Raw genomic sequence first — 56,732 nt, 5'->3', positions numbered from 1 at the left:
GAGTTTCCAAAAATTCCAGGCTTCAGGACAATATTGTCGCCCGGCCGGTAACGACCGTGTGCCATGTCATTCTCTTCTTCAAATGAAAAACAAAAGGCCGGGAAGTATCCCGACCTTCCTAGGTCATGGTTTCAGCGCGTCCAGATATCCGCGGTAGCGCAGAGCCGCGACAAACTTATGCCGCGCGAAGATTGTCAGCCGAACTCTTGCCAGATCTACGATCCTGCACGATCTCGTAGGTGATCTTCTGGCCATCGTTAAGGCCACGCATACCGGCGCGCTCGACCGCTGAAATATGGACAAAAACGTCCGCGCTGCCATCGTCAGGCTGAATGAAGCCGAAGCCCTTGGTGGCGTTGAACCACTTTACAGTACCAGTGTTCATAACGATTTCCTTTCAGAGTAATTGTTGTTTGTTCCGCGATACCTTGCGGAGTTAGATCGATTATTTGGAAGGAAATCTGACGAGAGCGCAGCGGCTCCTGAGCGACGTCTCAAGCAATGGTCGATGACCCCTATATAGGTTTATTCGAAATTTTAGCAACCGAGGGCGGCCATGTCCTGTTGAAACAAGTCTGGTCAGCGCGATTAACCAACCGAATTTGCTTTCCTTCGCTCATCTGGGAGTTCGCGAAAGTGACAAAAGTGTCAATTGCGGGCTATAGCAAAAATGGTAAGCAAGGTGACTTTCGTATCGAAATCAACACCTGGGGCATCGGGCGCTATTGGGGATTTTGATACAGTGGGCTTTGGTAACAACAGGGCCCACGGTTCGATCCATTCAAGAGCCGTCATTCGTGGCTCTCCTAGGAAATCTCAGTGGTTCAACGGAACGGTGGACCGGAAGTTGAAATCCGCTCAAGGCGTCATTTGTTCAAATACTGCTCCGAACAGATTGAGGTCGGGTAATCTGTCCATGATCGCACCTTCGATGCGGATTTGCGTCAGAGACAGCCAGAGTAGCCTACATATTCATGAGCCGATGCCACTCAAACTCGCAACAGCGACCTACACCAGCCCAGTGATGGCGGCGAATGCGAGGGCGCACCGTATGAGGCCGACCAGAGTTATAAGCCTTCTCTTGCCATCAGGGTGATGGCAATGACGACAAGTGCTAGAATCGGTAGAAAGTTGCCGAACGGGATTGGCAGCGCGATAGCAATAGCGGACACGAAGATCGGAAATGCCAGCAGCCACTGCATCGTTCTGCCCGTGAGGATTGCCAGATGGCCTGGGTGGATAATCGCCTCAACTCTGGCAATGATCGGAACGCTGGAGCGAACGACGAGATCGACGACTGCAGGCGACAGTCTGCGCCGGTTGAGGAAGGCCGGAAACCACAGCGTCTGACGTCCCGTGGCGATTTGGCGTCGTGAGACTGAGTTCTGCATTCCAACCGATAAGATTGAACTCGGCAGCCCCGATCACACGACGTTTGGTTTTCCCGCCGACAGTGAGATTATTCAACTTTGGTATTTTCGATGCTGATGCCCGATTGGAAGGTCAGGAAGCCGGGCATGTTGGTGAACCCCGTAACACCTTTACGAATGGCATAGTCCTGTTCTCTCCACATGAAGAAGTCGAGAGGCGACAATTCCAGGGCGCGGTCCACAAAGGCGCTGTAGATCTTTTCGCGCTCGGCCTTGTCCACGGTGGCCCGCCCTTTGTCGAGGAGCTCATTGATCTGCGGATCGTTGAAGTACGGTGAATTGTTGGTGCGAACCAGTTTATCGCCGCCATAATAGTAGTTGCTGAGCCAATCGGCATCCGTGATCTCGCCAAGGCTGCCAAGGACGGTGAAATCATAATCGCCCGCCGTCGCCTTGGCCATGCGGGTGGCCCAGTCCGGCAGATCGAGCGTCACCTTGATGCCGATCTTTGCCAGTTCCGACTGAAGAGCGATCGCGGTGTTCTGATGAAAGCTATATTGCGATGAGGCAAGCAGGCGGACCGCGAAGCCATTCGGGTATCCTGCCTTCTTCATGAGCTCCTTGGCTTTCTCGACGTCATGCGAAAAATAGTTGGCCTTGGAGGCAGAATAGCCCATGTAGCCCTCGGGAATCGGAAGCCCATAAATGGGCGCCCCCAATCCATTGAAAGCGGTATTGATGATGACGCTGCGATCTACGGCATAGGCAATCGCCTGGCGCACTTCCGGTTTTGAAAACGGCTCGAATTTCGTGTTGAACTGAAGTCCCATGAACGGGCCGTTCACGCTCAGCAGCTGTGTATCGGGGCCTTGCTTCAGGGATGCCGCGTCTTTTGCCGGGACATATTCGATAATGTCGACATCTCCCGACTTCAGTGCGTTCACGCGCGTATTCTCGTCCCCGTAAAAGACGTAGTGAACTTCATCGAGCTCGGGCTTTCCTGCCTTGTAGTATCCGGCGTATTTCTCAACGACGATCTCTCTGCCGCGCGTCCATCTGACGAATTTGAAGGGGCCGGCGCCAATCGGAGATGCCGTCGGATTGCCTGCATTCCGTTGCAGCCAGGCGGCTGGGACGATGACCGATTCAGGCAGGGCGAGGTAGTCGATCAACGCCACGGAAGGCTTCGAAAGCACGAGCTTCACCGTCTTTTCGTCGGGCGTCTCGATGTTCGATATGATCGAAAGCTCGTTGCGGAAGGCCGCCTTGCCCTGGGGGTCGAGGATGCGTGCGAGCGAGGCCTTCACATCCGCTGCGGTGACGGGCGAGCCATCATGGAAGGTCGCCTTGCGCAGATGGAACGTATATTCCTTCGCGTCCGGACTGATGTCATAGCTTTCTGCGAGTTCCGGTGAGATCTTGCCATCGACGCCATAATTGACGAGGCCGCGATGGATCGCGAGCTTGACCGTACGGCCCGCCGTTCCCGGCTGGATGATCGTGTCAAGGGTAGATGGTTCGCCGGAGAGACCGAAATAAAGGGTTCCCCCTGCAAGCGCCATGCTGGACGTCAGGCTCATCAAGCCTGCTGCGAGCAAAGTATGAATTAGCTTTCTCATGCTGTCCCCTTGTTTCCAGTGCTTTTCATTCTTCCCGCAGTCTCGGGTCGAGGTGGTCTTGCAGGGCATCTCCAAGAATGTTGATCGCAAGCACCGTCAACGCCAGGCAGAGCGAGGGCCATGCCACGTACATTGGATTTTGACTGAGGTAGCCGCGGGCGATGCCGATCATCTGGCCCCATGAAGGTTCCGGGGGGACGATGCCTAGACCGAGAAAGCTTAAGCCCGACTCCAGAAGGATGGCGGCCGCGATCGTCAGCGTGGCCTGAACGACGAGCGGAGGCAGGATGTTCGGCAGGATTGCCTTGAGAACAACGCGCAGGTAGCGGGCGCCCATCGCATGCTCGGCCTCGACGAACTCCTGCCGGATGACCTGCAAGGTCGCCGATTGAGCGACCCGGGCAAATTGCGGGATGAAGATGACCCCGATAACGACGCTGAGACTTGTGACGCCGCTTTGCCAGAAGCCGACGGCGAGCAAAGCAAGCAGGATTGCCGGAAAGCTCAACATGATATCAACTGCGCGCATGACAAAGAATGAGATGATCGGCCGGCTATAAGCTCCGATTATCCCCAGCGCCGTCCCCGCGGTCGCGGCTATGAATGTCGATATCGCCGCCACGAGAACGGTTGGGCGAATTCCGACGAGCAGCCGCGAAAGCAGGTCGCGACCGAACTCGTCGGTTCCGAGCCAGAACTCTGCAGAGCTTCCTTGATTGACGGCATTTTGATTGATTGCCAGTGGATCATGCGGCGCGAGCAGCGGTCCGAAGGCGGCCGCGCCCAGAACGGCCGCGACAACGAGCATGCTTGCGAAGACGAGAGGGCGGCGGGGCAGCAGAGGTGTGGTCATGCGCGTTTTCGTCGAATACGGGGGTCGAGCAGGCTGTAGAAAATGTCGACACACAAGTTGATCAGGATGAATAGCGCGGCGATGGTCAGGATTGATCCCTGAACCAGCGGATAGTTTCGATTGGAGACGGCGCTGACGAGCAATGTGCTGAGGCCCGGCCAATTGAAGAGTGCTTCGACGAGAACGGTCCCGCCCATCAGGTTGCCGAGCTGCAGTCCGACGATCGTTACGATCGGAATGGCGGCATTCCGCAGTACATGCCGCCAGATCACACGGCGCTCCGTCATGCCGCGAGCGCGCAAGGATCGAACGAAATCGCGCCCTAGAATCTCCAACATCGAAGACCGCGTCATGCGCGCGATTGACGCCGCCAGCCCCAGTCCCAGCGTCAGCGCGGGGAGCGACAGTTTCTGGAAATGCAGGAAGATGTTTCTTGAAATATCGGTATAGCCGCTGGATGGCAGCCAGCCGAGTTTCAGGCTGAACAACAGAATCAAAAGTGTGCCCAGGATATAGACGGGCACGGAGATGCCAATCGTTGAGAGCGAGGTCAAAAAGCCGTCGAGAATTCGACCGCGATTCAAGGCGGCGGCAATGCCGATGGGAACACCGATAACGGCAGCAATGATAATGGCGGCGATCGCAAGCTCGATTGTCTTTGGAATGCTGCTCGCAATATATTCGTTCACAGGGTAGCCATCGAGCGAATTGCCCAGATCGCCGCGCAGCGCTCCGCCGAGCCAGTGGATGTATTGCGTCATAACCGGCTGATCCAGACCCAGTTGATGACGCGTGGCCGCTATGGCTTCCGGTGTCGGATTGCTGTCGCGCCCCAGCAGGAGCAGCACGGGGTCGCCCGGCATCACGTACATGATGGAGAAGACAAGGGTCGCGATGGCCCAGAGCTGTACGAGGGCGGTCAGTAGCCTGGAGCCGAAGACAATGACGAATGTCGAGAGGGTTTGCATCAATGCGCCTCCTCGACGATGGCGTGCCGCTCGCCGATTTTCGGCACCGCGCCGAGAAGGGCTTTGGTGTAGGGATTCTTCGGATTGTTGAAAATCTGGTCCGCGGTGCCGGTTTCGACAATCCTGCCCTTCTGCATGACGGCGATTGTATCGCTGACATGGCGCACGACCGACATGTCATGCGAGATGAAGAGATAGGTAAGGTCAAATTCTGCCTGCAGATCCTGCAGGAGATTGAGAACCTGGGCCTGCACCGACACATCCAGCGCCGAGACGGCTTCATCGCAGATCAGGAGCCTCGGCCTCAGTGCCAGCGCACGGGCAATGACGATACGCTGACGCTGTCCGCCCGAGAACTCGTGCGGATATTTCGTCATCGAACTGTGCGGCAAGCCGACAGCATCCAGCAGTTTTGTGACCATTGCTTCACGCCCCCTTCCGCCCTCATGGATGTCGATCGGCGCAGCCACCAGATCCAGCACTTTCTGGCGCGGATTGAGGGAGCCGTAGGGGTTCTGGAAGACCAGAGAGATATCGCGCCGTGCCGATCGCATCGCGTCGCGGCTGAGGGATGCGAGATTCCTGCCGTCGAAGATGATGTCCCCGCTATCCGGCTCCATCAGCCGCATGACCAGCCGGGACAAAGTAGATTTGCCGCAGCCGGACTCGCCGACGAGGCCGAGAGTCGAGCGTGTTGCGACCGAGAGGCTGACGTCATCGACCGCGCGAAATGGCTGGGGCGGAGCGAAGGCATTGTCGCGTGTCCAATAGGATTTGGTCAGCTTTTCCAGCCGCAGAAGCGGCTCGATGCCTTTGTTCGCAATCCTTGCCGCCGCTATTGTTTTTGCCGGAGCGCTTACAACGCTTCTGATCTCGCCATTATCGCCCCTTACAATGACGGGAAGGCGGGCTTGAGGGGCTGACATCGAGGGCATCGAGGCGATCAGCGCTTTGGAATAGGCGCTCTTGGGAGCCGCGAACAGAGTCGTCGTGGTCTCCTCTTCCATCAGATTTCCCCGATAGATCACGGCAACACGATCGGCCACCTCATAGATGACGCCGAGATCATGAGTAATCAAAAGAACAGCTGCTCCAATCTCCCGATTGAGGTCGCGCAAAAGCGAGAGCACCTGCTTTTGGACCGTCACGTCGAGTGCTGTGGTGGGTTCGTCGGCAATAATGACGTCCGGCTTGCAGGCGACCGCCATGGCGATCATCACGCGCTGACATTGCCCGCCCGACAGCTCATGCGGATAGGAGCGCATGCAACGGCGAGGATCGGGAATATTGACCTTCTCCAGCAGATCCAGGGCCAGCTTCCGGGCCAGGTGGCGACTTGTCCGTTCGTGTAGCAGAATCGCTTCAACGATCTGGTCGCCACAGGTAAACACCGGATCGAGCGAGGCCATCGGATCCTGGAAGATCATCGAGATGCGCTTTCCGCGCAGCTGGCGAAAGGTGTTCGCCTTTGCCGTCAGCAGGTCGATCCCTTCAAACATGATCCGGCCGCCGGTGACGAGCGCATTTGGGGGCAGCAAGCCGATGGCCGCAAGCGATAGCAGCGTTTTGCCGCTGCCGCTTTCTCCGACAAGTCCAAGAATTTCTCCCGCCCTGAGAGACAGCGACACTTTGTTGATCACGGCTTTGAGGTCGGAGCCAGCTTTGAAGGCGACCGACAGCTCTTCGATTTTCAGCACTTCCCGATCAGGCATACAGCTTTTCCGTTCTGCACGCTCTTAGCCCCGGTTATCCGGAGTAGTTCCCATGATGCTTTTTGCCACTTATCGAGCGGCTTTGTGGGAGACATTAGGCACAAGGCTTCAAACAGCGTCAAGCTCATGTTTGAAGAATGGTAGAAATTTTTCTGTTTTGGAAGTTTTTGAAGCTTTTTTTGGAATTTCTATCAGAATCAGGCTTGCGGGAATTCATAAGCCCGCTTACCGTTTGCGACATTCCAGAAGATTGGTGGGCTGCTCTAGCTGCAGCCCCTGTAAAGGTGCGGCCGTGGATGCAATCGACAGCTCGGGACGTATGGCTTTTTTATCGTACACCGGCCCGGGATCGGACCGGCGGTTGCCCTCAGTGATGCAGCGATGGCTGAAATGCCATTGAACCGCCGGCTTGAGGATACGTTCTGAAACACGCCTCGCGGCTGCGAGAAGATAGATCATGACACGCATCATTCCTGATTCAATTCTCCCCACACAGAGCCTGCCGGCCCAAGTTGATATTGTAATCATCGGTGGCGGTATCATCGGAGTCTCGACGGCACTCACGCTTGCGGAGCAGGGTGTCAGTGTGGCGCTCTGCGAAAAAGGGCTCGTCGGCGCCGAACAGTCGGGCCGCAACTGGGGCTGGGTGCGTCAGATGGGGCGCGATCCGTCGGAGCTGCCACTTGCCATGGAGAGCCTGAGGCTTTGGAAAGGCATGAACGAGCGGATTGGCGAGGAGACGGGCTTCCGGCAGACCGGCATTGCCTATCTTTGCCGCAACGTACGGCAGGAGGCGGAATATGAGGCGTGGCTGGTGCATGCGCGTACCTTCGGCCTCGATTCACGGCTGCTACGTGCCGCAGAATTGCGCCAACACCTGCCAGGCATGGTGAGTGATTTTACAGCAGCCTTGCATACGTCGACCGATGGCCGGGCCGAGCCGCTCAAGGCTGCACCGGCAATCGCGCGAGGGGCAATTCGTGCCGGTGCCCATGTCCTGACGGGCTGCGCCGTTCGCAGTATCGAACGCTCCGCGGGCCGCGTCAGCGGCGTCGTCACGGAACGCGGCAGGATTGGTTGTTCCACCGTCGTGCTTGCCGGCGGCGCCTGGTCCCGGCTCTTCGCGGGCAATATCGGTATCGATTTTCCGCAGCTGAAGATCCTCGGCTCGGTCGCGCGGGCAACCGCGGTGGGCGGCGTTCCGGACATGCCCGTCGGCGCCGATAATTTTGCCTTCCGGCGCAGGCTCGACGGCAGTTTCTCCATAGCCATGCGGAACGCCAACATCGCCCCGATCGTACCGGATAGTTTCCGGCTTTTTGCCGATTTCATTCCGAACCTGATCAAGAGCTGGCGTGAATTGAAGCTGCGTGTCGGCAATCGCTTCATCGAGGAGTGGAGGACACCGCGTTCGTGGGCGCCCGATGCCGTCTCGCCTTTCGAGCAGGTTCGCATCCTCGATCCGGTGCCGTTCGAGCGTTTCAACCGCGAAGGGCTTGCCCATTTGATCAAGGCTTTTCCGGCCTTTGCGGAAAGCCGGATAACGCAAAGCTGGGGCGGGCTGGTTGATGTCACTCCGGACGCCGTGCCCGTAATCGGCCCGATCGGTTCCATTCCAGGTTTTTATATCGCCAGCGGCTTTTCTGGCCATGGATTTGGCATCGGCCCGGGTGCGGGGCGGCTGATGGCGGAAATCGTCATGGGTGGGAAGACCTGTGTGGATCCTGCACCATTCCGCTTCGATCGCTTCAGAAAGACCAAGGCGGCATGATCCGTTTCAAAAACAGACCGAACTAAAAGAGGGTGAATGGATGGCATTGAGAATCGGTGTTGACTCCGGAGGCACGTTTACCGACGTCTGCCTTTTTGACGAAGAAACCGGCAAACTCGATATCTGGAAGGTTTCCTCGACACCCGACGACCCTTCGCGGGGGATCGCAAATGGCATTGCCGAAGGGCTTGCGACTGTTGGCGGGGCCGCCGCACAGGTGGCATTCTTGGGACATGGGACGACTGTCGCGACGAATGCCCTGATCGAGCTCAAGGGAGTCGATACAGGGCTGATCACGACCGATGGTTTCCGTGATCTCCTGGAAATCGGCCGTCAGAAACGTCCAAGCCTCTATGACATGAATGCCGAAAAGCCGGAAATCCTCGTCAGCCGTAACCGTCGGCTGGAGGTGCCCGAGCGGCTGAAAAATGATGGTTCCGTTGACCAGTCGCTGGACGAGGGTAAGTTGCGTGCAGCCATTCACACGCTTGCCGGCGAAGAGGTCAAGGCGATCGCGGTCTGCTTCCTCTATGGCTTCCTCAATACCGCGCATGAGCGGCGGGTCATCGAGATCCTGCGGGAAGAACTGCCGGAGGTCTTTGTCAGTGCGTCCCATGCGGTCGCGCCGGAATTCCGCGAATATGAGCGCATGTCCACCACCGTGGTGAATGCCTATCTCGGGCCGGTCATGCAGCGTTATATCGAACGGCTGAAGCATCGCCTGACGGAGCTTGGCATCCCCGTCGCTCCCCAGCTGACGCAGTCGAATGGCGGCGTGATCGGCTTCGATACGGCAGCGCAATTGCCCGTCCGCACCGTCCTGTCCGGACCAAGCACCGGCGTCGTCGCCGCGCAAGCGGTCGGCAGGATGGCAGGCTACGAGAACATCATCACCTTCGACGTCGGCGGGACCTCGAGCGACGTAGCGCTTCTCCAGGGTGGTTTTTGCAAGCTTACCGGCGAGGCCAACATCCATGGATATCCGATCAAGGCGCCCATGCTCGATATCCACACCGTGGGTGCCGGCGGCGGCTCCATCGCCTTTGTCGATAGCGGCGGTCTCCTGAAGGTCGGCCCGCGCAGCGCCGGTGCCGATCCGGGTCCGGTCTGCTACGGCCGAGGCAATACCGAGGCCACGGTCACGGATGCAAACATCGTTCTGCAGACCCTCAATCCGGTGGAGATCCTCGGCGGACGCATGAAGGTTCGGCGCGATCTTGCCATCGAGGCGGTCCAGAGGCTCGCCGATCAGCTCGGTCTTGGCCTGATGGAAACGGCGCAGGGGATCATTTCCGTCGTCACCGCCAATATAGCCAAGGCCATCCGGGTCATCAGCGTACAACGCGGGCACGATCCGAGAGACTACGCGTTGATGGCGTTCGGTGGCGCCGGCCCGCTGCATGCGGCGCGTCTCGCCAAGGAATTGGATATTGCCCGCATCATTGTGCCGCTGACGCCGGGAACCTTGTGCGCGCTCGGGCTGCTGCTCACGGATCTGCGTTCGGACTTCGCCATTTCGCGGCTCATGAAGGTCGGACCAGAGGCGGCCGGTCCGATGATGAACGGCTTCGACGCATTGGAACGCCAGGCCGATGCCTGGTTTGGTCAGGAAGGTATTGCCGAAGACCGTCGCGTGGTCAGCCGCACGGCCGACATGCGCTATGTCGGTCAGAATTACGAGTTGCAGGTGTCTGTACCGGTGGGGCCGGTTACGGGGGAGACGCTGGAGGTGTTGGTGAGCAGGTTCGAGCAGGCCCACCTCCAGCGTTTCGGCTTCATTGCCGAGGGGGAGGCGATCCAGATTGTCACCCTGCGCGTCGAGGCTGCCGGCCTGGTGAACAAGGCGCAGTTCGCGCCGCAACCCGACGCGGGTTCCTCCTGCGAGGCCGCCGTCATCGGGTCGCGCAAGGTCTACATGGATGAGGCCAAGGACTTCGTCGCTTGCCCCGTCTATGCCCGCGATAGGCTTTGCGCCGGCAACCGGATCGCCGGTCCGGCCATCGTCGAGCAAATGGACACCACGACGGTCATCCTTCCCGATATGCAGGCGACAGTCGATTCCTACCTCAACCTCATCCTGGAGGCGCGCGCATGACCAAGATCGATCCGATTACCGTGGAAGTCATCGGCAGCGCGCTGATGTCCATCGTGGAAGAAATGGGTGAGGCGCTGGTTCGCGCCAGCTACTCGACCAATATCAAGGAACGGCGGGATTGCTCGACGGCCCTGTTCGACTGGCGCGGCAACACGCTTTGCCAGGCAGAACACATCCCGATGCATCTCGGCAGCTTCATCGGCATCATCCCGCATATCAACAAGCGCTACCCTGCCGATGATATCAAGCCGGGCGATGTTTTCATCGGTAACGACGCTTATGAAGGCGGTGCGACACATCTGCCCGACATCGTCCTCGCAGAGCCGATCTTTCATGGCGGCACGATGGTCGGTTGGGCGGTCAATACCGCGCATCACGCCGACTTCGCCGATCGTGGCCACGCCCACATCTATCAGGAAGGCCTGAGAATACCGCCGGTGCGCCTTTACCGCGAGGGCAGGCTGCAGCACGACATACAGGATATGATCCTGCTGAATTGCCAGGTGCCGCATGAGCGCTTGTCGGACCTGCGCGCCCAGATGTCTGCCAACCGGCTTTGCGTCCAGCGCATGCAGGATCTTTGCACCAAATACGGCGCGGACAAGGTGCTTGCCGCAGGTGACGCCCTTCAGGATTACGCCGAGCGCAAGATGCGCGCCGGCATTGCCGCCATTCCCGACGGCATTTATAGCTTCACCGATCATTTCGACAGCAACCAGTTTCCGGGCATGATGAAGCTGACCGTCGACGTGACGGTGAAGGGAGACAGCATCCATCTTGCCTTCGACGCGCCACCGCAAGTCGCGGCCGGGCTGAACGTGATCTATACGGCCCTGCTCGCAACCTGCTATTACGCCGTCAAGGCGGTGATCGATCCGACCATCCTGCCGAATGCCGGCCTCTCCCGCGCAATCACGGTCGAAGCGCCGTTCGGGTCGCTTCTCAATTGCAAACACCCCGCCGCGGTGGACGGCCGCATTGCCGCCTGCCAGCGCGTCGCCGATCTAGTGCAGGGTGCGCTTGCCCAAGCGCTCCCCGGCAAGGTAACAGCCGCTGGAAACGGTACATGCACGGGCGCGCTTTTCACTGGCACGCGAGAGGACGGAGCGCTGTGGGTCTATCTGGAAACCATCGGCGGTGGCGCGGGCGCACGGCCGGCAGCCGACGGCCTGAGTGGTGTCCATGTGCATATGACGAACACATCGAACTTGCCCGTCGAGGCACTGGAACTCGAATATCCGCTCACCCTGCTTCGCTACGAACTGGTCAATGGATCGGCCGGTGCCGGCGCATATCGCGGCGGCATGGGCCTTCGCCGCGTCTACCGGATCGAGGCCGATTGCCGGCTGAGTGTCGAAGGGGGACGGCTGGCCGCTTACCCCTGGGGACTTGAAGGGGGCCTTCATGCAGCCGGATCGCATTTCGGCTTTGGAGACGGCCGGGAAAATCTTTCCGGCACGGTCGAGTTGAAGGCTGGGCAGGTCGTTGAACTGGTGACACCCGGCGGTGGCGGCTACGGCTCTCCGGATGGCCGGGCGCGAGCTGCCATTCTCCAGGACCTGATCGAAGAGCGTATCTCGCCGGAATTCGCCGAACGCGTCTACGGCTACAGGGCCGAAGCGAAAACCCGTCAGGCAACGATTGCCTGACATATCAATTCAATGATCCTCTGAAAGATAGGGCTTAAATCATGGTGAAGGTGACCAAGGTCAAATCCGGCAGCATATACGAGGAAAAGGAAAGCTATTCCCGCGTGGTTGCCGTCGACAACTGGGTGTTCGTATCAAACACCGCCGGCCGGAACTATAAGACCCGGGAAATGTCGACGGATCCCGTTGAGCAGGCCCGGCAATGCTTTCATAATATTGAGGGCGCGCTTGCCGCCGTCGGCGCGACGCTTGCCGACGTCGTCCGTTCGCGTGTGGTTATTCCCAATGTTGCGGACGCGCCGGCCGTCATGGCTTTTGTCGGGGAAAAATTCCGGGGCATCGATCCGTGCAGTACGGTCACTTGCCCGCCGCTCGGCGGTCCCGATTATCGGGTTGAAATAGAGGTAACCGCCTACAAGGGGGCGGGGGCAGCCGGCGCTGAATATATCAATGTCAGCCTTTGACATCGGTTGCTATCCGGTGTTCGCCGGATAGCCCTATTGTCTTTCTGCATCCTGGAGGACTGCCATATGCACTCGCTTTCCGTTTTGTCGCCAGGCCTCTATAAGGATGCCGAACGTTGAACGAGATGGGAATGATCATTGACTGAAACCGACGAAGTCCAGGGAGCGGAGGATTTTCTGCCGGCTGAACGGCGGGAGAAGATCATGGAGTGGTTTGCCAGCAATCAGGTGGCGTCCAGCCAGGACCTCGCCAAACGGCTCAATACGTCCATCTCCACCATACGCCGCGATCTCGATTATTTGGCTTCCCAGGGCATTCTCAAACGAACGCATGGCGGGGCTGTGCGCGTCCGTCGCAATACGACGTTCGAGCAACTCATCGATGAAGCGCGCCAGACGGCCGTCGAGGAGAAGCGCGCGATTGCTGTCGCGGCAGCAAAGCTGCTTCAGCCCGAACAAAGCGTTCTCATCGATTCTCGTTCGACCCTGCACCAGTTCGCCTATGTCGTGGCCGAGCTGACCATACCGCTGACGGTCGTGACCAATGATGTTCATGTGGCGGATGTTCTCGCGAACAAGGAGCACATCAAGCTCGTGGTTCCGGGTGGTATTTGCCGACCGGGCGCCTATGCGCTTCTCGGCGAAAGCGCCATCAATTTTGTCCGGGAACTGCGTTGCGATCATTTTTTCCTGTCGTCTCAGGCGGTCGACGCCGAATGCGCAAGCGATACATCCCTCGAGCTTGTCCAACTGCAGAGAGCGATGATCGATGCTGCCGTGGAAACGACGCTTCTCATCGATAGCAGCCGGTTTGGCGGTCGGGCAATTTACCGCACTGTTCCAATCGACAGGATAAGCCGCATCATAACGGATGAAGGCCTGCATCCCGATGAGCGGGCAAAGTACGATGATATTGCACCGGAACTGATCATCGCACCGTATGTTGACGAGATCGCCTCAGAGCAGGAGTGATGGCCCGCCCGTGGCCATTTCGATGCTGAGGTGGTTCCGACGGATTACGATTTGCTTCCTATACCTCGGCGATATCGTGCACAGGCTGGTTTTGAATTCCATGCTAGTGCCCCTTGATCATTCCCCCGTCGACGCGGATCTGCGAACCGGTGACATAACTCGCCTGTTCACTGGCCAGGAAGACAGCAACGGCGGCGAATTCTTCCGGTCTGCCGTAGCGACCCGCAGGAATCCCTTGCCTCGACGCCTCCTGCACTGCCGCAAGAGATTTCCCATTCCTTTCTGCCTGCAGATGGTCGAGCTCGCGCACCCGGTCGGTATCGATGCGTCCCGGCAAGATCATGTTGACGGTGATGCCGTGACCTGCGACCTCGGCGGCAAGCGTCTTCGACCAGCCGGCGACGGCGGCACGGACGCTGTTCGATAGAGCGAGGTTCGCAATGGGCTGCTGCACACCCGATGAACCGATCATGATGATCCGGCCCCATTTGCGGGCGATCATCCCTTCCAGTACTGCGTCGGTGATCTCGAAGATCGAAGCAGCCATGGCATCGAAGGCGGAAAGCCAGCTCTGCCGTGACTGATTGATGGCAGGGCCGGCTTTCGGTCCCCCGGAATTGTTGACGAGGATATCGATACCACCTTGCAGGTGCAGCTGCTCCTTGAGCACCGCGACCGAATCGGGATCGGCCAGATCGACCGCGATGCGGGTGATGAGAGGTGAAATTTCACTGTTTCCCGTCGTGCGGGCTGCAGCGAGCACATTGACGCCCTCTGCTGCCAGCCCATGCGCAATCGCTGCGCCAAGACCGCGGCTTGCACCCAGGACCAAAGCTCTTTTGCCTGAAATCCGTAGGTCCATCAGCGAGCTGCCTGGTTCGCGAGGATCGGTATGGTGCCGTAAGAAATTCTGATGCTGAACGACAGTTTCGGGACGAATATAGTCCTGGGAAGACTGTTTGATCGGCAGCATCTGGAGAAAGCCGCAGCCAGGGCAGCGATTCTGGAGCGCATTCACGAGATGCCGAATGGCTTTGATACGGTCGTTGGGGAGAATGGGCTTAGGCTTTCGGGCGGCGAACGGCAAAGACTAGCGATAGCGAGGGCGATCTACAGCAAACCCTCTCTGTCACTTATGGATGAAGCAAGCTCGGCACTGGACGATCAAACAGAAGCGGAAATAATGGAGCAATTGCGCCTGATAGGAGAGGAGATGACGATCATTGCGATAACGCACAGACGCTGTAGCGTGTGAACTGATGATCGAACCGTCGAGCCTGGAGTCTTAGAACGCCTTGGTGAAACCGCTAAATAGCGGGCATAGCTCAAGGAGGGCCGGTGGTGAAATGGACGATCACGATTGCGAGGAAGAACGAGGCCGGCGACGTTTGTCGTCAGGAAGTCCGGATCGATAAGAGCTGGGAGCACCCGTTCGATGGAGAGGTCGGCTTTTCGGTCGAAGAGGACAAGAAGATCATGGCGGCGCTGCAGAGCGCGGTTGTGAACCACGAGGCAGAAACCTACTCCCTTTTCGTGGACTGCCCGGATTGCCACACGTTCCAACCGTGGTGCGATCATCGGCGACGGAAAGCGTTGCCGAGCCGGATTTCGCCTCGCTACGACGCTTGCCGAGTCGGCGGTAAATTCGCTTGTTGGCAAGCGGATGGTCAAGAAACAGCAATGCGACGGTCGCTTCACGGTGCGAACATGCTCATGCAGGTCCGGACGGCCGCGCTGAGCGGCGAACTTGGCAATCGCTTGCAGGCGCCGTTTCGACAGCCAGAACAGAACGTGCCTTTAATATTCAAACCCAGGCCACCACTCCTGCGCGCCGTCTGACCCCAGAAAAGTTACCGGTCTCCTACGACGGCCAACTGTCCGAAACGATGGCGATTTGGCTTACCACTCGGCAGAGCGTTCTCAGAAGTGAGCTTTTGGCTTTGTGTGAAGATACCGCATCATAAATGTGATTTGATACATCAGTAAGCATGCGCTAAACTGCTAACATCAGAGCTTATGAAGCATAAGTGATGGTTCCGCCATGATCACTGCCGCACAGATGCGTGCCGCAAGAGCCCTTCTTGGTATAGATCAGCGCCAACTCGCGGAATTGGCGGGGGTATCCGTTCCGACAATCCAACGGATGGAGGCAAGCCCCGATGTCGTGCGCGGCAATGTTGATTCCCTGATGCGATTGCTGGCGGCTTTAAACGAAGCCGGCATTGAGGTGATCAGCGAAGGCGCGGTCAGCCCGGATGGAGGGCGCGGCGTCAGGCTGAAGACCAAGCGGTCGGAGAGCGGAGCGCCGGGATCGCTCGGACGAGGAACGGGACCTCGCTCATGATCTCCCCGGCCGCGATCCTGCTGTGCTCGGTCTTCCTGCTTGCAACGGCAGTCCTTGCGGTCTGCATCGCCCGGTCGAAACAGGCAACGACGCTCACCTATGGCCTAAGCTTCGGTCTGTCGGCAATCGCCTTTGCCGTAGCGATCGGCGCACTCGCCACGGTAGTTTCTCCCAATTCTGCATCTACGCTCGTGCTTCCGATCGGCCTGCCGTGGCTCGGCAGTCATTTTCGTCTGGATGCGCTATCCGCCTTCTTTCTAACCGTCGTCAATTTCGGCGGCATGCTTTCGAGCCTGTATGCGCTCGGCTACGGCCGTCACGAACATGCGCCGCATCGGGTGCTGCCGTTCTTCCCGGCCTTTGTCGCCGGCATGAATCTCGTGATCCTCGCGGATGACGCCTTCACCTTCCTGATGTCCTGGGAGTTCATGTCGCTCGCCTCCTGGGCGCTCGTGATGGCCCATCATCGCGATACCGGCAACCGGAAAGCCGGCTATCTCTATATCGTCATGGCGAGCTTCGGCACGCTCGCTCTCCTGCTCGCCTTCGGTCTGCTGGCGGGGTCGGATGGCAATTACGGTTTTGCCACCATGCGTGCCGCCGAACACGCGCCGCTGACCTCCGCCCTGGTGCTCGTCTTGCTGCTGCTCGGTGCCGGATCCAAGGCTGGACTGGTGCCCCTGCATGTCTGGCTGCCGCGAGCGCATCCGGCCGCCCCCAGTCATGTGTCGGCGCTTATGAGCGGCGTCATGACCAAGGTCGCAGTGTACGGCTTCATCCGCGTGATTTTCGATCTGGTCGGCGCACCAGCCTGGTGGTTCGGCATCGTCGTCCTGGCGATCGGCGGCATCACCGCGGTACTCGGCATTCTGCACGCACTGATGGAGAGCGATCTCAAACGCCTGCTTGCATACAGCACCATTGAAAATATTGGCGTCATCTTCGTCAGCCTCGGTCTGGCGCTTGCCTTCAAGGCGAGCGGCATGGGACTGGCGGCGGCCTTGGCGCTGACCGCCGCCCTGTTCCATGTCCTGAACCATTCATTCTTCAAGAGCCTGCTTTTCTTCGGTGCCGGCGCGGTGCTGACGGCAACCGGGGAGCGGGACATGGAAAAACTCGGCGGGCTCATTCATCGCATGCCGGTGACCGGCCTGGTCTTTCTCGTCGGCTGTGTCGCCATCTCGGCTCTTCCTCCCTTCAATGGTTTCGTTTCCGAATGGCTGGCATTTCAGGCCGTCCTGCAGAGCCCGGCGCTGCCGCAATGGGGATTGAAGCTGCTGGTGCCGGCCGTGGGCGGTCTGCTCGCCCTTGCCGCCGCCCTTGCCGCTGCCTGCTTCGTCAAGGTGTTCGGTGTGACGTTTCTTGGCCGTGCCCGCAGCCTGCCGGCCGAACGGGCGATGGAGGTCGATCGCTTTTCGCTCGCCGCCATGTCGGTGCTGGCCTTCCTTTGCCTTGCCGCCGGCATCCTGCCGGGGGTCGTCATCGATGCACTTGCACCGCTGACGCTTTTGCTGATCGGCCAGCGGATGCCGGTACAGACGGATATTCCGTGGCTGTCGATCGTGCCGATCGCCGAAGCTCGCAGCTCCTATAACGGCTTGCTCGTTTTCCTCTTCATTCTCTTTTCGGCGTCGTTCACGGCCTATCTGGTCCATCGCTTTGGCTCGCGGCGTATCCGACGAGCGCCGGCCTGGGATTGCGGCTTTCCGGTGAGCAGCCCGGCAACGCAATATAGCGCCAGCAGTTTCGCCCAGCCCATCCGGCGCGTCTTCGGCACGCTGATCTTTCGCGCGCGCGACCGCGTCACGATGCCGCCGCCCGGCGATCTCCGACCCGCACGGTTCGCCCTGGAAATGCACGATTATATCTGGGAAGGTCTCTACCTGCCCATCGTCGGCGCCGTCGGCTTTGCAGCGGAAAAACTCAACCATCTGCAATTCCTGACAATCCGGCGCTATCTGAGCCTGGTCTTCATAACGCTCGTCCTCCTGCTTCTGGTGCTGGCGCTATGGTCATGATATCTGCCCTTTTCGCCCAGGCCCTCCAGATGTCGCTCGTCGTGCTGCTGGCGCCGCTGCTGACGGGCGTTGTGCGCATGTTCAAGGCCCGGCTGCTGCGCCGGCGTGGGCCTTCTCCGATACAGCCCTATCGCGACCTTGTCCGGCTTCTGCGCAAGGAGGCAGTGGTTGCGGAGAATGCGTCCTGGCTGTTCAGGGCAGCACCTTATCTGATCTTCGCCGCGACATGGGTGGCTGCCGCCATCATCCCGACCTTCGCCACCGGCCTCCTCTTCAGCTGGACTGCGGATCTGATCGCCATCATCGCGCTGCTTGGCAGTGCGCGCTTCTTCCTGGCGCTCGCCGGCATGGATGTAGGCACCAGCTTCGGCGGCATCGGCTCGAGCCGCGAGATGATGATTGCGACACTGGCCGAGCCGTCGATGCTGCTCATCATCTTCACGCTTGCCCTGGTGGCCGGCTCGACCCAGCTCTCTGCCATCGCCGCCTTCATGACCTCGCCGCAGGTGGGGTTGCGCGTCTCGCTGGCGATTGCCCTGATCGCCCTCATCATGGTCGCGATTGCCGAAAATGCCCGTATTCCCGTCGACAATCCTGCGACCCATCTGGAATTGACCATGGTGCACGAAGCCATGGTGCTCGAATATTCCGGACGGCATCTCGCCATGATCGAGCTTGCGGCGTCGCTCAAGCTCTTGCTCTACATTTCGCTGATCGCCTGCCTGTTCGTTCCCTGGAAGCTGGTCGCTTTCGGGGCCGGACCGATTGCCTACCTGATCGGATTGTCCGCCTATCTTGCCAAGTTGGCAGCGGGTGGCGCCCTGCTTGCGCTCTTCGAAACCGCGACCGCCAAGATGCGTGTTTTCCGTGTGCCGGAATTCCTCGGTGCCGCGCTGATGCTCGGTCTGCTCGCCGCCCTGTTGCGTTTCGTGTCGAGGGGGCTCTGATGACCGGGTCGGTCTTCGACATCGCTCACATGCTCGCCGGCGGCCTAGTGCTCGTCAGCATGATGATGCTCTATCAGGACCGTCTTTATGCGCTGCTGAACGTCTTTGCGCTGCATTCGCTGGTGCTGACGCTGTCGGTTGCCTGGCAGGCTCTCATCCAGGATGCGCCGCATCTCTTCGTGACGGCGGCGATCGCTCTCATTTTCAAGGCGATCATCATTCCTGTGGTGCTGCATCGCATGATCCGCCAGCTCGGCATCCATCGCGAGATAGAGACTGTCGTCGGCGTCGGCCCCACCATGCTCGTCGGCCTGGGCCTTGTGGCCTTGGCCACGGTCGTCATGCTGCGGGTGACGCCGTCGGCCGATCCGATCGCACGCGAGGATCTTGCCTTTGCCCTGTCGGTTCTGCTGCTGGGACTGCTGATCATGGTCACGCGCCGCAATGCCGTGAGCCAGGTCGTCGGCTTCATGTCGCTGGAAAACGGCTTGGTCCTGGCGGCGACCGGCGCCAAGGGCATGCCGCTGGTGGTGGAGATCAGCGTCGCCTTCTCGATCCTGATCGCCTTCATCGTCATCGGCGTCTTCCTGTTCCGCATCCGCGAGCGCTTCGACACGGTCGACGTCCGGGCGCTCGACGATTTCAAGGGGAGGCGACAGAAATGAACGCTCCCCCCTCCATTCTCGGCTTTGATGCGGTGACGGCGGTCCTTGTCATTCCGATCGTTGCCGCCGCCCTTCTGGCGTTCCTGCCCGGCTACCGCATGACGGCGCGACTGAACGTCGTCGCGAGCCTTCTGACGCTGCTTGCCGCGCTTTTGCTTTTTTTCAGCGCTCGGTTGCCGCCGGGCCGATATCTGCTCGTGGACGATCTCAATATCGTCTTTATCGTCCTGAATGCCTTCGTCGGCTTCACCACAAGCGTCTTCAGTGCCGGCTACATCGCCCACGAACTGGAGATCGGCCGTTTGACGCCCGCCAACCTGCGATTCTACCACGCGATGTATCAGATCATGATGTTTGGTATGAATCTCGCATTCGTGTCGAACAATATCGGTCTGATGTGGGTGGCGGTGGAACTTGCGACGCTGACCACCGTGTTGATGGTCGGCATCTACCGCACCCATGAGGCACTGGAAGCGGCCTGGAAGTATTTCATCCTCGGAAGCGTCGGTATCGCCTTCGCGCTGTTTGGCACCATTCTCGTCTATCTGGCCGCTCAGGCCGTTGTCGGCACAGGCTACGACGCCATGGTCTGGACGACGCTGGTAGAACACGCCGCCGGCTTCGATCCGGCTCTTCTCAACCTCGCCTTCATCTTCCTGTTGCTCGGCTACGGCACCAAGGTCGGACTTGCGCCGCTCCATGCCTGGCTACCAGACGCGCATGCCGAGGGGCCGACACCGATCTCGGCAGTGCTTTCCGGCCTGCTGCTCAATGTCGCGCTCTACGCCGTTTTGCGTTTCAAGATATTGCTCGCCGCCAGCCCGGAAGCAATTAGCCCCGGGCCGCTCATGATGACGATGGGGCTCATCTCGCTGATCTTCGCCGCCTTCATGCTCTATCGCCGTCGCGACATAAAACGTCTGTTCGCCTATTCCTCGATCGAACATATGGGCATCATCGTCTTCGCCTTCGGTCTCGGCGGCTCGCTCGCCAATTTCGCCGGACTGCTGCATATGGTCATGCATTCGCTGACCAAGTCGGCGATCTTCTTTGCCGTCGGTCACATCGCCCAGATCAAGGGGACGCAGAGGCTCTCGGCCATCCGGGGCCTGACCGAAACGCATCCGGGGCTTGGCTGGGGCCTGCTGGCGGGCGTCATCGCCATTGCCGGCCTGCCGCCGGCCGGCATCTTCATGAGCGAGTTCCTCATCGTCAGTTCCACCTTCGCGAAGCAGCCGCTGCTCGCCATTCCGCTCGTCTTTGGGCTGCTGATCGCTTTCGGCGCTCTGTTGCTGCGATTGACGGGGGCGATTTTTGGTCAACCGCGCGGCAGCACTGCCCCGGCCGAAGCATCCTACCTGCCGATGTTCCTGCATCTCGTGCTGGTGCTTGGAGCCGGAATCTACCTGCCGCCGCCGATGGTTGCCTGGTTTCAGCATATCGCCAATCTACTTCGATGATGCGAGGTCGGACTATGTCGATGTTAGATGATCTCCTGCAAAATGGCCGCCGGGTTTCGTATCACGGGCCGTGGCCACGTGCCGTTGTCGATTCTGCCGCCTGGATATCGGCTGCCTTGAGGCTATCGGAAGGACAATTGACGATGCTCGGCCTCTGGGGCGAGCGCAATGCTGTGCATATGGCGCTGCTCGACGAACAAGCCGACAGGACCGCCGTCCTCAGCCTTGAGGAGCTGCAGAATGGCTACCCTTCCATCGCGCAATATCATCCGCCGGCGCTACGCCTGGAGCGAACGCTCCGCGACCTGACGGGATTGGAGCCCGAGGGATTGCCGGATGGCAGGCCATGGATCGACCACGGCCGCTGGGATCTGCGGTTCCCATTGGGACAGCACGGCGCACCCGTCTCCGAATATTCCTACGCCTTTCTGCCTGTCGATGGAGAGAACCTGCATCAAATCCCGGTCGGGCCGGTGCATGCCGGCATCATCGAGCCCGGGCATTTTCGCTTCACGGCCAACGGTGAAACCGTCATTCGCCTCGAGGAACGGCTCGGCTATGTCCACAAGGGGATCGAGGCGCTGATGGCGGGCGTCGATCTGGCTCGTGGGGTACAGCTTGCCGGGCGGACATCCGGCGACAGCAGCGTCGCCTATGCCTATGCCTTCTCGCGGGCGGCGGAAGCGGCCCTTGGGCTCGAAGTGCCGCCGCGCGCCGTTTGGCTACGCGCGCTGATGGCCGAACTCGAGCGGCTTGCCAACCACCTCGGAGATATAGGCGCGATCTGCAATGACGCCGCCTTTGCGCTGATGCTCGCCCATTGCGCGGTGTTGCGCGAGCAGGTACTGCGCGCTGCCTACGCCGCCTTCGGGCACCGGCTGATGCGCGACCGCATCCTGCCTGGCGGCGTTGCCGCCGATCTCGACGGCAACGCAAAGGCCGGCTTACGGGAGTTGCATGCCGAGCTCAGCCGGAAATTCCCCGCCCTGGTGGAACTCTACGACAATACCGCCTCGCTTCAGGACCGAACGGTCGGCGCGGGCACGGTGCGTAACGAGCTTGCCGCCCAATATGGCGCAGGCGGCTTTGTCGGGCGGGCAGCCGGCCGCAGCTTCGACACCAGACGCAACCTTGCCTACCCACCCTACGGCGAATTGACCTTCGATGTACCGTTGCTCAGCGACGGCGACGTAAACGCCCGGATATGGATCCGCATTCGCGAAGTCGAGCAAAGCCTGTCGCTCATCGAACAAATTCTCGGCCAGCTGCCGGGCGGCCCGGTTCTTTCCGATGTTTCGCCTGTCAATGAATCCAGAGAGGGTGTGGCTCTTGTCGAAGGATTCCGCGGTGACATCCTGGCATGGCTGCGCCTTATGCCTGAGGGCAGGATCGAGCGCTGCCATCTGCGCGATCCCTCCTGGTTTCAGTGGCCGCTGCTGGAGGCTGCGATCAAAGATAATATCGTCGCCGACTTTCCGCTCTGCAACAAGTCATTCAACTGCTCGTATTCGGGGCATGATTTGTAAAGGCAAGAGACCATGCGCAAGCTCCTGTTCCAAAGCCTGATCCGGCCGCCTCTGACGGAACCTGCACCCGTGAGCGCTGATGCAGCAGCCCAGGAGCTCGCAGCCGCCGTGGACAGTAAAGCGCGCCGCAGGCTCGGTCGCAGCCTGGCAATCCGCGCCATCGATGCCGGCTCCTGCAATGGTTGTGAACTCGAAATGCATGCTCTGAGCAACGCATTTTACGATATCGAACGATTTGGCATCCGCTTCGTGGCCTCGCCACGTCATGCCGACGTGCTTATGGTCACTGGTCCCGTGACAAAGAATATGGCGGAGGCCCTCGAACGGACATACAATGCAACGCCGGAACCCAAATGGGTCGTTGCGTTGGGCGACTGCGCGCGCGATGGCGGTTGCTTTGCCGGGAGCTATGCCGTGGTCGGCGGGGTTTCGAAGGTCGTGCCCGTCGACTTGCACATTTCCGGCTGTCCGCCGTCACCGACGGATATCCTCAAAGGCTTGCTGGCACTGCTTGACCATGTGAACAAAGGAGGCCGCGCGTCGTAACGGCAAGCTTCAATGGGTCGACTTCTCCGGGCTGGATTTATCGCAATAGGCGCTCCGATCTCGGCGATGCTTGCGCTCATGGCGACCATTCGGCGCCTGGTTTTTCCGCCGGGGTCGTCACCGCGGCGACTGCACGACAGGACGCTGAGCGATCATTCGACAGATCCCGCTATTCGCCTTGCCGTTGACGCTGTCGAAAAGGTTTTTCTTCGGGATTTAAAATGGGCTTTCCGTAGGTTGCCGAGTTCGGAAACCGGCATCGACGCGCGCGTCGAAATCCTCGATGACGGCTGGCCGACAGGGCGGTTTTTGCCGCTGCAAATCAGACCCGTATCGTTCGCGAATAAAAGGCATGGAGACTACATCTATCGCGGAGAGAAGAAGCACTTCGACTACTGGACGAGGCATTCGCTAGCGGTCTGGGCGATCATTGTCGATCCCGAAAGCGGCCTGATATTTTGGCAGCGGGTTGAGAAGTGGTTGTGCGAGGTCACGGAGGCGGACTGGTCGATTGTCATACCGGCGACCAACGTGCTTGATGCCTCGGCCAGGCTCTTCTTCGAGGAGGTCACGACAACTGATCCGGAATTGCTGATGCGCTCTGCCTTTGTGCTTGATCACGAGCTGATGTTGGAAATGCAGGATCAGACGACGTTTTTCGTGTGGGACGAGTGGGGTGATAAAACGGCGATCTTTTGCAATCTGCGCATTTATATCGGCGAAGGCCACAAGGAAGAGCCGGATGTCTGGGTCGATTATTGTCTTCGTGGGTATAGTCTTCAGAAGATCATGACCAAGCTTTTCCCTTGGGCAACCTATTCTTATGCCGAGCCGATTTCGGAATATTCCGGTGAGATCGCCGTACACGTCTTGGAGGTAGAACTGCGACCTGAAGCTTATGCATATCTCGAGGCGGAGAATTTCCTGGAGGCAGGTTTTCCTGAAGACACGGAACCGTTAGCTCCGGAATCAGATGGATTCATCACGAAAGAAGAAGAGCGAGAGTTTTGGCGAAGGAGAAAAATGCACTCGCGCCCTAGCAATTGGACAGGTTAAGTCGTTAAAATCCTGGCAACTTCTTGTTAAACCGACAAAACGCGGAACACGACAAATTGTCAGAGATGGGACATGAGGACCAGATGGTCGCGGACCCGGCGCTGGTGACCATGCCTTTCCGCGCTAGCTGATTGGTCGTCGACGAGAAACGTGGTCTGCTCCTGTTCCGTCAGTTCTGCCCAGAACCCGCCGGTGGCCAACGGGAAGGAGCCCGCTAGGAATATCGGGATCGTCGGTCCGTACCTGTTCAAGAGCTTCGATGCCGTTTCCTCGGATAGCTCGTGATAGAGCTGGATTGGAGTTTCAAATCAGCGGAAAGTGGTCGGAACAACCGATTGCTTTGCATCGAGCGGGCCGGATAGACGATCAAGGTCTACTGTTCGCAGCGAGCTCTTTCGACAACCTCAAGAGCTGCGGTTCAGGACGCAAACATCAGTCGCGGTCGATCTCGATCCGAAGATCGCGTATCAGCGCTTCACGTTTAGCAAGGGCATCGATAGCACTATCGGCCAGCACTCTGGCGACCAGGTTCAGCAATCCCTCGCAGAAGACGATATAGGCACCCATGCTGTTGCTGAAGAAGCTGCTTGCATGTGGCACCAGAAATGCATGCCGGGCGGGTGGGACGAGGGGGGAAGATCGGGTATCGGTTACGGCGATCACGTCAAGCCCGCGGCGCGAACTGAGGGCTGCGACCTCCGCGACATTGCGCGTATAGGGTGCGCAACTTGAAACGACAAGAACATCGCCCGGCTCGAGCTGGGCAAGTCCCTCCGCTTCGCCAAGGCGCGGCGCATCGAGCAGGGCGACGTCGCTTCTCAACATTGCCAGCCCGTAGGTTAAAAAACTCGCAAAAGCGTGGAACTGGCGCACGCCGTAAACGCGCACGCGCTTCGCATGGGCGAGCCTATCGGCCGCGGTCCGGAGTTCGAGACCGTCGAGCTGCGCAAGAAAGCCGTCGATATTGGCTTTCGATTCAGCCGCCAGCTTCTCGAAAACATGGATTTCCTCGTCGGCTTCCTCCTTGATCGAGATCAGACGGCCAGCCTGTCGGCTGTAGAAATAGCGCCCATCATCGGAAATGGCTTCCCGGAAAACATCCTGAAAATCCCCGAAGCCGCCATAACCCAGGCGTTTGGCGAGCCGGGTCAAGGTGGATGGGTTGATGCCGAGCCCGTCGGCGAGCTCGGAAATCGTACGGACTGCCGTCTGCTCAGGCGTATCGACCAGCCGGGAGAGAACCCCGAGCGCCTTTCCCCCCAGCGAAAGATCGGTGTTGCCGCGTCTAATGTCCACCGTCAGCGCCCGGAGCTCCTCAAGTGTCTGTGGACGGGGGGAGCTTTTCGATGCGCTTAGCGTGGTCATTCATCTTGCCTCATGCGGGACTGAGCGCATCGCTCTTGAAGCGGAAGCGCGGAGCAGGGTTGCTTCCATCATAGATCGTGCAATCGACCTTGTCCGTACCGATCTTGAAGCAGGCGGTTGCCAGCGTGTTTTCGTTATCCGGATCGTCAGGTTGCTGGCGATAGATCGGTAAGGCGCTTTGCGTCGTATCGCGAAGGATCGCGAGAGGATCGATGCTCGCGCGAGCTTCCGAGATCATTGCATCCGCGCGCTCCTGGCGCGAGTTCGAAGAACCGGTGACGACCTGATGTTCGGTGCGGGTACCGCCATGGATCAGGTGATTGGCATGGCTGGAGGGGCTGCGCACGGTCTGGACGGACAGATTTTTATGGGTGAATTCCATGCTGAGGATATCGGCTTCCCCGGACCTGGCAAGCGTCAGATGAAAAGCGCCGGCGCGCGGTGCGGTCCTTACCCGGTCGACGGCCTCGTCCAGCGAACCGCAATCGAGAAGCGCCCGGGTCACGACCATGCGCGGCAGGCCGCAGCCGGTCTCGCGGGAGCGGATATTGTTGACGGTCACGACCAGGCCGGCCTCGTTGACGGCAAAGGTGTGTCCGGGAAGGGACGCTGGATAGACGAATGCCGTAAAGGCCCGGCCTTCAGATGGGCGTGCGGTCGCAAGCGCGCAGCCGCGCCGCAGGCCGGGGTCGCCGTCTTCATTATGCGCAATGATGGGTTCGGCGCCGGGGATTTGCACGGTCGTGCAGCCATCCGGGCTCATGGCCCAGATGTCGCCACGGCAGTTCCAGGCGAAAACATCCTCCAGCGGCAATTCCAGGCCGGCAGCAAGCCCAAGCAATTCCTCGAAATAGCGAGGAAAAAGCGTCTCGGTCAGTCGCCGCGCGGCCTGCACGCGATCATCATCTTTGGAATTGGTCACATATGCCCAGGCGTGGGTGCGGACCAGATGCGAATGCACTGTTCCCGCGCCGTGGCGGCCGAGTTGAAGGCCGATTTCGAATGGCTCGCCGGCGATCTCGATGCCGGAGAGCCGGTGGGATCTATCAATGGACATGCTGGAGGAACTCACGAAGGCGGGGATTTTCGGGATTGTCGAGCAGGGCGGCCGGATTGCCGTCGACCGTGATCTTGCCACCCTCCATGAAGATCAGTCGTGTGCCGACCTGTCGGGCAAACGCGATCTCGTGGGTAACGACGATCATCGTCATGCCTTCTTCTGCGAGCGACTGCATGACTTTCAGCACTTCCTGGCGAAGTTCAGGATCGAGTGCCGAGGTCGGCTCGTCGAAGAGCATCAGTTTCGGTTTCACCGCGAGCGCGCGGGCGATCGCTACGCGCTGCTGCTGGCCGCCCGATAGTTCGGCGGGGTAGTGATGGCCTCGCTCCGCCAGCCCCACCTTCGCAAGGAGTGCCTTGGCCTGCTCGGTTGCTTCGACCTTGCCGAGGCCGCGAACGCGGCGAGGGCCGAAGGCGACGTTTTCCAGCGCCGTCATCTGCGGGAAAAGGTTGAATTGCTGGAATACCATGCCCGCTTCCTGGCGGATGAGGCGCACGCGCGAACGCCCCTCGCGCACGCTGATCTCGTCGACGACGAGGTCACCGCCGTCGATTTCCTCCAGCGCATTGATGCAGCGCAGAAGGGTAGACTTGCCCGAGCCGGACGGACCGATCAGCACGACGACCTGGCCGGCCTCGATGTTGAGATTGACATCCTTGAGGACGGTGATCGGGCCGAAGGTCTTGGTGACGTTTCTGAATTCCACGATGCTCATAGGATGCGCATCCTCTTTTCGGTGAAGCGGAGGGCAAAGGTCAGGACGCCGGTCATGACGAGGTAGAGGATGGCGACCGCGGTCCAGATCTCGACCGCACGGAAATTGGCTGCCATGATCTCCTGTCCTTGCCGCGTCAATTCGCCGACACCGATGACGATGAAGAGCGACGTGTCCTTCAGGCTGACGATGAATTGATTGCCGAGCGGCGGGATCATGCGGCGAAAGGCGATCGGCCCGACGACATAGGCCAGCACCTTCCACATCGGCAGGCCGAGCGCGAGCCCGGCTTCCTGGAGGCCCTTGCTGACGGAAAGCAGCGTGCCGCGAACGATTTCCGCTATATAGGCGCCAGCGTTGACGACGATGGCGGTGATCGCTGCCGTCATGGGATTGACGCGTATATCGGCGAGCATCGGCAAGGCGAAATAGATGAACATCACCTGCACGACGATGGGTGTGCCGCGAATGATCTCCACATAGATGAAGGCGATGGCATTGAGCAGCCAGTTGCCATAGGCGCGCATGAAGCCTGCGACGGCGCCGACGGCGATGCCGCCGACAAGACCCGTAAGGGCGATGAGAACGGTCAAGCGAGCACCGCCAAGAAGGGCGGGCAGTGCATCGATGACCACCGACCAGTCGAATTGCATTGGAATACTCCCGTGGACTGCGCGTCGGCAAAACCGACGCGCATGAGGCTACCGGGCGATCAGAGCTTCGGCTCGGCGCCGAACCACTTCTTGTAGATGGCCGTGTAGGTGCCGTCCTTCTTGAGCTTGGCGAGCGAGGCGTTCACCTTGGCGACGAGGTCGCTGCCTTTCGGAAAGGCGATGCCATATTGCTGCGCCATCATCTGTTCGCCGACGGCCTTCACTTTTCCGCCGCCGGCCGTCTTGATGTAATAGAGCACGTTCGGCGTATCATGCATGGCGGCGTCGACGCGGCCTGTCTGGAGTTCCATGTAGGCGTTGTCGACATTCGGGAACTGGCGCAGTTCCGTGTCCTTGAAATTGGCCTTGGCGTAATCGGCGGCCGACGTGCCGGTCTTGATCGCCAGCGTCTTGCCCTTCAGATCGGCGGGACCGGTGATCTTGCTGTCGGTCGGGACCATCAGCAGGAAGCCGCTGTCATAATAGCCATCGGAAAAGTCGATGACCTTCTTGCGTTCGTCCTTGATGGTGATGCCGGCAAGACCGACATCGACTTGTTTGGTCTGCAAAGCCGGGATGATGCCGTTGAAGTCCATCGGCTGAAGCGTGTAGCTGACGCCGATATCCTTGGCGACCGCATCCCATAGGTCGATATCGAAGCCGACATATTTGTCGCCCTGTTTGAATTCGAACGGCACGAAGGCGGTATCGGTGGCGACGATCAGATCGGCGGCCAGAACCGGGCTGAAGGAGAGGGCGGCGGCGAAGGCACCGATCAGCAAATGACGAATACGCTGTTTCATGGAAATTCCCCTTATCTTAAATGCGCCCGAAGTTTGCTTTTTTGGCGCTATGTGCAAATGTACAATGCTTTTGCTGAAGTGTCGCATTGAAAATTTGCACGGAAAGATTCCATGCATTGAAATAGATGCCTGAAGGATAGGCGTTGCTCGCTTTCGCTCTCGCCGGACAGAAGTGAGCCTCGATGTGAGTGTCTCAAAAAATATGTTGAAGATCAATTCGTTGCTAGAATTCGGCCTATGGCGATCGCCTCTGGACTTCGGAATTCCGCCCAAAATGAAGGCGCATTGCCTAATGGTGATACAAATGAATCCTATGATGTGGTTATGCAACAATCGGATCAAATAATTGTGTTCCGCCTCGCTGTCGGGGATGCCGAGCATGCAAAAGCCCGCGCTACGGGATAGCGCTGGCTTCTTCAGAGATTGCCAGTCGATTTCCGGCGCTCAGATGGAGGCGATCGCGGCCTCGATGGCGTCTCCCAATCTCTCGACAATTGCCTCGACGTCACTTTTTACAACGATGAAAGGCGGCGCAAGCAGAACGTGATCACCGTTCTGTCCATCGATGGTGCCGCCCATCGGGTAGACCATCAGACCGCGTGTCATGGCCTCTTTCTTGATCCGGGCATTGAGTTTCAGCCCGGCGTCGAACGGCTTCTTCGTCGCCCGGTCCTCCACCAGTTCCACGGCACGGAACAAGCCTCGGCCGCGAATGTCGCCCACATGGTGGTGGTTGCCCAGCCGCTCGACAAGGTATGCTTCCAGATGGTTCCCCATGTCCCTGACATTGCCGAGCAGGCCGTCCCGCTTCAGGATGGTTTGCACGGCAAGCCCTGCGGCGGCGGCCATCGGATGGCCCATATAGGTATGGCCGTGCTGAAAAAAGCCGGATCCGAGCGCGAAGGCATCGAAGATGCGCTTCGACAGCAGCACTGCGCCGACTGGCTGATATCCTCCACCAAGGCCCTTTGCGATGGTCATAAGGTCAGGCGAGACGCCATCCTGCTCGCAGGCGTGCAGCGTGCCGGTGCGGCCCATGCCGCACATCACCTCGTCAAGGATCAGCAGCACGCCGTATTTGTCGCAGATGGCGCGGAGGCGTTTCAGGTAGTCGGCGACCGGCGGGACGGCACCGGCCGTTGCGCCCACAACCGTTTCGGCGACGAAGGCGATGACCTGATCGGCGCCGAGTTCGAGGATCTTCGCTTCCAGTTCGCCAGCGGCGCGCGCGGCATAGGCCTCGTCGCTTTCGTCGGGCATTTGCAGGCGATAGGCGTAGCAGGGATCGATGTGATGCGTTTCGATCAGCAGCGGCTTGAACTGTGCCCGCCGCCATTCGTTGCCGCCCGTTGCCAGTGCTCCAAGCGTGTTGCCGTGATAGCTCTGTCGGCGCGCAATGATGTGACGGCGCTGCGGCTCACCCTTCTCGACGAAATATTGCCGCGCCATCTTCAGCGCCGCTTCCACCGCCTCCGATCCGCCGCTGACGAGATAGACGTGATCGAGGCCTTCCGGCGCATCGGCGACGAGCCTGTCTGCCAGTTCTTCGGCGACGTCTGTCGTGAAGAAGCCGGTATGGGCATAGGCGATCCGGTCGAGCTGTGCATGAAGTGCGGCAAGCATGTCGGGATGGGCGTGGCCCAGGCAGGAAACGGCAGCACCCCCGGAGGCGTCGATATAGGCCTTGCCGTCGGCATCGAACAGATGAATGCCTTCGCCGCGCACGGCGACCGGTAGGCTGGCATGAATGGATCGATGAAGCAGGTGGGTCACGGTGTTTTCCTGAAATTGCGGGATGTGAGATGCGTGCCGAGGACAGCAAGGCGTTTGTCGAATTCGCGCAGCGCCGAAAGCGTTTCGTCACCGCCATGCCCGGCAACGAGCGCGCCGATAATTTCGGCGGCTGCAAAAGCCGGCACCATGCTGTGGAAGAAGGACGGACTGTCGGTCGGGACAATGATGGCCGTGTCGGCGGACTGCGCTAGCGGCGCAACCGGGCTGTCGGTGATGGCGACAAGGCAAACGCCGCGTTCGCGGGCATAATCGGAGATCTCGATGGTGGCGCGCGTATAGGGGAGGACGCTCACCGCCACCAGCACGTCCTGCGGCCCGGCGCGTCCGATCGGATCGGCCCCGGTCCCGCCGATCCCGTCCAGCAAGGTCGAACGTTTTCCGATGAGCGAGAGAATGTAGTTGAGGTGCCAGGCCACGGCATGGCTGGAGCGCAGCCCGAGGCAATAGACCTCATGCGCCGCCGAAATGCGGGCGCTGACCTCGGTGATGCGAGCAAGTGAATCCGGTTCGGTAAGTACTGCCGCTTGTCTGCCGAAGGTCATCAGCATCTCGCCGGCGAGAAACTGGTCGCCCTTCAGCTTCTGGTGCTGCGCCTGCTCGCCCACGCGTCCCGCAAAGTTCGGTGCGTCGCCCCGAACCGCAGCGCGATAGAGCGACCGTATGTCCTCGTAACCGTCAAAGCCGAGATGCTTGGCCAACCGCGTCATCGTTGCCGGCTGCAGCCTCGCCTGTCGCGCCTGCTCGCGCATCGAAAGCAGCGCTATGTCGCGAGGGTGGTCGAGAATATAGCGGGCGGCCGCCTGCAATTGCGCGGACATGCCTTCGAAGGCTGCGAGGATCGTCTCTTCGAGAGGGGTTTTTTCCATAGTGGATTTGTATCCTCTACGCGGCATTATTGCAACGTATGTTTCATTATGGTTAATATGAAACACATGAATCCAGAGGAAGTGCTATGCAACAGACCACGATCACCGTTGCTCCGAATGGTGGGCGCCGCACGAAGCAGGATCATCCCGCCATTCCCATGACGGCCGCTGAACTGGCGCGCACCGCGAGCGAATGCCTGGAGGCAGGCGCATCGATGATCCATGTCCATGTCCGCAATCCGGACGGCACGCATTTACTGGATGCCGAGGCCTACAAGGCTGCGATTGCCGCAATCCGCGCCGAGGTGGGGGACAGAATGGTAGTCCAGATCACCAGCGAGGCATTGGGAATTTACTCGCCCGCCGAACAGATTGCCGTCGTGAAGGCCGTGCGCCCGCAGGCCGCGTCGCTGGCGTTGCGCGAACTTGTTCCGGATGCCTCCCACGAGGCTGCCTTCGCGGATTTGCTTGCCTGGATGCGCCGCGAGGAAATATTGCCGCAGATCATCCTCTACGAGCCTGCTGAGGCGATTCGCCTGGCCGAGTATCACCAACGCGGCCTGTTGACGTTCGATGATGTGCCTGTGCTCTATGTGCTCGGACGCTACGCTGTTGGACAGACGTCGGCACCAGCAGACCTTTTACCCTTTCTCGCGCCGGATCAGCCGCATTTTTCCCACTGGAGCGTCTGCGCATTCGGTCGTTACGAAGCGGCATGCGTCACCGCCGGAGCGCTTCTGGGGGGACATGTCCGTGTCGGTTTCGAGAACAATCTCTATAGGGCAGACGGCAGTTTGGCGTCGTCAAACGCGGATCTCGTGCGTGACGTGGAAACCGCGCTTCAGTATCTGGGGCTCCGGGGCTAGCGCTATCGATCCAACGGAGCGCCGATCAGCTTCATAGGCTCGCGGCATAGGATCTCCACGGCGAACTTGTCTGAACAGGCGACGAAGACTGGAAAGCCAGCGTCAATAGAAGCTGACGCGTGTAAGGATGCTTCGGATTGGCAAATACCTCTTCGGTGGCACCGCATTCGACGAGCTGTCCGCGATAAAGAACGCCGACACGCTTGGCAATTTGCCTCACCACCCTCAGATCGTGGCTGATAAAAAGATAGGCCGTATCATGTGCGGATTGGAGCTCCTGCAACAGATCGAGGATGCGAGCCTGCACCGAGACATCCAGAGCGGATGTGGGTTCGTCCAGGATGACCAGGCGAGGCTTGCCCGCAAAGGCACGCGCGATTGCGATGCGCTGCCGTTGTCCGCCTGACAGCTCGCGCGGCAACCGTCTGGCGAAGTCTTGCGGAAGACCGACGGCCCTCAGCATTTCCGAAATCCGGTCCGCGCCGTGTCGATCTTCGCGCAAGGCGCGTTTGAGAATACGTGATAGCCTAAGACGAGGATTGAGGGTGCGATCCGGCGACTGGAAGACCATCGAAAGATTGCGTCGCTGCTCCGGCGAACGGCGCTCCACCACTTTTCCGATATCGTTGCCCATCAATGTGATCTGACCGGAGTGGCCCGGCTGAAGACCAGCAACGATCCTTGCCAGGGTCGTCTTGCCGGAGCCGGATTCACCGATCAATCCGAAGGTTTCGCCGGCTGCGATCTCGAAGGTGACGCCGTCCAAAACCCTGCGACCACCGAACGAATGCACGAGATTGGCGCATTGCAGTATGGGGATTTTAGGAGTGATGGCATCGGCCAACCGCTCTTTTCCGGAGCTGGGGGACCCCAGCGAGGGGACGTTGCGAAGCAGGTGGCGCGTATACGAATGAGCCGGCGCTTGAAGGACCTGCTCGGTCGGCCCTGTTTCGACGATGCGCCCATCCTGCATGACCGCAATGCGGTCTGCCAATTGCCGGACGAGGTGAATGTCGTGGCTTATCAGAAGGAAGGCGGTGTCATGATCGCGGCGAAGCTCACCGAGAATAGTGATGATCTCGCTTTGAACGCTAGCGTCCAGAGCTGTGGTCGGCTCGTCGAGGACGACAAGCGAAGGTTTCAGCGCGATTGCCATCGCGATTAGAACGCGTTGCTGCATTCCCCCGGAAATCTGATGCGGATATTGTTTGAGAACGGTCCGTGGGTTGCGAATATGCACGGCTTCGAGCAGCCGCACCGCCTGAATGAGCGCTTCCCGCATCGATATCTGCAGATGTGCCTGCAGAATTTCGGTGATCTGTCGGCCAATCGTTAGGGCCGGGTTCAGGGCCGCTCCGGGGTTTTGATAGACGGCGGAAATTCTTGAACCTCGCAAGTTGCGCAACGCGCGAGATGAATTGCCGCGCAGATCGCGGCCCTCGAAATCAATTCTCTCTGCCGAAACGCTCGTCGCGGCGGGTAGATAGTTGAGGACGGCCATCGCGACGGAGCTTTTTCCCGATCCGGATTCGCCGACAAGTCCGAGCACTTCGCCGCGCCTTATGTAAAAGGAAATATCGGAAACCGCCGGCTTCGATCCTGCCGCGGTTCGGTATGAAATGGACAGCCCGCGGATATCCAGAATTGGTGGCTGTGAGACCAGTTTTTCGTTGTTCGGCACGGTCCTCGGCTCCACGTTGCGATATTAATTTACAAAATACATAGACTATATGAAAAAATATGCCTAGCCGGCTTTTTGACTCCGCCGTACATCAGCAATGTAAGCGCTCGCAGACGCTCGATCGAAGCTCGGTGGCCGCGCATTGAACATGTGTTGATTGGGACGAAAATGAATATTGGCTACATTGATCGACTGCGTGGTTTGGCCGGCGACTTGTGGAATGTCGCCGTCGACGAGCACGAGGCGGGTAAGCTCGACCGCCGCGAACTGCTGAAATATGCTGGCCTCATCGGGATCGGCGGTCTTGCGAGTGCCGCACTCCCGGGATTTGCACCGACGGCCTGTGCCGCGGGCACGCCTGGCGCCACGATCCGCGTCGGGCTCGACCAGCCGACGGCCGCGATCGATCCGGTTTTGATCACCGATTCCGCCAGCATCAGCATATTGAGCCAGGTCGGCGAATATCTTCTCTTCGATGATGCCGCGACCGGCTTGCAACCCTCTCTTGCCGTGTCCTGGCAGAGCGATGACGATGTCACCGTCTGGACGGTGAAGCTTCGGGATGGTGTCCGTTTCAACAACGGCCAGGCCCTAACCTCCGCCGATGTCGTTGCCAGCTTCGAGCGCCTGGTAGATCCGGCAAACAGTTCGTCTGCGCTTTCGGCCTATAAGGGTCTGCTTTCGAAAGGCAGCATCCGGGCCGTCGATCCGCTGACTGTCGCCTTCCATCTCGATGTGCCGAACAGCAACTTCCCCTTCTATATCTCGTCGAGCGTCGTAAACGCCGTGATCCTGCCGGCGAATTACGACGGGAACTTCGAGAAGAGCTTTGTGGGAACGGGTCCTTTCAAGCTGGAATCGTATCGTCCCAAGCAGGGCGCGACCTTCATTCGAAACCCGGACTACTGGGGTGAAAAGGCGCTCCCGGAAAAGGTTGAGTTCACGTTCTACAATGACGAACAGGCTCAGGTGTTGGCGCTGAAATCCGGCGCGCTCGATGTCATTCCATATACGCCACGATCCGCGCTTGCGGTCGATGGTAACAGCGCATACCGCGTCATCAGCGTCGACTCAAGCCGGCATGACGAAGTGCATTTGCGTACCGATCAGCCGGAATTCAAGGACAAGCGCATTCGTCGAGCCCTGGCCCTTTCGATTGATCGCGAGGCGGTTGCCAAGGGCTTGTTCAGGGGGCGCGCCCGCGTCGGTAATGATAGTCCTTTTGCGCCAATCTTTGCATCCACCGATCAGTCGGTTCCGCAGCGTAAGCAGGACCTCAACGAGGCAAAGCGGCTGCTCGCCGAGGCCGGCGTCGCGAACGGCTTCAAGGTCACCCTGACCACCGAACGGGCCTACGACATTCCAGATTACGCGGTACTGATCCAGAATTTTGCGCGCAAGATCGGGATCGATGTCTCGCTGAATATTTTGCCGCAGGACGGTTACTTCGGAAGCGCGAATTTCGGAAGTTCGCCTTGGCTCGACTCCACTTTCGGTATCACCGACTACGGTCACCGTGGCACGCCCGACATCTTCCTCAATGCGACGCTGAAATCGAGCGGCACATGGAATGCGGCTCATTTCAATAATAGCGATTACGATCGCCTGCTGCTCGAATATGGCCGCGCCAAAGATCTGAAGTCGCAGCGTCTGGCAGCCGGTAAAATCCAGCAGCTGCTGCTCGATGAAACTCCGCTCATCATTTCGTATTTCCTCCAGTACAGCCGCATCACCAGCGCCAAGGTCGCAGGCGTCGGTTTCACGGCGATTTCGCATCTGCTGCTGGCGCGAGCCCACACGGTTTAATCCGCGACACGCCCGGCACGCCGTTGCCGGGGTTTCTTTCGGCGATTTCGCATGCTGCTTTTAAAATATACTATTTTTCGACTATTTTTGATGCTGGTGACGCTTGCCCTCGTCAGCATCATCATCTTTTCGTGTGTGCATCTGCTGCCCGGCGATGTCGCGCGGGCGATGTTGGGTCCTTTGGCCGATGCGCGTGCCGTGGCGGAGTTGAATGCGAAGCTCGGTACCGACAGGTCGGTCTTCGTTCAGTACGGACAATGGTTCCATCATGCGATCACCGGCGATTTCGGCATTTCGTTGTCCATGCGCCGCCCGGTGACGCCGGAAGTCTTAAAGGCATTGGCAAACTCAGCCTCTCTTGCGGCGATGACGATTATCCTTGTCGTTCCGCTCGGGATCGGTGGGGGTGTCGTCGCCGGCCTGTATCAGAAATCGGCCCTTGACCGGCTCATCATCCTAAGCGGTGTGTCGCTATCCGTCATTCCGGATTTTGTTTCGGCGCTTCTTTTAATGATCGTCTTTGCTTTGTGGCTGAACTGGTTTCCGCTTGACGGACCGGCCGACGGATCGGGATTCTGGAGCAGCACCTACCATCTCATCCTGCCGGCACTTCCTCTCGTATTCAATCTACTGGGTTACGTGGCGCGGATGACACGGGCTGGCGTCGTTGAGGTCATCAATGCAGATTATACGCGAACGGCGATTCTGAAGGGTCTGCCGCCACGAACCGTGCTCGTCCGCCACGTCCTGCCAAACGCGCTTGCGCCGACGATCGCGGTTCTTGCGACGCAAAGCGGAGCTCTGCTTGGCGGCTTGGTCGTCGTCGAGGCTCTCTTCAATATCCAGGGTCTCGGCAATCTCGTGCTGACGGCGGCCAAGGCTCGCGACTTTCCAATGCTCGAAGCCGGCGTTTTGACGATGGCGGCTGCTTACGCCGTCACATCGCTTGCCGGCGATCTCTTGCAATCGCTGCTCAATCCACGCCTGCGGGTAGGGCATCCATCATGATCCGTGATCAGCTCGCCAAGATCGGTCAAGGCGCGACAGAGCAAGCTGCGGAGGACGTGGTGCCTTCTGCGACGAAGAGAAGGCCATTCGCACCATCGCCGACGCTGACGGTGGGTATCCTTATCCTGTCATTCTGGCTCGCATGCGCGGTCCTTGGCCCGACCTTGGTTCCCTTCGATCCCTATGCGGACGATATCCTCAACGCCACGCTCCCTCCGAATGCCCTTCACTGGTTCGGGACAGATGCGCTCGGACGCGACGTCTTCTCCCGCGTGATCGTTGGGTCGCGCGCCATCCTGACAGTCGCGCCGATTGCTACCCTTCTCGGCCTCGTCGTGGGTTCCGCGCTCGGATTGATTCTGGGTTACGTCGGTGGATTGGTCGATGCTCTGGCCAGCCGTATCCTGGAAGCGTTCATGGCACTCCCCGTCGTCGTTCTCGCTCTTTTGATGCTGGTCACGCTCGGCGCGTCCGATCTCACCGTCATCCTCATGGTCGGACTTTTGTATGCGCCCTTGGTCGCAAAAACGGTCAGAGCATCCGTCCGGGCGGAGAAGGAACTCGACTACGTCAGCGCCGCGCGTCTGAGTGGAGAAGGCGCAGTCTCAATTATGGTTTGCGAGATTTTGCTCAATATCGCGCAGGTGATCCTGATCGAAGGTATCGTCCGGCTCGGATATGCCTTCTTTACAGTCGCGACGCTCAGCTTTCTTGGTCTGGGAATTCAACCACCTTCGACAGACTGGGGTCTGGCGATCGCCGAGAACTACGGATTCCTCACGTCAGGCATGTGGTGGATCGTTACCTTCAATGCCGCCGCGATTGTCTCTCTTGTCATCGCCACCAACCTGATCGCCGATGGTCTCGGAGCTTTCGATGGATAATTTTGTGACTGACGCTTCCGAAGATCTCGACGCGCCTGGTTTCGAGCCCGTATCCGACAGCGAGCGATCTTCTGCCATTGCACCGGTGGAATGGCCGACCGTTGCCTTGATTTTAGGCTGCCATGTCGTCTGGTTGGGCGCGGGACTGTTCGTCTATCCGCTGTCACCGGTTCTCGCGCTAGCAGTGTTTAGTCTCTGCGTCACGTTTCACTCGTCGCTGCAGCACGAGGTGCTGCATGGGCACCCAACGAGAAATCCGCTAATCAACGAGATGCTGGTCTTCCTGCCGCTCGGGCTTTTCTATCCCTATCGCAGCTATAAGGAAACGCATCTGCAGCACCATACCGATGAGCGGCTGACCGATCCCTACGACGATCCTGAGAGTTACTACCGCGCATTCGGGGACTGGTTGCGATTGCCAAGGGTCATGCGGTTCCTGCTGACGATCAACAATACGCTCGTCGGCAGGGTTCTCCTTGGCCCACCGTTGAATGTCATCGGTTTCACGATGTCGGAATGGCGGGCGATCGGCAGTGGCGATCGTCTCAAGGCAAAGAACTGGCTTCTCCATGTCTTAGGCGCCATCCCCGTCATCTTCTTGGTTCAAACCGTCTTCTGCATTCCAATCATTGTCTATGCCACGACGGCCGGTTACCTAGGCCTCGCCGTCACGGCCATCCGCTCCTATTCCGAGCATCAATGGTCGGAAAATCCCGATGGGCGCACGATAATTGTCGAGCGCTCGCTGCTGGCGCCGATCTTTCTTTATAACAACTTGCACATTGTCCATCACAAGTTGCCATGGGTGCCCTGGTATCGTCTGCCCGCGACCTACCGTACGAGAAGCGTGCATTGGCAAGAGGTGAACCGCGGCTACGTTTTCCGCAATTATCTCGCGATTATTCGCGCGTTCGCGTTTCGAATGAAGGAGCCGGTTGTTCATCCCGCTCTTCGATGTGACACTCACCCACAAATCAATGACGACACGAAATAGGATTGCTACAATGCCATCGCGCCAGCACATGGTTCTTTCTGCCTTCTTCTACAACCCGCAGGGCGATCATCGGCTGTCATGGCGGCATGACAACGCACCGAAACGGGAAATCTTCGATCTCGACTATTATCGAAAGCTCGTGGAGGCCGCTGAACAGGCGAAACTGGATACGATCTTCATCGCCGATCACCTCGGGATCTGGGATACCTACGAGAGCGGCGTTGCTCACTATGCCAACGCGCGTCTGGAGCCGCTATCGCTGGTTTCGGCGCTTGCCGCGGTGACGAAAGACATCGGGTTCATCGTGACGGCGTCAACCTCCTATACCGAGCCTTTCAATATCGCCCGCACGTTCGCGTCGATGGATCATATCAGCAAAGGGCGCGTTGGCTGGAACGTGGTAACGTCCGCGTTGGAGGAGGAGGCCCGCAATTTCGGTCTCGATGGCAATATTCGCCACGCCACGCGTTATCAGCGCGCCGGCGAATTTCTGGATGTCGTCAAGAAACTTTGGGATAGCTGGGAAGACGACGCGCTGCTAATCGACAAGAAGAGCGGTTACTTTGCCGATCCGTCGAAAATCCACTACCTCGATCACGCTGGAGAACATTTTAAGGTAAGGGGACCATTGAACGTAGCCCGCTCCCCCCAAGGGCATCCGCTCCTTGTACAGGCGGGCTCCTCCGAATCCGGAAAGGAGTTGGCGACCGACCATACGGATGTTCATTTCGCTGTGTTCAAGAGCGAAGAGGAGGGGCGACGCTATCGCGCCGATATCAACCAGCGTCTGGCGCAGAAAGGACGGGCGCCGGACAGCTTTGTTCTCCTTCCAGGAGTTCTGCCGATCGTTGCCGCATCCCGTGACGAGGCGGCGGAAAGGCATGCAGCACTTGAAGATCTGATGATCGACCGTGTCAGCATCGATCTGCTGTCGAGCTGGTCGGGTGTTGATCTTTCCTCCTATCCGCTCGATGGACCGTTGCCGGAACTGCCTGACGAAAGCACTTTCGATGGCTGGCGCACATGGCTCAACATTGTCAAGAACGAGGCGAACAAGGGCCTGACGATCCGCCAGCTTGCGCGGAAGATCGCCAATACGGGGTCCGTTCCGATCCTTTCAGGAAGCCCCGTCGATGTTGCCGATCAGCTCGAAGCTTGGTTCGTTGCGGGTATTGCCGACGGCTACAATCTGATGTTCCCGTTGCTGCCCGATGACTGGATCAACTTCACGCAGAGCGTGGTTCCAGAGCTGCAGAGGCGCGGACTGTTTCGCACGGCATACGAGCCCGGCACGTTTCGTGAGCGACTTGGCCTCAGACGCCCGGACAGTCAATTTGCACGCGGCGTTGCGAATCCGGCCTCCACGTGTTGATCTTGCTTCCAAATCCGTCACACGACCTCCCTTGATCCGAGAGACCGCATGCGTTTCGCAAGTATTCAGATGTACGCAAACTTTGCGCCGCTTCGGCAGGCAACGGACGACCTGTGGGCATTCGTGCGCGACCAACTGCGTGCAAAGGGGCTGGATGGAGTGCCGGATGGTTTGAGCTGGAATTCAACCTATCATGACGCATGGCTGGATCCCGATCTACTTCTTTCTCAGACATGCGGATATCCGTATGTATCGCGTCTGCAGGGCAGGGTTAGGCTGGTGGCCACGCCGGAGTATGAATATCCTGGATGTTCCGGGGCAGATATGCGCAGCTTCGCTATTGTCCGCGACGAGAGCCGTTTCGATAGCGTCTCGGATGCGAAGAGCATGCGGGTCGCAATCAACCAGCTTGAGAGTAACTCCGGCTACAACTTGCTGCGCGCTCTGATCGCACCCCATGCAGATCAGGGGCGCTTCTTCTCATCCGTCCTTCATACCGGCAGCCATGATGCAAGCTTGGCTGCGGTCAGGAATGGGGGCGCCGATATTGCCGCCATAGACTGCATCACCTTCGGGAATATAGCGCAATTTGATCCGAAGAGCATCGATGGCATCCGCATATTAGCTGAAACGCCGGTTGGTCCAGGACTACCCTTCATCACAAGGTCGGGAGCGTCCGACGAGGAAGTCGCATTGTTGCGGGATGCCCTGTCTGCCGCGATTGCTTCGCCGGCTCTAGGTGAGACGCGACGGGTACTGTCACTCAAGAATTTTCATGTTTTGGACGATGATGACTATGCGCGGCTGAAGTTTCTGGATGATCGTGCCGGGCGATTAGGCTATCCGCGGATCAACTGAAATTGGCCAGTCATGAGGCCGCTTTGACGTGGATCCGTTCAACGTTGCAGTCCAATCTGGTGGAGCCTGCGTCGAGTGCGCCTGCTCAAATGAGGGAGTATCCTCAAATCGGAGCTGCGCTTTTTTCGCTGGCATAGGAGGGCCAAATCAAGGCAATGCTATGCAATGATCAGCAATCGGCGAGGCTTGAGATAAGGTGATGAAAAACATCATTTTTTCATGATGGCCGATGGGTCGCGACTGGCCGCCGGTTCGACCCCTTTCAAGAGCTGCATCCGAATACTTCTACACGTTTTCACGCGTATAGATGTCGAAGGGGACGATCTTTGTGTAGCTGGCATTCTCCGCCGCGGCTCCGGTGGCCATGACCATGCCTTTCATCGTTTCGCTGGCAAGGCGGGCGAGCGGATGGGCGATGGATAGAGTGAGCGTTCCGTCGAGCAGAGCTGCTTTCACATTGTCCATGAGTTCGTAGCCGACGACGGCCAGAGTGCCGGCACGTCCGGTCGTGCGCAGCGCCGCCAGCACGCCGGAAATACCGCCACCCGCAACATAAAGACCGGCAAGATCGGGATGATCTGCGAGCAGACGTTCGGTCATTTCCTGTGCCACGGCGGAGGACTCGAAGGTCGAAAGAGGCTCGAGCAGCACGAAGTCCCGAGCGTGCTCCCGAAAATAGGAGCGAAAGCCGGTCTCGTTCATTTCCTGATTCCGATAGCGTGGATTGCCCATCAGCAGACCGATTTTGCCAGGGCTTTTGCAGATATGGTCGAAGGCCCAGGCCGCAGTGCGGCCGACCTTCCAGTTATCCAGCCCGATATAGTGGACCTGGCCCGTCGCGGCGAGCTGCGAGATCAGCGCAAAGACGGGGATGCCTCCCGCCTGGATCTTTTCCAGCGCCTGGAGGACGACGGGATGCACGGCAGTCGTGATGCAGAGTGCGTCACATTCCTCGGCTAGCGCCAGCGCCCGGTCCGCAGTGTTCTGAGGGGAGAGGTCTTCCAGATGCTCGATCCGCAGATCCAGTTCGACGATTTCTATCGCTGCGGCTGCCTCCTGCAGGGCCAGCGCGACGAGCTGGTAGAATGGTCGGTGCGGTTGGAGGAGCAGCACGCCGAAGCGATATTTCGGGCGGGCTGCCGCATTGCGTGCCTCGATGGCTCCAAGCCCATAAAAGCCGATGCTTTCGGCAGCAGCGCGGACCGTCTCTCTTGTCTGAGCCCGCACATTCTCCGCACCGGAGAGGACCCGGTTGGCCGTCGCGATCGAGACGCCTGCGGCGTCGGCGAGATTGCGGATGGTCGGTCTTTTCATTCAGGCTCCATGATATGAAATGTATCAATTCAGCGAATTTCTGAGATGAATGATACGATCGTCTATGGAGAGAGAAATGCGCCTTGATTTCATAGAGGTCAAGTTGGCATTGTCCTTGCCAGAGGACGACGGGTGAACGCGCACGCGGCCCACGGCGTTCTGGGAGAGAAATGCAATCGACATCGCCGGCTTATGCGCTTTGGGCCTTTGCCCGAAGAGCGCCGCGTTTTGTCATGCGATCTGCGGCACCTCTCCCGCATCACGAACAGGGACGCTCGATGTCCGGGAGGCATGACGATGGACGATCTCAAATACGGAACGCGGAACAAGCGCGGTGATTGGGCGCCCAATGGGCGGATCGAAATCGCGCCTTTCTGGTCCTGGCCGCCGAAGATCCCATCCGTGCTGAAATGGGTGCCGGAATATATCTGGCCGTGGAATGCCTTTCACATGGCAACCGCACTTCTCTACTGGTTCTATGTCGTGCCCGACGTTGAGGTGATGAAAACCTTGAGTTGGGGTTGGGCGCTCTGGCTATACGCAGTCAATGCGGCTGCGATCTTTGCCTTTTATGGCTCCATCGAGCTGTTTTTCTATGTGAAGCGTAAGCAGGGCAATCGCTTCAAATACAACGTCAAGTTCCCGAGCGAGCAGCCGTCCGATGTCTTCTGGTTCAAGAGCCAGAACATCGACAATTTCCTGCGCTCGTTCTTCCTGTCGATCCCGCTGTGGACACTCGTCGAGGTCCTCTTTCTGTGGGTATTTGCTAATGGCTTGGTGCCTTGGCTCAGCTGGTCGAACCATCCTTATTATCTGGCGTTCCTCGTCGCCGTTGCACCGATGATCCATGAAGTCCATTTCTTCATCATCCATCGCTTGATCCATTGGGGGCCGTTTTATCGCTGGATCCATTCGGTCCACCACAATTCGGTGAACCCGTCGCCGTGGTCCTCGCTCTCCATGCATCCGGTCGAAGGTTTTCTCTATCACGCTGTTGCCCTCTGGCACCTCGTCATTCCATCGAATCCGATCGTCGCGCTGTTCCAGCTCCATATTGCCGGCTTCGGCGCGGTCAATGGCCATATCGGTTTCGACAAGCTGGAGATCACCGAGGAGACGCCGCTCGATACCCATGCCTATGCCCACTACCTGCATCACAAATACTTCGAGGTGAACTATGGCGGCGATGGGCTGATCCCGCTCGATAGGTGGTTCGGCACCTGGCACGACGGCACCAAGGAGGGTGACGTGCAGATGCAGACCCGTTTTGCCAAAAAGAGAGAGCGGATGAACGCAAAGACGGTTCGCGCAAACAACTGAATTCACGGGATTCCCCGATGTCAGCGAGGAGGCGGACATCAGGGAGCAAGGGCCCGCGACGCCCTGCAGCTCAATGCTTTTTAAACCCGTCGCATGACGGAAACCGGGAGGAAATTCGATGACAATGCTGACCACCATGACCAAGGCGCTCGCGACCTCGGTTGCCCTCTGTCTCACTGCAAGCATGGTGCTTGCCGCCGACATCGCCGTCGTTGGCGGCAAGACCGACGATGCCTTCTGGAGCAAGATCAAGAAAGGGGTGGACGATAGCCGCCTCGTTGTGGCGGCAAATGGCGGCAAGGTGACTTATCTCCAGCTCCAGACCTACGACAATCTAGGCCCCGATGCTGCTGGTCTTGTGCGCACCGCCATCAGCCAGGGCGTCAAAGGCCTCGTCGTCCCCAACTGGGTGCCGGAGGCTGAAGACGAAGCGATCAAGGCCGCCGTCAGCAGTGGTGTCAAAGTCATCCTCATGAATGCCGGCTCGTTGGACAAGGCAAAAGAACTCGGCGCTATCAACTATGTCGGCTCGGACGAATATCTCGCCGGGCTCGCAGGCGGAGAGTATTTCGGCAAGAGCGGCCAGAAGAAAGTGCTCTGTGTCAATACGCTGCCCGGTAGCGCCAACCAGGAAGCCCGCTGCAAGGGCGTGATCGACGGTATCGGCAAAGCCGGCGGAGCGGGCAAGCAGCTGCCGCTGCCGGCGACCAGCTTCGGCGACCCCACGGCGATCGCCGAAGGCGTCAAGGCAACATTGACGCAGGACAGCGCGATCGACGGCGTCATCACGATCGGTGCGGGTGATGCGGATGCGGCGGCAAGCGGCATCCAGCAGGCCGGCAAAGCCGAAACCGTGAAGCTCGGCTCCTTCGACTTCAATGAGGCGGGGCTCGATCGCATCAAGAGCGGTGCGCAGCTCTTCGCCATCGATCAGCAGCCCTATCTCCAGTCGCTGCTCTCCGTTTCGCTGCTGGCATCCAACATCGATTTCGGCACCGATCTGCCAGTGAAACCGGTCCTGACCGGGCCAGGTATCGTCGATGCCTCGAACATTGCCACGACGCTTGCGGGCGTGTCCAAGGGCGCGCGCTAAACCGCGCGTCACGGTCGCTCCCTGTGACCTCCCCAGGGAGCGACCGCAGCTACAACTCGGCATGACCCGCAAAGAGGAACCATCATGAACTCGAAAACTGCAAGCCAACCGATCGCCATGGCGCAGACACCGCCTCCTGCCCGAGCCGCTGGCATGTCCATCGGCGGGTTGTTCCGCCGGCCTGAAGCTGGCGCTTTCTTGGGCCTTTTCGGCGTCTTCGTCTTTTTCCTCGTCTTCGGGAGCATCGATTTCCTGAAACCGACGGGTGCTGCGAGCTGGCTGAATGTCGCGGCCAATCTCGGTATCGTCGCCTTCCCGATCGGTCTGTTGATGATCGCCGGTGATCTCGATATTTCTATCGGCTCGATGATCCCCGCCGGTTCCATGACAGTTGCGATCATCTCGGGTTACTATGAACTGCCGATCTGGCTCGGTATCGCCGCTTCGCTCGGATTTGGCGTCGTCGTTGGCCTCGTCAACGGCATCCTTGTCGTGCGAACCAACGTGCCCTCATTGATCGTTACCCTCGGAACTCTTTTTGCCGTGGCGGGCCTGGTGCTTGGCCTTTCGGTGCTGCTCACTGGCACGACAAGCGTCGCCATCAAGGCGCCAGAGCTGGCAAAATTCCTCTTTGGCCACTTCGTTGCCAACACGTTCCAGGTTATCATCTTCTGGTGGCTGGCACTGACGGCGCTCTACATCTACGTCGTGCACTATTCGCCCTACGGCAACTGGATCTTTGCGATGGGCGGCGACCGGATCAGCGCCCGCAATGCCGGCATTCCGACGGCAAAGCTGACCATCGCGCTCTTCGTGCTCTCCTCGACGAGTGCGTCTTTCGTCGGGATGTGCCAGGCGATCCTGTTCAACTCTGCCCAGGTTTCGGCGGGCATGTCCTTCATCTTCAACTCGATCATCTCGGTGGTCGTGGGCGGTGTGCTGCTGACCGGCGGCTTCGGCTCCATCGTCGGCATCTTCTTCGGCACCATCACCTTCGCCGTCGTCAATCAGGGCATCTACTTCACGTCCTTCGACCGCAACTGGTCGAGTCTCATCATCGGCGTGATGCTTCTCCTTGCCGTGCTGATGAACAATACCTTCCGCAGCATGGCGCTCTCCTATTCGCCGAAGAAGAAGTGAGGTCGGCCATGTCTACCCCTATCCTGACGCTTAGGAACATCTGCAAGTCATTCGGACCGATCGACGTTCTCACCGATATCTCGCTGGATATCTGTCCCGGTGAGGTGCTCTGTCTGCTTGGCGACAATGGTGCCGGCAAGTCGACTCTGATCAAGACATTGTCGGGCGTCTATCGTCCGAACTCTGGCACAATCGAGATGGACGGAAAGCCGATCGAATTCACCGGTCCGCGCGATGCCAGCAATCGCGGCATCGCGACAGTTCACCAGTTCGGTGGCACGTTCCCGCTGATGAGCATCGGCCGCAGTTTCTTCGTTGGCGTCGAGCCGACTAAGGGCTGGGGACCCTTCAAGGTCTTCGATCGCAAAAGGGCGAACGAGATTGCCGTCAAGGCCATCCGCGACTTCGGCATCACGCGCATCGATGACGGCAACCGGCTGGTCGGTGGGCTCTCGGGCGGGGAACGGCAATCGCTTGCCATCGCCCGCGCCGTGCATTTCGGCGCGAGGGTGCTGATCCTCGACGAACCGACGGCAGCGCTTGGCGTGAAGCAGGCGACCCATGTCTTGCGGATCGTCAACGAGGCGAAACGCCGGGGTCTCGCTGTAGTCTTCATCACCCACCAGGTCATGCACGCCATGGCGGTGGGCGATCATTTCGCCGTGCTGATCCGCGGCGCCATCGCTGCCGATTTCCGCAAGGGCGAGAAGACGCGCGAGGAAATCACCGACCTCATGGCGGGTGGCGAGACCATGGCGGAACTGGAGGCTCAGATCGACGGCTACATGGCGACGCATGATGGTCATGCACCCCAACTTTCCGGTGCGGCGGGCTAACGCCGCACGTCCCAGAACTGAAATGACAAAGGAATGGATAATGGGGACCTGGACCCGCGCCTGCGCAGCCGAGGATGTCGAACTCGAAGACCTCTACCGCTTCGACCATGGCGGGCGAACCTTCTTGGTGATCCGCAGCCCGGAAGACGAATTCTTCTGCATCGACGGCATCTGCACGCATGAGCGGGTGCATCTTGCCGATGGTCTCGTCATGGACGGCGTCATCGAATGCCCGAAACACAGTGCGCACTTCGACTACAAGACCGGCGAGGCGACCCGGGCGCCAGCCTGCATCAACCTCAAGACCTGGCCGGTCCGCATCGAGGACGGCGATATTTTCGTAGAGATTTGACGAGATGACACAGTTTGCATTGGCGGCATGCGCCGAAATGATCTGGCGAGATCGCCCCATCGAATGGCGCGCCTCCCGCCTTAAGGAAATGGGCTTTGGCGTCGGTCTCTGGAACTGGCCGGATCATGATCTGGCCAGGCTCGAAGCGACGGGAGCGATTTTCACCATCATGAATGGTTATCTCACCGGCCGCCTTACCGATGATGAAGGGGCGGACGAGCTTCTACGGACTGCGCGCGAGACGGCTGAGGTCGGCAAGCGCCTCGGCGTCCAGCGTCTCAACCTGCATGGCACCGGCCTCGGCGAGGGCGGGCTTCCGGTCCAGCCGATCGAGGTCGTCACCGGCGCCATGTGGCTGAAGGCGCACGAGACGCTGCGTCGCATCGTCGACATGGCGGAGGAGGAAGATGTCACCTTCACGCTGGAAAACCTGAACCTGCCGGTCGATCATCCCGGCGTGCCATTCGGCCGCGCCGAGGACACGCTTGCCCTGGTGTCGAGCATCGATCATCCACGGCTCCGGCTCAATCTCGACCTTTATCATGCGCAGATCGGCGAGGGGAACCTGATCGAGCTTTGCCGCAAGTGCTTGCCCTTCATCGGCGAGATACAGGTGGCTGATGTTCCCGGTCGCTGCGAACCCGGCACCGGCGAGGTGAACTGGCGCGGCATCGCGAACGCCCTCAAGGCTATGGGTTACTCCGGTCCCGTCGGCATGGAGGCCTTCGCCTCCGGCGATCCGGAAACCGCGCTCGAAGCCTTCTGCAACGCATTCACGGTATAGTTCCATGGTTCATAAGAATACGCGTCCGACCGTCGCCGACATCCGCGCCATGAAGGTACGGGGCGAAAAGATTTCCATGCTCTACGTCACGACGCCGGAGGAGGCCGCGGCTGCGGATGCCGCCGGCATCCACATGCTTTCGATCGAAGGTCGGTTCTTTTCGCCGGAGATGCGCGCAGCGGCGGGCCGCTGCTTCGTCCAGGTCGGCCTTCCCTATGGTGGCTGGGGCACATTCGAGGGCCGGCCGCTTGCGACGGCCGAAGACTATCTGCGCGCCGCCTTCCATTTCTCCGCCATGGGCGGAGACTGCTTCTACTGCGCGGCATCGCTGGATATCCAGAAGGTGCTTTGCGACAACCACATCCCGATCGTCGCCCATGTCGGGTTGATTCCATCTTACATCACCTGGACTGGCTTTCGCGCAGTTGGAAAGACGGCAAAGGAGGCAATCGAGGTCTTCCACCACATCAAGCAGCTCGAGGCAATCGGTTGCTTCGGCGCGGAGCTGGAGGTCGTGCCTGATCGCGTCGGCGAGCTGATCGCGAGGAATACCTCGATGATCATGCTAGGCATGGGCGCCGGGCCAGGTGCGGATGCGCAGTATCTCTTCGCTGAAGACGTGCTGGGTCACACCGACGGACACCGGCCACGCCATGCCAAGACCTATCGCAACTTTGCCGCTGAATTCGGCAGGCTGCAGAAGGAACGTATCGCCGCCTTCCGCGAATTCATCGCCGATGTGAACACGGGCGCCTATCCGCAGCCGCAGCACAATGTCGCGATCGGTGACACGGAATTCAACGCCTTCAAAGCCGAACTCGGCCTCTGATCATATAAGGAAAATCCTATGCTTAAAGTTGGTCTTCTTGGTGCCGGGCGTATTGCCGGCGTGCACGCCACCGCGATCTCCGGTCACCTTGGCAGTACACTGGTCGCCGTATCCGATATCAACACCACGGCCGCCGAAAAGATAGCCGGCCAATATGGTGCCGAAGTGCGCGATACCGCTGCTATTCTCGCCGACAGCAGTATCGACGCCGTACTGATCGCTACCTCCACCGACACGCATTCCGACCTCATCGAAAGAGCGACGGCAGCTGGAAAGGCGGTGCTCTGTGAAAAGCCCGTCGATCTCAGCCTTGCGCGGGCGCTTGCCTGCCAGAAGGCCGTTGCTGCGACAGGCCGCCCGGTCATGATCGGTTTCAACCGCCGTTTCGACCCAAACTTTTCGGCGCTGAAGGAGGCCGTTGACGCAGGTGAGATCGGCAAAGCCGAACTCCTGTCGATTACCTCCTTCGATCCAGCTCCGCCCCCGGTCGCCTATATCAAGGTCTCGGGCGGCCTCTTCCGCGATATGATGATCCACGATTTCGATATGGCGAATTTCATCATGGGTGCGGCGCCGGTCACCGTCACGGCCGTCGGCTCGTCGATCGTCGATCCGGCGATCGGCGAGGCAGGAGATGTCGATGCGGCTGTAGTGACACTTACCTATGCGGATGGCCGCATCGCGGTCATCAAGAATAGCCGTCGCGCCGTCTATGGCTACGACCAGCGGGTCGAGTTGCTAGGCTCCGAGGGCCTCTTGCAGGCACACAATATGCTCGAAAACACCGTTGTGAAATCGACGACGCAGGGTGTGACCGGTGCCAAGCCGACCTATTTCTTCCTGGAGCGCTATATGCCGGCCTATGCCGCCGAATGGGCGGCCTTCGTGGATGCGGTTACTGGTCACAAGATTGTGCCCGTGACGCTTGCCGATGGCGTCGCAGCACTTGCAATGGCGGAAGCGGCGACCCTTTCCGTTAAAACTGGTGCTCCAGTCTCGCTAGCGAGCCTTACGGGCTGAGTTTCGCGGCGCACTTTCCACTGTGAAAAGCCAAACCCAGACGGTCGCGCCAAAGCGGCCGTCATCCTTCCTTTCGCAATGCCGGGAGATTGGAAATGCTGTCATCCTCGCGCCTGAAGACGCTGCCGAGCATACGAGACCTGAAGCAGCTTATCGCCGAACGACGCATCGACTTTCCGGCTCTTCCGGAACAGGCGATGCGACTGCTTCTCAGCAAGCCGGAAATCATTGCGTTCGGAACGCTGCAGTCGGTTGCGCGAACTTGCGGCGTTTCACGAACCACCATCAACCGGCTTGCGTCTCAAAGCGGCTATTCGGGCTTCAAGGAGATGAAGGGCGCTTTTCGTCAACACCTGATCTCCGTTGCCCGGACGAACCAATAATCGACTTGGATAGCAGCAAAGGCTCTTGCGATGACTTCTTTCGTTATCATCGGTGCAGGCGAGTGCGGTGCCCGTGCTGCTCTGATCTTGCGTGAGCGTGGCTTTGCGGGAAATGTGACGCTCATCGGCAGTGAGGCACTCTTGCCCTACGAACGGCCGCCCTTGTCCAAAGCGACGCTCCTGCAGGGCACCGAGCCCAAATGGATTGCGGAGGCTGTCCGCTACGAGGAGCTTGGAATTGCAGTCCGGACCGGCATAACAGCAATTGCCGTCGACCGTCGGCAGAAGGCTGTCCAGCTCTCTGACGGCACGACCCTTGACTATGACAAGCTGCTTCTGACGACAGGTGCCCGACCGCGAGAGCTTGGAAATGTTGCCTCTCCACGAGGTCACATCCGTGCGCTGAGGACTCATTCAGACGCTTCGGCGCTGCGGCCATTCCTGAAACCTGGCCGATCCATTGCGATCCTCGGCGGCGGCTTCATCGGCCTCGAACTCGCGGCCAGCGCCAGAACGCTTGGCGCATCGGTCATTCTGCTCGAAGGATTGTCTCGTATCCTGTCACGTGGCGTTCCGGCCGAGATCGCGACCCGGATCGCGGAGCGTCACGCGGCAGAGGGAGTGGACATTCGCTGTGGAGTGAAAATTCTTTCCGTCGAGGAGACGAATGCCGGCGTTTTGATCGACGTTGTGGGCGCAGGTGTCGTTGCCGTTGACGTTCTGGTTGTCGGGATCGGCGCCGTTCCGAACACCGAGTTGGCCGCGGCCGCAGGGCTTGCGATCGAGAACGGCATTGCGGTAAACAGCAATTTGCGCACCAGCGATCCCGACATTTTCGCTGCCGGCGACTGCTGTTCTTTTCCCTCGGCCCATTTTGGGGAACGGCGGCTCCGTCTGGAATCCTGGAGAAACGCACAGGAGCAGGGTGTTCGCGTTGCGGCTTCCATGATGGGAGAGACCGACAGCCAGATCTCCGTCCCCTGGTTCTGGTCGGACCAATACGACCTGACCCTCCAGGTCGCGGGACTTGCCGACGGAGCGACGGCGGTGATTCGGCGTGACCTCTCCGAAGATGCCTTCATTCTGTTCCACCTGGATGCAGACGGTCGAATTCTCGCCGCGAGCGGTATCGGGCCAGGCAATTCGGTTGCCCGCGACATTCGTCTGGCTGAAATGTTGATTGCAGCCGGGAGACGACCCGATCCCAAGGCACTTGCAAATTCACAAATAAAGCTCAAGCAGTTGCTCGCCGCCTAGCGGCATCATCCAAAACTCGATGCAGAAAGTAGTAGAAGCGATGACCTCATATATCCTGACCGTATCCTGCCAGTCGACGCGGGGGATTGTTGCGGCGATCTCGAACTATCTGGCCGAGCAAGGCTGCAACATCGTCGATTCCAGCCAGTTCGACGATCTCGATACCGGCATGTTCTTCATGCGCGTCTCCTTCATCTCCGAAGAGGGTGTCGGCCAGGCAGCGCTCATCGAAGGCTTCAAGCCGATCGCGGAAAAGTTCGCCATGGATGCGGAGATCCATGACGGGAAGAAGCGCATGAAGGTGCTGCTGATGGTCTCGCGCTTCGGCCACTGCCTCAACGACCTGCTCTATCGCTGGAAGATCGGTGCCTTGCCGATCGACATCGTCGGCGTCGTCTCCAACCATTTCGACTACCAGAAAGTCGTGGTCAATCACGATATCCCCTTCCACCACATCAAGGTGACGAAGGAGAACAAGCCGCAGGCGGAAGCCCAGCTGCTGGATCTGGTCGAACAGACCGGCACCGAGCTTGTCGTGCTGGCCCGCTACATGCAGGTTCTGTCGGATGCGCTGTGCCGGAAGATGTCGGGCCGCATCATCAACATCCACCATTCCTTCCTGCCATCCTTCAAGGGGGCGAACCCCTACAAGCAGGCCTATGAGCGCGGCGTGAAGCTGATCGGGGCAACGGCGCATTATGTGACGGCCGATCTCGACGAGGGTCCGATCATCGAGCAGGACACGGCGCGCATCACGCATGCGCAGTCGGCAGAGGACTATGTGTCGATCGGCCGTGATGTCGAGAGCCAGGTTCTCGCCCGTGCCATCCATGCGCATATCCACTATCGCACCTTCCTCAACGGCAACCGCACCGTCGTCTTCCCGGCAAGCCCCGGTTCCTATGCCTCCGAGCGCATGGGGTGAGGGATGACGCTCGCAACGGTGATCGACGGGAAACAGGCGGCAGCCTCGGTGATCGAGGCTGTGAAGGCTGCATCAGCGGGACTTGAGCAGGAGGCCGGTGTGAAGACCGGCCTTGCGGTCGTCATCGTCGGCGACGATCCGGCCAGCCATGCCTATGTGAACTCCAAGAGCAAGATGGCCAAGGAATGCGGCTTCAAGTCGGTGCAGCACACGCTGCCGGTGGAAACAACGCAGGAAGAGCTCGCCGCCCTGGTAGCCTCGCTGAATGACGATCCCTCCATTCACGGCATTCTGGTCCAGCTGCCGTTGCCGAAGCATCTCAATTCCGATGCGATCATCCAGTCGATCAAGCCGGGGAAGGATGTCGACGGGCTGCATGTGGTCAATGCCGGCAAGCTTGCGACCGGCGATCTCGATACCGGGCTGATCTCGTGTACGCCGGCCGGCGCCATGCTTCTGGTGCGCTCCATCCATGGCGAGGACCTGTCGGGTCTGAATGCCGTGGTCATCGGCCGCTCCAATCTGTTCGGCAAGCCGATGGCGCAATTGCTGCTTTCTGCCAATGCGACGGTCACGACGGCGCATTCGCGCACGAAGGATCTGGCCTCGGTCGCACGCGGCGCCGATATTCTGGTGGCGGCCGTCGGACGGCCTGAGATGGTCAAGGCGGACTGGGTGAAGCCGGGTGCCACGGTCATCGATGTCGGCATCAACCGGATCGCGGCACCCGAGCGTGGCGAGGGCAAGAGCCGGCTGGTCGGAGATGTCGCCTATGCGGAAGCTGCCGATGTCGCGGCTGCCATCACGCCGGTTCCGGGCGGTGTCGGGCCGATGACGATCGCCATGCTGATGGCCAATACTGTCATCGCTGCCCATCGCACTGCGGGAAAACGGCCGCCGAAGTTTTGAGGCACCACTGTAAAATTGGGGTCGTGCGCTCGCTTCTCATCAAGAGCTTACAATGCATGATCCGGCTCGCTCCTAATTGGCGTCCTCCATGTACATCTCCCTGATTTTCAAAGTTCTCTCGCAAGGGCGTCGAGATTGAAGAGTGGAACGCGACGATTGTCGGCTGCTTCCGATTTCGAGCCCGTAATCGGGAAAGCTCGTCGATGCCGACCGCAAAGAGATGATCAAGCGCAATCGCGAAGGTTGCTGCAAGGATTTCCTTGATTGCATCCGCACGCCGCCGGCTGAGGTCGAGATTGTACTGGTCGCTTCCGTCCGACGTTGACTTGGTCAGGCGGAGGCGAGCTTATGAAATTCCTTGCTACTCCCCAACAACCCTAGGCTATTGCGAAATGGGAATCGGAGTCGATTTAGTATGGATTTTAGTATCCGCGACCGAGTTTCCTCTACTCAACTACTGAGTATGAACGTGCTTACTGCGACTATAGATTGATATCTCAATGAGCGCATCAGTAAAAAGCATATCGCGGTCAGATTTTTTCTCTTTAAACTTGCTTATTTTCTCGCCAAGTGGTCACGATCTTAATATGTTGTATTTAGAAGTCCTATGGCCGCCCTGTATATCGGCTTTAAGCTATAAGGATTCTACCATGAAGAAAATCATCGCATTGGCCCTGCTTGCGTTAACGTCTCCTCTCACGGCGCACGCTGCGACCTTGACATTTCCCGGTGACAAGCCCGTCGCAAGTATCACCATTCCAGATAGCTGGAAGCCGGAGGAAACCGACGGCGGCGTCCAGGGAACCTCGGCCGATTCTGCGGTCTATCTTTCAGCCGAGGTCGCCAGCGACAAATCCATGGAGAAAGTTGTTACCGGTGCGATCGATTTTCTTGCAAAGAACAAAGTGACGATCGACCCCTCTACTCAAAAGGAGACGCCCGCTACCGACGTCAACGGTATGCAGATGGCCACACTGGAGTGGGATGGCAAGGATGAAGACGGCCCGGTTAGCGTCGGTTTGCTCATCGTACAGGTGAGCGCTGACAATGCGCTCGTGGTGACGTACTGGGGAGACAAGGGGGAGGAAGACAAGCACGATGCTGAAGTCAAGGCAATCGTCGCCTCGATCAAGCCGGCTGAATGACTGATTCTATGGCAGTGGTGAACTTATCACCGTTGCCCGTCGCGCGCTGGAAACATGTGATGGCGGGCGTTGGAATCGAGGTTTCTGTCATCAACGCCGTTGAGCGAGACTTCGCACCGACATCTCATCCCTCGAGGCCAGATCAGCCTCGGCGGATCCAGAAGGCCAACCCAGACCCGGGCTGGCTTTAACGCCGCATCGAAGACGGGTCTCGCCGTTTGGGCTCATGCCGCGGCTGCCGCGGCGATGGGGTCGCCAGCCTCACGCGGCCGGCAGCGCCCTGATCGGAATGTCGTCGTCCTCGTCGCCGCTCTCGAAGGCCATTTGGTCGGCGAGCTGGCGGAGTTGGTTGAAGTCGGCCGAGCCGTCGAAGGAGGTGCCGCCGAGGCGGATGGCGATGGGAAGCGGCGCGCCGTCGGCACTGAAGGTGGCCGCAGAGACGCCTGTGCGGATGCGAGTGCCGATGTCGAGGGCATTCTCGACCGTGGCGCCGGGCAGGAAAATGCCGAGTTCGTTGGTCGCAAGCCGTGCCACGAGATCGTCACGACGAACCGAGGACTGGATGATCGAGGCAAGCGATTGCATCACGGTATCGGCCCATTGCAGCCCGTAGCGGCGGCCGATATCGTCGAGCGTATCGACAATGACAGCGAGAACGATGCCGCCGGTATCGGTGGCGGCATCCTTGCGCCGGTCGATAAAGTGCTCGACGGCCGCGGCAAAGGCGGTGCCGTTCAGCGTCTTCGTCACGCTGTCGTAGCGCGCCGCCTGGGTGACGTTTTCCTGCATCTTGCGGACGGCGCTGTTCTTGAGCTGCAAGACAAAAAGCAGCGGAAAGGCCACAAAGGCGGAAATAAATCCTGCACCAACAAACCCGACCAAAAATGGTCGATCCGGCATCAACAGGTTCAATATAAGCAAAAGACCAACGGAACAGACCACGGCGCATAGCGTGCCGAGCATGGCCCTCCGTAGGGCTTTGAAAATGGTGGCGGAGGGATGTCGCTGTTGTAGAATCATATCGGAGTTACCCCCATTCTTAAAGCGCCTCAGCTAAACATGGACCCGAAAAAACCGACTTAAAAAATCCTGTAAAATTTGTTGTTTTGCATATTCGTTCTCGCGAATTAACTCCGTTCGGACAAATATCCGAAACCGTTGTTTGCGCTTGGTGCCCGGTTTGCGACATAACGCTGGAGCTTGGTCTTATGCTATGGTCTTGGGCGTGCTTCATCTTCAGCGAGTAAATCGGCATGATATCACAGTGCCGGTAGGCACAACATGCAATTGTTTTCGCTGCAGCGTCTGGGGGTTCATTTGCGTCGAGATTTCGCCCATCTTTGCATTTCATCACGACGCTCCGCAAATGCCGATATCGCCAATTCATCAATGGGTTCTCAGCCACTAAACGGACCAGCTTCGGATGCAAATCTGGGTCAGCGCGCTGTAAACTTAGCAGTCGATTGCACTGCACCTGCGTGGCGCCGTCTGAGTTCAGCCGACACTGATCGCCGAAATCGAGTATCGCGCCTGGACGGATGACGGCAAGCCACGCCATGCTTCCTACAAGGGCTTTCGGGAGCGGCAGGGCAATGCCGAGGTCTACCGTCTACCGTAAGAGGCGGAGAGGGATCAATACAGAGGCAGCCCGCGTCGCATATGGCTGGGAGAAATCCGCGGTAGCCGGTGCATTTCGCGCTGATAGGCCTCTCGCGGCCATTTCCAGGCCTCCTGGATTTCATAGTCCCTGTTGTAGAGAATCCAGATCAGCTGATCCCAATCATAGTTTCGCACTTTGGGCACGAGGGTAACAGCACTGCCCGGTTTGCCGCTCGGACGATTTGCCTTGATCTGAAAGCGCTCGCCTTTGAATTGGAAATCAAATCCTCTGCCGACGGCGGTAGCCAGCTTCATTGACGCGCCGTACTCCTTCTCTGACATTCCGAGCAAGGTCACCGCCGCGTCATATTCAGAAACTGCGGACGTGATGGAAGGTGCTATTCCATATGCGTCTTGCCAAGCAAGCGCGATGCGAACCAGTTCATCTCGAAATGTCATACTCGGTGCCTCACATTCACACGCTCCGACGAGCGCATCACCTGATGATTCGAGGTCCCATTGCAGGCCATGATCGGTCGCGGTCATGGTTTGCCTCTTAGTTCAGAGCAATGCACCGTCGTCATTGTCTGCTTTGAAAAGAACAAGGCGGCCAAAACTGGCCGCCTTGTTCTTTTGGCTTGCAACCGGCCAAAGATTGACGCCGGCTCCAGAATTAGAACTCTTCCCAGGATGCGGCTGCCGCTGCGGCTGCGGCTGTACTGGAACCACCGAATGCGCCGGCGATCCTGGATCGCAGCGCCCGTGCAGGCGAGGCGGCAGGGCTGGATCGCTCCGTCGCGGCAGCTGGCCGCGCATGGCTGCGACCACTTTGCAGATCGAATTGTCCGAGCAGCTCATTCAGGGCCGTCACCTCCTTGGCAAGGCTGTAGCTTGCCGCGGTGGATTCCTCGACCATGGCGGCATTCTGCTGTGTTCCCTGATCGATGCTGTTGACCGCCGTGCTGATCTCCTGCAGGCCGGTCGCCTGCTCGCGGGCGGCCTCGACGATCGCCCGCACGTTGCGGTCGATGTCTTCGACCTCCTTGACGATCTGCTGCAGCGAGTG

Annotated in this window: 55 protein-coding genes and 2 pseudogenes; 36 read left to right on the top strand and 21 right to left on the bottom strand. The window is 59.1% G+C overall.

Annotated features, from left to right (window positions below):
• Window positions 1-175: 175 nt before the first annotated feature.
• The 8 genes from GA0061103_RS26965 to GA0061103_RS26930 all read right to left on the bottom strand — a co-directional run bounded on the left by GA0061103_RS26965 (window position 176) and on the right by GA0061103_RS26930 (window position 6,981).
• Window positions 176-385, bottom strand: a complete 210-nt coding sequence (locus GA0061103_RS26965) for a cold-shock protein (RefSeq protein WP_092716632.1) — start codon at window positions 383-385, stop codon at window positions 176-178.
• A gap of 263 nt (window positions 386-648) precedes the next feature.
• Window positions 649-795: a hypothetical protein gene (locus tag GA0061103_RS35150; RefSeq protein WP_162747628.1), complete on the bottom strand. Its 147-nt coding sequence runs from the start codon at window positions 793-795 to the stop codon at window positions 649-651.
• Window positions 796-1,067: 272 nt separating this feature from the next.
• Window positions 1,068-1,391, bottom strand: a complete 324-nt coding sequence (locus tag GA0061103_RS26955; RefSeq protein ID WP_245304878.1) for an exopolysaccharide biosynthesis protein — start codon at window positions 1,389-1,391, stop codon at window positions 1,068-1,070.
• Between the two features lie 68 nt (window positions 1,392-1,459).
• The gene (locus tag GA0061103_RS26950) at window positions 1,460-2,989 is read right to left on the bottom strand and encodes an ABC transporter substrate-binding protein (protein ID WP_092716628.1); all 1,530 of its coding nucleotides are present in this window, start codon (window positions 2,987-2,989) and stop codon (window positions 1,460-1,462) included.
• 25 nt (window positions 2,990-3,014) lie between these two features.
• Window positions 3,015-3,842 (bottom strand): ABC transporter permease, encoded by an 828-nt coding sequence (locus GA0061103_RS26945; protein WP_092716626.1) that lies wholly within the window; start codon window positions 3,840-3,842, stop codon window positions 3,015-3,017.
• Window positions 3,839-4,810 (bottom strand): ABC transporter permease, encoded by a 972-nt coding sequence (locus tag GA0061103_RS26940; RefSeq protein ID WP_092716624.1) that lies wholly within the window; start codon window positions 4,808-4,810, stop codon window positions 3,839-3,841. The genes GA0061103_RS26945 and GA0061103_RS26940 overlap by 4 nt, the downstream gene beginning before the upstream one ends.
• Window positions 4,810-6,522: an ABC transporter ATP-binding protein gene (locus GA0061103_RS26935; RefSeq protein WP_092716622.1), complete on the bottom strand. Its 1,713-nt coding sequence runs from the start codon at window positions 6,520-6,522 to the stop codon at window positions 4,810-4,812. Before GA0061103_RS26935 ends, GA0061103_RS26940 begins: the two co-directional genes overlap by 1 nt.
• Window positions 6,523-6,747: 225 nt before the next feature.
• Window positions 6,748-6,981, bottom strand: a complete 234-nt coding sequence (locus GA0061103_RS26930; protein WP_141694476.1) for a hypothetical protein — start codon at window positions 6,979-6,981, stop codon at window positions 6,748-6,750.
• Here GA0061103_RS26930 and GA0061103_RS26925 point away from each other — a divergent pair.
• The 5 genes from GA0061103_RS26925 to GA0061103_RS26905 all read left to right on the top strand — a co-directional run bounded on the left by GA0061103_RS26925 (window position 6,980) and on the right by GA0061103_RS26905 (window position 13,473).
• A complete protein-coding gene (locus GA0061103_RS26925; protein WP_092716618.1) occupies window positions 6,980-8,293 on the top strand; it encodes an NAD(P)/FAD-dependent oxidoreductase in 1,314 nt (437 codons plus the stop codon). The genes GA0061103_RS26930 and GA0061103_RS26925 overlap by 2 nt on opposite strands.
• Before the next feature lie 40 nt (window positions 8,294-8,333).
• Entirely contained in the window at window positions 8,334-10,388 is a 2,055-nt protein-coding gene (locus tag GA0061103_RS26920; protein WP_092716616.1) for a hydantoinase/oxoprolinase family protein, read from the top strand.
• Window positions 10,385-12,037 carry a hydantoinase B/oxoprolinase family protein gene (locus GA0061103_RS26915; RefSeq protein ID WP_092716614.1) on the top strand — a complete coding sequence of 551 codons (1,653 nt, stop codon included), beginning with the start codon at window positions 10,385-10,387 and terminating at the stop codon, window positions 12,035-12,037. Before GA0061103_RS26920 ends, GA0061103_RS26915 begins: the two co-directional genes overlap by 4 nt.
• Before the next feature lie 41 nt (window positions 12,038-12,078).
• Complete coding sequence (locus GA0061103_RS26910) at window positions 12,079-12,501, top strand: RidA family protein (protein WP_092716612.1); 423 nt, start codon at window positions 12,079-12,081, stop codon at window positions 12,499-12,501.
• A gap of 138 nt (window positions 12,502-12,639) precedes the next feature.
• Window positions 12,640-13,473 (top strand): DeoR/GlpR family DNA-binding transcription regulator, encoded by an 834-nt coding sequence (locus GA0061103_RS26905; protein ID WP_092716610.1) that lies wholly within the window; start codon window positions 12,640-12,642, stop codon window positions 13,471-13,473.
• A 103-nt stretch (window positions 13,474-13,576) separates the two neighbouring features.
• On the opposite strand, the gene GA0061103_RS26900 is transcribed toward GA0061103_RS26905, so the two are convergent.
• Window positions 13,577-14,335, bottom strand: coding sequence for an SDR family oxidoreductase (locus GA0061103_RS26900; RefSeq protein WP_092716608.1), 759 nt, complete (start codon window positions 14,333-14,335; stop codon window positions 13,577-13,579).
• Between the two features lie 51 nt (window positions 14,336-14,386).
• Here GA0061103_RS26900 and GA0061103_RS26895 point away from each other — a divergent pair, with 51 nt between their 5' ends.
• The 10 genes from GA0061103_RS26895 (at window position 14,387) to GA0061103_RS26850 (ending at window position 24,035) form a co-directional block, all read left to right on the top strand.
• Window positions 14,387-14,728 (top strand): ATP-binding cassette domain-containing protein, encoded by a 342-nt coding sequence (locus GA0061103_RS26895; RefSeq protein WP_245304877.1) that lies wholly within the window; start codon window positions 14,387-14,389, stop codon window positions 14,726-14,728.
• An 86-nt stretch (window positions 14,729-14,814) separates the two neighbouring features.
• The gene (locus GA0061103_RS26890) at window positions 14,815-15,312 is read left to right on the top strand and encodes a hypothetical protein (RefSeq protein WP_141694475.1); all 498 of its coding nucleotides are present in this window, start codon (window positions 14,815-14,817) and stop codon (window positions 15,310-15,312) included.
• A 202-nt stretch (window positions 15,313-15,514) separates the two neighbouring features.
• Complete coding sequence (locus GA0061103_RS26885) at window positions 15,515-15,817, top strand: helix-turn-helix domain-containing protein (RefSeq protein WP_092716604.1); 303 nt, start codon at window positions 15,515-15,517, stop codon at window positions 15,815-15,817.
• Window positions 15,814-17,835, top strand: coding sequence for a hydrogenase 4 subunit B (gene hyfB, locus GA0061103_RS26880; protein ID WP_092716602.1), 2,022 nt, complete (start codon window positions 15,814-15,816; stop codon window positions 17,833-17,835). The genes GA0061103_RS26885 and hyfB overlap by 4 nt, the downstream gene beginning before the upstream one ends.
• Window positions 17,826-18,782, top strand: a complete 957-nt coding sequence (locus GA0061103_RS26875; RefSeq protein WP_092716600.1) for a respiratory chain complex I subunit 1 family protein — start codon at window positions 17,826-17,828, stop codon at window positions 18,780-18,782. The genes hyfB and GA0061103_RS26875 overlap by 10 nt, the downstream gene beginning before the upstream one ends.
• Window positions 18,782-19,447: a hydrogenase-4 component E gene (locus GA0061103_RS26870; RefSeq protein ID WP_092716598.1), complete on the top strand. Its 666-nt coding sequence runs from the start codon at window positions 18,782-18,784 to the stop codon at window positions 19,445-19,447. Before GA0061103_RS26875 ends, GA0061103_RS26870 begins: the two co-directional genes overlap by 1 nt.
• Window positions 19,444-20,907: a hydrogenase 4 subunit F gene (locus tag GA0061103_RS26865; protein ID WP_092716597.1), complete on the top strand. Its 1,464-nt coding sequence runs from the start codon at window positions 19,444-19,446 to the stop codon at window positions 20,905-20,907. Before GA0061103_RS26870 ends, GA0061103_RS26865 begins: the two co-directional genes overlap by 4 nt.
• 14 nt (window positions 20,908-20,921) lie before the next feature.
• Entirely contained in the window at window positions 20,922-22,433 is a 1,512-nt protein-coding gene (locus GA0061103_RS26860; RefSeq protein WP_092716595.1) for a hydrogenase large subunit, read from the top strand.
• A gap of 12 nt (window positions 22,434-22,445) precedes the next feature.
• Window positions 22,446-22,979 (top strand): NADH-quinone oxidoreductase subunit B family protein, encoded by a 534-nt coding sequence (locus GA0061103_RS26855; protein WP_092716594.1) that lies wholly within the window; start codon window positions 22,446-22,448, stop codon window positions 22,977-22,979.
• 12 nt (window positions 22,980-22,991) lie between these two features.
• Window positions 22,992-24,035, top strand: coding sequence for a DUF4365 domain-containing protein (locus GA0061103_RS26850; protein ID WP_092716592.1), 1,044 nt, complete (start codon window positions 22,992-22,994; stop codon window positions 24,033-24,035).
• Between the two features lie 432 nt (window positions 24,036-24,467).
• Here GA0061103_RS26850 and GA0061103_RS26840 read toward each other — a convergent pair whose 3' ends face one another.
• The 7 genes from GA0061103_RS26840 to GA0061103_RS26810 all read right to left on the bottom strand — a co-directional run bounded on the left by GA0061103_RS26840 (window position 24,468) and on the right by GA0061103_RS26810 (window position 31,291).
• The gene (locus GA0061103_RS26840; protein ID WP_092716588.1) at window positions 24,468-25,400 is read right to left on the bottom strand and encodes a MurR/RpiR family transcriptional regulator; all 933 of its coding nucleotides are present in this window, start codon (window positions 25,398-25,400) and stop codon (window positions 24,468-24,470) included.
• Between the two features lie 10 nt (window positions 25,401-25,410).
• Entirely contained in the window at window positions 25,411-26,457 is a 1,047-nt protein-coding gene (locus GA0061103_RS26835; protein ID WP_092716587.1) for a C45 family autoproteolytic acyltransferase/hydrolase, read from the bottom strand.
• Window positions 26,447-27,175 (bottom strand): glutamine ABC transporter ATP-binding protein GlnQ, encoded by a 729-nt coding sequence (gene glnQ / locus GA0061103_RS26830; protein WP_092716585.1) that lies wholly within the window; start codon window positions 27,173-27,175, stop codon window positions 26,447-26,449. Before glnQ ends, GA0061103_RS26835 begins: the two co-directional genes overlap by 11 nt.
• A complete protein-coding gene (gene glnP, locus GA0061103_RS26825; RefSeq protein WP_092716583.1) occupies window positions 27,172-27,828 on the bottom strand; it encodes a glutamine ABC transporter permease GlnP in 657 nt (218 codons plus the stop codon). Before glnP ends, glnQ begins: the two co-directional genes overlap by 4 nt.
• A gap of 59 nt (window positions 27,829-27,887) precedes the next feature.
• On the bottom strand, window positions 27,888-28,631 hold the full coding sequence (gene glnH, locus GA0061103_RS26820; protein WP_092716581.1) for a glutamine ABC transporter substrate-binding protein GlnH: 744 nt from the start codon (window positions 28,629-28,631) through the stop codon (window positions 27,888-27,890).
• A 444-nt stretch (window positions 28,632-29,075) separates the two neighbouring features.
• A complete protein-coding gene (locus GA0061103_RS26815) occupies window positions 29,076-30,404 on the bottom strand; it encodes an aspartate aminotransferase family protein (RefSeq protein ID WP_092716579.1) in 1,329 nt (442 codons plus the stop codon).
• Window positions 30,401-31,291 (bottom strand): MurR/RpiR family transcriptional regulator, encoded by an 891-nt coding sequence (locus GA0061103_RS26810; protein ID WP_092716577.1) that lies wholly within the window; start codon window positions 31,289-31,291, stop codon window positions 30,401-30,403. The genes GA0061103_RS26815 and GA0061103_RS26810 overlap by 4 nt, the downstream gene beginning before the upstream one ends.
• 86 nt (window positions 31,292-31,377) lie before the next feature.
• On the opposite strand from GA0061103_RS26810, the gene GA0061103_RS26805 reads away from it, so the two are divergent.
• Complete coding sequence (locus GA0061103_RS26805) at window positions 31,378-32,157, top strand: beta-keto acid cleavage family enzyme (protein ID WP_092716576.1); 780 nt, start codon at window positions 31,378-31,380, stop codon at window positions 32,155-32,157.
• Between the two features lie 31 nt (window positions 32,158-32,188).
• Here GA0061103_RS26805 and GA0061103_RS26800 read toward each other — a convergent pair whose 3' ends face one another.
• Window positions 32,189-33,838 (bottom strand): dipeptide ABC transporter ATP-binding protein, encoded by a 1,650-nt coding sequence (locus tag GA0061103_RS26800; protein ID WP_167376657.1) that lies wholly within the window; start codon window positions 33,836-33,838, stop codon window positions 32,189-32,191.
• Window positions 33,839-34,006: 168 nt separating this feature from the next.
• On the opposite strand from GA0061103_RS26800, the gene GA0061103_RS35240 reads away from it, so the two are divergent.
• The 6 genes from GA0061103_RS35240 to GA0061103_RS26770 are packed head-to-tail and all read left to right on the top strand — an operon-like array spanning window position 34,007 to window position 40,760.
• Entirely contained in the window at window positions 34,007-35,644 is a 1,638-nt protein-coding gene (locus GA0061103_RS35240; RefSeq protein ID WP_092716572.1) for an ABC transporter substrate-binding protein, read from the top strand.
• 51 nt (window positions 35,645-35,695) lie between these two features.
• Complete coding sequence (locus GA0061103_RS35235; RefSeq protein ID WP_092716570.1) at window positions 35,696-36,652, top strand: ABC transporter permease; 957 nt, start codon at window positions 35,696-35,698, stop codon at window positions 36,650-36,652.
• Window positions 36,649-37,536, top strand: a complete 888-nt coding sequence (locus tag GA0061103_RS26785) for an ABC transporter permease (RefSeq protein WP_092716568.1) — start codon at window positions 36,649-36,651, stop codon at window positions 37,534-37,536. Before GA0061103_RS35235 ends, GA0061103_RS26785 begins: the two co-directional genes overlap by 4 nt.
• Window positions 37,529-38,530 (top strand): fatty acid desaturase, encoded by a 1,002-nt coding sequence (locus GA0061103_RS26780; protein WP_092716566.1) that lies wholly within the window; start codon window positions 37,529-37,531, stop codon window positions 38,528-38,530. The genes GA0061103_RS26785 and GA0061103_RS26780 overlap by 8 nt, the downstream gene beginning before the upstream one ends.
• A 10-nt stretch (window positions 38,531-38,540) precedes the next feature.
• On the top strand, window positions 38,541-39,902 hold the full coding sequence (locus GA0061103_RS26775; RefSeq protein WP_208603570.1) for an LLM class flavin-dependent oxidoreductase: 1,362 nt from the start codon (window positions 38,541-38,543) through the stop codon (window positions 39,900-39,902).
• A gap of 48 nt (window positions 39,903-39,950) precedes the next feature.
• A complete protein-coding gene (locus tag GA0061103_RS26770; protein ID WP_092716563.1) occupies window positions 39,951-40,760 on the top strand; it encodes a phosphate/phosphite/phosphonate ABC transporter substrate-binding protein in 810 nt (269 codons plus the stop codon).
• A gap of 285 nt (window positions 40,761-41,045) precedes the next feature.
• On the opposite strand, the gene GA0061103_RS26765 is transcribed toward GA0061103_RS26770, so the two are convergent.
• Window positions 41,046-42,074: a LacI family DNA-binding transcriptional regulator gene (locus GA0061103_RS26765; protein WP_092716561.1), complete on the bottom strand. Its 1,029-nt coding sequence runs from the start codon at window positions 42,072-42,074 to the stop codon at window positions 41,046-41,048.
• Window positions 42,075-42,371: 297 nt separating this feature from the next.
• Between GA0061103_RS26765 and GA0061103_RS26760 the strand changes: the two genes are divergently transcribed.
• From GA0061103_RS26760 to GA0061103_RS26700, 13 genes are all read left to right on the top strand, one after another.
• Window positions 42,372-43,394 carry a sterol desaturase family protein gene (locus GA0061103_RS26760; protein WP_092716559.1) on the top strand — a complete coding sequence of 341 codons (1,023 nt, stop codon included), beginning with the start codon at window positions 42,372-42,374 and terminating at the stop codon, window positions 43,392-43,394.
• Between the two features lie 124 nt (window positions 43,395-43,518).
• Window positions 43,519-44,487: a substrate-binding domain-containing protein gene (locus GA0061103_RS26755; RefSeq protein ID WP_425349553.1), complete on the top strand. Its 969-nt coding sequence runs from the start codon at window positions 43,519-43,521 to the stop codon at window positions 44,485-44,487.
• Between the two features lie 153 nt (window positions 44,488-44,640).
• On the top strand, window positions 44,641-45,627 hold the full coding sequence (locus tag GA0061103_RS26750; RefSeq protein ID WP_092717096.1) for an ABC transporter permease: 987 nt from the start codon (window positions 44,641-44,643) through the stop codon (window positions 45,625-45,627).
• An 8-nt stretch (window positions 45,628-45,635) separates the two neighbouring features.
• Window positions 45,636-46,463, top strand: coding sequence for an ATP-binding cassette domain-containing protein (locus GA0061103_RS26745; protein ID WP_092716556.1), 828 nt, complete (start codon window positions 45,636-45,638; stop codon window positions 46,461-46,463).
• Window positions 46,464-46,503: 40 nt separating this feature from the next.
• Complete coding sequence (locus GA0061103_RS26740; RefSeq protein ID WP_092716554.1) at window positions 46,504-46,815, top strand: MocE family 2Fe-2S type ferredoxin; 312 nt, start codon at window positions 46,504-46,506, stop codon at window positions 46,813-46,815.
• A gap of 4 nt (window positions 46,816-46,819) precedes the next feature.
• Window positions 46,820-47,599, top strand: coding sequence for a TIM barrel protein (locus tag GA0061103_RS26735; protein WP_092716553.1), 780 nt, complete (start codon window positions 46,820-46,822; stop codon window positions 47,597-47,599).
• Window positions 47,600-47,603: 4 nt separating this feature from the next.
• Window positions 47,604-48,428 (top strand): 3-methyl-2-oxobutanoate hydroxymethyltransferase, encoded by an 825-nt coding sequence (locus GA0061103_RS26730; RefSeq protein ID WP_092716551.1) that lies wholly within the window; start codon window positions 47,604-47,606, stop codon window positions 48,426-48,428.
• A gap of 18 nt (window positions 48,429-48,446) precedes the next feature.
• Window positions 48,447-49,448 carry an inositol 2-dehydrogenase gene (gene iolG / locus GA0061103_RS26725; RefSeq protein WP_092716549.1) on the top strand — a complete coding sequence of 334 codons (1,002 nt, stop codon included), beginning with the start codon at window positions 48,447-48,449 and terminating at the stop codon, window positions 49,446-49,448.
• A 95-nt stretch (window positions 49,449-49,543) separates the two neighbouring features.
• Entirely contained in the window at window positions 49,544-49,831 is a 288-nt protein-coding gene (locus GA0061103_RS26720; RefSeq protein WP_092716547.1) for a MurR/RpiR family transcriptional regulator, read from the top strand.
• Between the two features lie 30 nt (window positions 49,832-49,861).
• Window positions 49,862-51,088 carry an NAD(P)/FAD-dependent oxidoreductase gene (locus GA0061103_RS26715; RefSeq protein WP_092716545.1) on the top strand — a complete coding sequence of 409 codons (1,227 nt, stop codon included), beginning with the start codon at window positions 49,862-49,864 and terminating at the stop codon, window positions 51,086-51,088.
• A gap of 40 nt (window positions 51,089-51,128) precedes the next feature.
• A complete protein-coding gene (purU, locus tag GA0061103_RS26710) occupies window positions 51,129-52,013 on the top strand; it encodes a formyltetrahydrofolate deformylase (protein ID WP_092716543.1) in 885 nt (294 codons plus the stop codon).
• 3 nt (window positions 52,014-52,016) lie between these two features.
• Window positions 52,017-52,922 (top strand): bifunctional methylenetetrahydrofolate dehydrogenase/methenyltetrahydrofolate cyclohydrolase FolD, encoded by a 906-nt coding sequence (folD, locus tag GA0061103_RS26705; RefSeq protein WP_092716541.1) that lies wholly within the window; start codon window positions 52,017-52,019, stop codon window positions 52,920-52,922.
• A 650-nt stretch (window positions 52,923-53,572) separates the two neighbouring features.
• Window positions 53,573-54,067 carry a histidine kinase gene (locus GA0061103_RS26700; protein ID WP_092716539.1) on the top strand — a complete coding sequence of 165 codons (495 nt, stop codon included), beginning with the start codon at window positions 53,573-53,575 and terminating at the stop codon, window positions 54,065-54,067.
• Window positions 54,068-54,328: 261 nt separating this feature from the next.
• On the opposite strand, the gene GA0061103_RS26695 is transcribed toward GA0061103_RS26700, so the two are convergent.
• On the bottom strand, window positions 54,329-54,949 hold the full coding sequence (locus GA0061103_RS26695) for a GGDEF domain-containing protein (protein ID WP_245304875.1): 621 nt from the start codon (window positions 54,947-54,949) through the stop codon (window positions 54,329-54,331).
• A 610-nt stretch (window positions 54,950-55,559) separates the two neighbouring features.
• Between GA0061103_RS26695 and GA0061103_RS35465 the strand changes: the two are divergent.
• Window positions 55,560-55,685: pseudogene (locus GA0061103_RS35465) on the top strand (ATP dependent DNA ligase); the annotation flags it as partial.
• Between the two features lie 14 nt (window positions 55,686-55,699).
• Here GA0061103_RS35465 and GA0061103_RS26685 read toward each other — a convergent pair.
• Both GA0061103_RS26685 and GA0061103_RS26680 read right to left on the bottom strand, forming a co-directional pair.
• Window positions 55,700-56,212, bottom strand: coding sequence for a hypothetical protein (locus GA0061103_RS26685; RefSeq protein ID WP_208603569.1), 513 nt, complete (start codon window positions 56,210-56,212; stop codon window positions 55,700-55,702).
• A gap of 127 nt (window positions 56,213-56,339) precedes the next feature.
• Window positions 56,340-56,732: pseudogene (locus GA0061103_RS26680) on the bottom strand (methyl-accepting chemotaxis protein); the annotation flags it as partial.

The sequence above is a fragment of the Martinezella multihospitum genome (genome assembly GCF_900094585.1).
GTDB lineage: Bacteria > Pseudomonadota > Alphaproteobacteria > Rhizobiales > Rhizobiaceae > Rhizobium > Rhizobium multihospitium.
This window is presented reverse-complemented; position numbering and strand designations above follow the sequence as displayed.

Coding starts and splice junctions, on each gene's coding strand:
- GA0061103_RS26965 (WP_092716632.1), bottom strand. CDS start 385: ATGAACACTGGTACTGTAAAGTGGTTCAACGCCACCAAGGGCTTCGGC.
- GA0061103_RS35150 (WP_162747628.1), bottom strand. CDS start 795: ATGACGGCTCTTGAATGGATCGAACCGTGGGCCCTGTTGTTACCAAAG.
- GA0061103_RS26955 (WP_245304878.1), bottom strand. CDS start 1,391: ATGCAGAACTCAGTCTCACGACGCCAAATCGCCACGGGACGTCAGACG.
- GA0061103_RS26950 (WP_092716628.1), bottom strand. CDS start 2,989: ATGAGAAAGCTAATTCATACTTTGCTCGCAGCAGGCTTGATGAGCCTG.
- GA0061103_RS26945 (WP_092716626.1), bottom strand. CDS start 3,842: ATGACCACACCTCTGCTGCCCCGCCGCCCTCTCGTCTTCGCAAGCATG.
- GA0061103_RS26940 (WP_092716624.1), bottom strand. CDS start 4,810: ATGCAAACCCTCTCGACATTCGTCATTGTCTTCGGCTCCAGGCTACTG.
- GA0061103_RS26935 (WP_092716622.1), bottom strand. CDS start 6,522: ATGCCTGATCGGGAAGTGCTGAAAATCGAAGAGCTGTCGGTCGCCTTC.
- GA0061103_RS26925 (WP_092716618.1), top strand. CDS start 6,980: ATGACACGCATCATTCCTGATTCAATTCTCCCCACACAGAGCCTGCCG.
- GA0061103_RS26930 (WP_141694476.1), bottom strand. CDS start 6,981: ATGATCTATCTTCTCGCAGCCGCGAGGCGTGTTTCAGAACGTATCCTC.
- GA0061103_RS26920 (WP_092716616.1), top strand. CDS start 8,334: ATGGCATTGAGAATCGGTGTTGACTCCGGAGGCACGTTTACCGACGTC.
- GA0061103_RS26915 (WP_092716614.1), top strand. CDS start 10,385: ATGACCAAGATCGATCCGATTACCGTGGAAGTCATCGGCAGCGCGCTG.
- GA0061103_RS26910 (WP_092716612.1), top strand. CDS start 12,079: ATGGTGAAGGTGACCAAGGTCAAATCCGGCAGCATATACGAGGAAAAG.
- GA0061103_RS26900 (WP_092716608.1), bottom strand. CDS start 14,335: ATGGACCTACGGATTTCAGGCAAAAGAGCTTTGGTCCTGGGTGCAAGC.
- GA0061103_RS26895 (WP_245304877.1), top strand. CDS start 14,387: ATGCTGAACGACAGTTTCGGGACGAATATAGTCCTGGGAAGACTGTTT.
- GA0061103_RS26885 (WP_092716604.1), top strand. CDS start 15,515: ATGATCACTGCCGCACAGATGCGTGCCGCAAGAGCCCTTCTTGGTATA.
- hyfB (WP_092716602.1), top strand. CDS start 15,814: ATGATCTCCCCGGCCGCGATCCTGCTGTGCTCGGTCTTCCTGCTTGCA.
- GA0061103_RS26875 (WP_092716600.1), top strand. CDS start 17,826: ATGGTCATGATATCTGCCCTTTTCGCCCAGGCCCTCCAGATGTCGCTC.
- GA0061103_RS26870 (WP_092716598.1), top strand. CDS start 18,782: ATGACCGGGTCGGTCTTCGACATCGCTCACATGCTCGCCGGCGGCCTA.
- GA0061103_RS26865 (WP_092716597.1), top strand. CDS start 19,444: ATGAACGCTCCCCCCTCCATTCTCGGCTTTGATGCGGTGACGGCGGTC.
- GA0061103_RS26860 (WP_092716595.1), top strand. CDS start 20,922: ATGTCGATGTTAGATGATCTCCTGCAAAATGGCCGCCGGGTTTCGTAT.
- GA0061103_RS26855 (WP_092716594.1), top strand. CDS start 22,446: ATGCGCAAGCTCCTGTTCCAAAGCCTGATCCGGCCGCCTCTGACGGAA.
- GA0061103_RS26850 (WP_092716592.1), top strand. CDS start 22,992: ATGGGTCGACTTCTCCGGGCTGGATTTATCGCAATAGGCGCTCCGATC.
- GA0061103_RS26840 (WP_092716588.1), bottom strand. CDS start 25,400: ATGACCACGCTAAGCGCATCGAAAAGCTCCCCCCGTCCACAGACACTT.
- GA0061103_RS26835 (WP_092716587.1), bottom strand. CDS start 26,457: ATGTCCATTGATAGATCCCACCGGCTCTCCGGCATCGAGATCGCCGGC.
- glnQ (WP_092716585.1), bottom strand. CDS start 27,175: ATGAGCATCGTGGAATTCAGAAACGTCACCAAGACCTTCGGCCCGATC.
- glnP (WP_092716583.1), bottom strand. CDS start 27,828: ATGCAATTCGACTGGTCGGTGGTCATCGATGCACTGCCCGCCCTTCTT.
- glnH (WP_092716581.1), bottom strand. CDS start 28,631: ATGAAACAGCGTATTCGTCATTTGCTGATCGGTGCCTTCGCCGCCGCC.
- GA0061103_RS26810 (WP_092716577.1), bottom strand. CDS start 31,291: ATGGAAAAAACCCCTCTCGAAGAGACGATCCTCGCAGCCTTCGAAGGC.
- GA0061103_RS26805 (WP_092716576.1), top strand. CDS start 31,378: ATGCAACAGACCACGATCACCGTTGCTCCGAATGGTGGGCGCCGCACG.
- GA0061103_RS35240 (WP_092716572.1), top strand. CDS start 34,007: ATGAATATTGGCTACATTGATCGACTGCGTGGTTTGGCCGGCGACTTG.
- GA0061103_RS35235 (WP_092716570.1), top strand. CDS start 35,696: ATGCTGCTTTTAAAATATACTATTTTTCGACTATTTTTGATGCTGGTG.
- GA0061103_RS26785 (WP_092716568.1), top strand. CDS start 36,649: ATGATCCGTGATCAGCTCGCCAAGATCGGTCAAGGCGCGACAGAGCAA.
- GA0061103_RS26780 (WP_092716566.1), top strand. CDS start 37,529: ATGGATAATTTTGTGACTGACGCTTCCGAAGATCTCGACGCGCCTGGT.
- GA0061103_RS26775 (WP_208603570.1), top strand. CDS start 38,541: ATGCCATCGCGCCAGCACATGGTTCTTTCTGCCTTCTTCTACAACCCG.
- GA0061103_RS26770 (WP_092716563.1), top strand. CDS start 39,951: ATGCGTTTCGCAAGTATTCAGATGTACGCAAACTTTGCGCCGCTTCGG.
- GA0061103_RS26765 (WP_092716561.1), bottom strand. CDS start 42,074: ATGAAAAGACCGACCATCCGCAATCTCGCCGACGCCGCAGGCGTCTCG.
- GA0061103_RS26760 (WP_092716559.1), top strand. CDS start 42,372: ATGGACGATCTCAAATACGGAACGCGGAACAAGCGCGGTGATTGGGCG.
- GA0061103_RS26755 (WP_425349553.1), top strand. CDS start 43,519: ATGCTGACCACCATGACCAAGGCGCTCGCGACCTCGGTTGCCCTCTGT.
- GA0061103_RS26750 (WP_092717096.1), top strand. CDS start 44,641: ATGTCCATCGGCGGGTTGTTCCGCCGGCCTGAAGCTGGCGCTTTCTTG.
- GA0061103_RS26745 (WP_092716556.1), top strand. CDS start 45,636: ATGTCTACCCCTATCCTGACGCTTAGGAACATCTGCAAGTCATTCGGA.
- GA0061103_RS26740 (WP_092716554.1), top strand. CDS start 46,504: ATGGGGACCTGGACCCGCGCCTGCGCAGCCGAGGATGTCGAACTCGAA.
- GA0061103_RS26735 (WP_092716553.1), top strand. CDS start 46,820: ATGACACAGTTTGCATTGGCGGCATGCGCCGAAATGATCTGGCGAGAT.
- GA0061103_RS26730 (WP_092716551.1), top strand. CDS start 47,604: ATGGTTCATAAGAATACGCGTCCGACCGTCGCCGACATCCGCGCCATG.
- iolG (WP_092716549.1), top strand. CDS start 48,447: ATGCTTAAAGTTGGTCTTCTTGGTGCCGGGCGTATTGCCGGCGTGCAC.
- GA0061103_RS26720 (WP_092716547.1), top strand. CDS start 49,544: ATGCTGTCATCCTCGCGCCTGAAGACGCTGCCGAGCATACGAGACCTG.
- GA0061103_RS26715 (WP_092716545.1), top strand. CDS start 49,862: ATGACTTCTTTCGTTATCATCGGTGCAGGCGAGTGCGGTGCCCGTGCT.
- purU (WP_092716543.1), top strand. CDS start 51,129: ATGACCTCATATATCCTGACCGTATCCTGCCAGTCGACGCGGGGGATT.
- folD (WP_092716541.1), top strand. CDS start 52,017: ATGACGCTCGCAACGGTGATCGACGGGAAACAGGCGGCAGCCTCGGTG.
- GA0061103_RS26700 (WP_092716539.1), top strand. CDS start 53,573: ATGAAGAAAATCATCGCATTGGCCCTGCTTGCGTTAACGTCTCCTCTC.
- GA0061103_RS26685 (WP_208603569.1), bottom strand. CDS start 56,212: ATGACCGCGACCGATCATGGCCTGCAATGGGACCTCGAATCATCAGGT.